Origin of the sequence: Sediminibacterium salmoneum NBRC 103935, assembly GCF_000511175.1 — a bacterium.
In the GTDB taxonomy this organism is placed as follows: Bacteria; Bacteroidota; Bacteroidia; order Chitinophagales; family Chitinophagaceae; genus Sediminibacterium; species Sediminibacterium salmoneum.
Genome location: NZ_KI866530.1, coordinates 2,360,813 through 2,418,483, shown reverse-complemented (window position 1 = coordinate 2,418,483; position 57,671 = coordinate 2,360,813). Strand labels below are relative to the sequence as shown.

Sequence of the window (57,671 nt, the reverse complement as noted above, 5' to 3'; positions counted from 1 at the left end):
ATTAACAGAAGCAATCTTGCCTGCCTTCAGCAGATAGGCTGCACTTAAATTCAGGGCTGTTCTGTTAAAAACACCGGGCAGTAAGTTTCCGCTTCCATCTTTGTAATCGTCTCCTGCAGAATAGGAAAGAGCAGCAGCAGTCTGAAACTTCTGTGTACTCAAATTTATAAAGGCTTCAGTTCTTCTATTGGCACCATTGTTTTCATAGCCAGCACCAATACGGCCATTGACTACCGCTTTATCTGAAAAAACAGGATCATTCATTTTAAAATTGATGACAGCTCCTGTTGAAGGTCCGTAACGGAAATTATGCGGCCCTTTTAATAATTCAATCTCTTTAATCTGATTAATCATAACCTGACTGCTGGGGGGATCCATGCGATTGGGACAGGCCTGATGCGCACCTACTGCACCATCAGTTACCAGGTTTAACTGCTCCCACTTGAATCCGCGGAAGACGGGATCAAATCCAAAATTGCCTGATTTGCGGATGGCATTAAAGCCCGCTATCTGTGTCAACACTTGTGTTGCATCGTGTTGAATCCAATCGGCAGACTTTAACTGGTAGGTTTTCTGAGGTGTTTTTCCTTTAACGGAATACACGCTTACAGGAGCCAGGGTTCTGCTGAAAAAAGAGTCGTTATATACTTTCTGACCATTAATAATATTGAATGGTTGTACGGTTAGGGCAAAAGCCGGTATAAGAAGGCTCGGCAGCGCCTTCATAGAACGAATGTTCATGACATTGTTTTTAAGTGATTTGAAAAATTTTTCAGACTAAAAAAATGTCATACCAGCTGTGGGGGATGAAAAATATTGCTTGTATATCCTGACTTTACTAATGCAGGTTGTTCATAAAATTGAATTCTTTGTTCGTGTACATCAAAATAAGTTTCGGAAAGAAAAGCATTTTGATTACACATGATTTCACCGGGCAGGTTGAGTTGGTACGCCGCTTTTTCTGCAGACCGCTGTTGCTCTTTCTCTGATTCCTGCATTTTTTGTGTTAACTGACACTTGCCTTTACATTGTAAAGCAGGTTTCGCCTTATTAACACAATTCTGTAAATAGATGGCACGATTGATGGCATAATCTGCTTTTAGTACATATCCCGAAAATACCTGCACCAACAAAGCACCCAGCATCAATAATATCATTCCGTTCCTTGCCATAAACACAACACAAAATTGCCTCCCTTTTGAGAATTAATTTATGATTCAAATCATGTTCAATAATTTTATAGACAATCAACTGTGAATGAAAAAATTCAGCTTCTCCAATCTCCTTCCCACTCTGTTCATCGGAACCTTTCTTGTACTGGCAGCAAAGACAGCAATGAGTTTTCCTTATAAATACTGGCAACCTACTGGAAATAACAAAATTCAACCATCAGATGCTGGCAAATCCACGCTAATAAAAAATGTCTGGATTGTGGATGGAACGGGTGCTACCCCTGTTTTTGGTGCTGTAAGAATCCAGGGAAATAAAATTCTGGCAGTGGGTAACTTAACACCAGTTGCAGGAGAAACCGTTATTGATGGCCGTCAACAATATCTAACTCCCGGTTTCATAGATTCACATAGTCATCATTTTGGCAGTCTGAAAAAAGAACCTCAGGGGATTGCTATGACCAACCAGGGTATTACCACAGTATTGATTGGACAGGATGGTGACAGTTATCCAATGGACACCCTTCAGTCTTTTTTTTCTAAAAACAAAGTAGCAGTAAATGTAGCCAGCTATACCGGTCATAGCAGCCTTCGCGAAAAAATCATGGGCAGAAACAATGTTTTCAGAGCAGCCAGCTTAACAGAAATCAACAAAATGAAAAAAGCATTGGCCACTGATTTACAAAAAGGTTCTTTTGGTTTATCAACTGGATTAGAATACGAATCTGCGTTTTACAGCAGCAAAGAGGAAGTGATTGCACTGGCTCAGGTTGCAGCAGATTTTAAAAGAGGATATATCAGTCATATCCGCAGCGAAGACATTCAATTAAAAGATGCCATTGATGAAATCATAGAAATAGGAAAAAGAACAGGCATACCGGTTAAACTTTCGCATATTAAGATTGCCAATAAAAAAGACTGGGGAAAAGCAGGAATGGTAATACAAACTTTAGACAGTGCAAGAAAAGCAGGCATTGATATTACTGCAGACGTATATCCTTACACATTCTGGAATTCTACATTAAGGGTACTGTTTCCCGATAAAAAATTCACCAGTTTAAAAAGTGCCGAACTGGCAACACAACAGTTGTTTGATCCCGAAGAATCCGTGCTGGTTCGTTTTGCCCCCAATCCTTCCTATGCGGGCAAAACCATTGCAGCCATTGCAAAAGAAAGAGAGGAGTCTACTCCCGCCACACTAATACAATTAATTAAAATGGCTGAAGCATATAAAAAAGCTAACCCTGGCGCAGGCAGTGTGGAAGCCTTGGCGGGCAAGTCTATGCTGGAAGCTGATGTAATTGATTTTATGCAATGGGAGCACGCCAATTTTTGTTCGGATGGTGCAGCAGGCGGGCATCCACGTGGGTATGGTGCATTTACCAGAATATTGGGTAAGTATATCAGAGAGCAGAAAATACTTTCATTGTCAAATGCCATTTATAAAATGACAGGGTTAACTGCAAAGCATTTACAAATTGAAAAAAGAGGTGTAATTGCAGCAGGTAATTTTGCCGACCTGGTTCTGTTAAATCCGGATATTGTAGAAGACCATGCCACTATTGAAAACAGCAAAGCCCTTTCAACTGGCATCAAAATGGTTTGGGTAAATGGAGAAATGGTTTATCAAAATCAAATTGCCACCAATCTGTTTCCTGGTGTGCTGATTAGAAAGAGTCTTTTGAAATAAATTAATTTCATTCCATATGGATGTTTATAAATTGAACCAAGATTTTAAAAATGAAAAAAAAGGCTTTTGTATTAACAAATGGATTGTACCCTACCTCCGACGCAAAAACAGCACATGGATTGGTTAGAGGTACAGAGCGTTTTTTAATAAACGGTGTGATTGATCAGGCAGCTACTGCAGAAAAAGATGCGGGAGAACTACTGGATGGAGTAAACAGAGGAATACCTGTTTATGCCAACCTTAAAACAGCTTTACAAGCCCATCCCGATACAGCAGTGCTGGTAATTGGTGTAGCAACCGTTGGTGGTGTATTACCTGCAGACATGCTTCTTATTATCAAAGCCGCTATTGAAAAAGGACTATCTATCGTAAATGGATTACACGATTACTTAACAGATCATGCAGACATTGTTGAACTGGCTAATAAAAATAGAGTCTGTCTTACAGATATCCGAAAGCCGAAGAAAAGAGCAGACCTGCATTTTTTTACCGGAGATGTTTTTAAACTCTCTACTCCGGTAATTGCTGTGATTGGAATGGATTGTGCCATGGGAAAAAGAACCACTGCCAGAATGCTGAAAGAAGCCTGTGTGCAAGAGCAGATTAAAGCCGAAATGATCTATACAGGTCAAACAGGATGGTTGCAGGGAAATGAGTATGGTTTTATTTTTGATTCTACCCTGAATGATTTTGTTTCAGGTGAATTGGAAAATGCTATTCTAACTTGTGCAAAAGAAGCGCAGCCCGCTATTATTTTTTTAGAAGGGCAATCTGCATTAAGAAATCCCACCGGTCCCTGTGGACTGGAGTTCCTGATTTCCGGAAATGCCAAACATACCATTCTGGTTTTTGCTCCTAAAAGAATTTATTTCGATAACGAACCGCATTGGGGTAAAATACCGTCTGTTGAATCTGAAATTGAAATCATTGAAAAATTTGGTTCTAAAGTTATTGCGTTAGCCATGAATACTGAGGACTGCACAAATGAAGAAGCTTTAGAACTAAAAGCCCAATACGAAGATAAATTACAGCTGCCGGTACTGGCGCCTTTGCAAAAAGGAGTTGGCGAGTTGATACCTGTATTGAGGAATATCATTGATCAGGTTTCAAAATGATAGCACCTTAATAAAACCACCCAAAGCGCATGAAAATTACCGCCATAGATTCCTTTATAAAACACCTGCCTTTAAAAAAGCCTTATACCATTGCGTATAACACTTACGACACCGTGTCGATTGTTTTTACCAAAATTACTTTGGCAAACGGAATGGTTGGCATTGGAACGGCCAGTCCCGCAGAAGATGTGGTGGGAGAAAGCCCTGAGCAAACCCTAATCAATTTAGAATCTGATGCAGTGCAGTCCTTTGTAGGAGCTGATATCCGTTCTTTTTTGAGCATCATTAGCGATATCAGAAAATCCTTTCCACACCTGCCCGGAACGCAGGCTGCACTCGACATTGCACTGCACGATGCTTTTGGAAAATGGGCAGGCATTTCTGTTGCCCGTTTTTATGGTATTAAAATACAAGCACTACCCACTTCTGTTACTATTGGCATAAAAAGCTTAGCCGATACATTAACTGAAGCCAGCGACTATTTCGCAAATGGGTTTTCCGTATTCAAATTAAAAACTGGCTTATCGGTTGAAGAAGACATTGAAAAAACCCTTTTATTGCATGAAAAATTCAAGGGTGTCGTTAAACTAAGGGTAGACGCTAATCAGGGTTATACGCTTCCTGATCTTAAAAAGTTTATGGATGCAACCCAATCGATTCCTTTAGAATTAATTGAACAGCCTTTGAAAGTAGATAATGAAAATGAACTGCTTTCTCTCTCTGGAGAACAAAGAAGCAAACTGGTAGCCGACGAATCTTTGCATCAGGAAACAGATGCCATACATTTTGCTCAGGCGAATCGTCCCTTTGGCATTTACAATATTAAACTTATGAAATGCGGTGGGATTGCAGGCGCAAGAGAAATCGGACAGATTGCCCGTGCTTCGGAAATTAATTTATTCTGGGGATGCAACGATGAGAGTATCATTAGTATCACTGCTGCTTTGCATGCGGCATATGGATTCACAAACACAAAATACCTGGACCTGGATGGAAGCTTTGATTTAGCAGAAGACCTGGTGAAAGGAGGGTTCGAAATAAAAAACGGGTTGCTCATGATTAATGAACAACCCGGTCTTGGATTGGAGTGGCTGTAACAGTCAATCCTTTTTATGTTGCCATTTCCATATTGTATTCCGATTTAAAATTTCTTAACTCAACAGCTATTTTTTTGTCTTTCGAGCCAAAATTCATAAAGTCTTTAATTAATTCCAGTACATCATGATCAATGTACACCGTATTGGCTGCATCAATCACCACCTTAGATTGTTCTGGCAAATGAGCCAGTGTTTGCTTAATGGCCGCTTTGTTTAAAAAGGAAACTTCCTGAGCCAGATCAATCTGTATAATTTCACCGTTCATGTGTTTTTCCTTTTTAAAGAAATAAGCCAGCTTCATATTTCCTTTTAAAATGAAATAAATACTTACCACCAAACCAATACCTACTCCCTTTAACAGGTCGGTAAACACAACCGCAATAACGGTTACAATAAAGGGAACAAACTGTTGCATTCCACTATGCCACATATGCTTAAAGGTTTTGATGCTGGCCAGTTTTAAACCAATCATAATTAAAATAGCCGCTAAAGTTGCCATTGGAATTTTGTTCAGCAAAGCAGGTATAGCCAATACCGAAACCAATAAAAACACCCCGTGTGTAATGGCAGCCAGTTTTGTTTTGGCACCTGCATTTACATTGGCAGAAGTTCTTACAATTACAGAAGTCATAGGCAGACCACCCAGAAATCCAGCAACCATATTGCCAATACCCTGTGCTTTTAATTCGGTATTCGCACTTGAAAATCTTTTCAGGGGATCCATTTTATCTCCTGCTTCCAAACAAAGCAGGGTTTCAATGCTGGCTACAATTGCAATGGTAATACCAACCACCCAGGCTTTGGGATTCAGAAATCCGGCAGCTGCGGGGAAAGTAAACTGACCCAGAAATTCGTCAAAAGAATCAGCAGTAGGTAATAATACCAGGTGCTCATCTTTTATTTCCCAGGCTGGTGCCGCTGAAATAAAAATTTCATTCAATACAATACCAGCTACTACCGCCACCAGTGCGCCGGGAATTGCTTTGATTTTTTTAAGTGCTGGTACTTTGTTAAAGGCAACAATAATTGCAATTGAAATAATAGCTACAATTATAGCACCCGTATGGGCAAAATTAAATGCATGAATCAGTTCAGAGAAAAAGCCCTTATCTGCTTCTATTAATTGATAGGAATAAAAATCTCCTTCATGCTCAACATCATAGCCAATTGCATGCGGTAATTCTTTCTTAATAATAATGATGCCTATGGCAACAAGCATTCCTTCAATAACACTGGTTGGAAAATAGCTGGAGATGCCCCCTGCTTTTGCCAGCCCCAATATCAGTTGAATGGCCCCGGCAATCATAACTGCACACAGGAATGTCTGATATCCAAGATCGGTAATGGCCACCAATATAATGGCAATTAAACCTGCAGCTGGACCAGAAACACTAACATTGGAATTACTTAAATATCCAACAGCAATCCCACCAATCACTCCTGTTATGATTCCTGCAAAAGGTGGCGCTCCACTGGCAACAGCAATGCCCAAACAAAGCGGAAGCGCTACTAAAAAAACCACCATGCCGGCTAATACATCCGCCTTAAAATACTTAGTTGTTAGTTTCATACAATTAATACTGAACTTCTTCTTTTATAATTTTTCTATGTAAAAATTCTCATTGTAATTAGTGAACTGCCACTAATTTTTCTGCATAAGATGGTTGATGAATTAACTTTTTAAAGAAATCTACTTGCCCTGTTTCAACATTATACATAGCGCCTACAATTCCAATTTTACCCGCCAGGAAATATTCTTTAATGATTTCACTCTTGTGTAATATCTCTTCCATGCTGTTTTCTACATTGGCATAAGCTATGTTATCACCAAAACAGTGTTCGTCTTTTCTCTTCAACATGGCTTTGCTGATTGCTGGCTTAATGGCACTCAATAATCCGGTGATATGTCCATCGCGTACATCTGCCTGTGCACTCTTAACGGCACCACATTCTGTGTGACCTAATACAACCAACATTTTGGATCCCACATATTTTACTGCGTATTCCAAACTACCCAGAATGCTGTCATTCACAATATTTCCGGCCACACGAATGCTGAACAAATCTCCCAGCCCCTGATCAAAAATCAATTCAACGGAGGTTCTGGAATCCATACAACTTAATACTACTCCAAAAGGAAACTGCCCTTCACGGGTTTCATTAATCATTTCCAAATGGTCATGATTTCTTGATAGGTTTTGAACAAATCTGCTGTTTCCTTCTACTAATAACTCAAAGGCCTTCTCTGGCGTCAGGTTTTCTAAATACTCTTTTGAATGCTTTCTCATAATATTATAATTGATGTTATTGCCCCGCTAGGGCAATGAACGGTTTGCACAAATAAATTAACAGGATAAGATACAGGGCTGTCTTAAACAGTTGTTGAATTCCCTATTGCCGGGATTCATTCCAATAAGTAAATAGTTAAGCCCTTAAAACGAAAATACTAGCCTACATTGGGGGGCGGTACCAATAGTTCTCCATGAAATGCCTGATAGCTTTCCGGATGGAGGGACAGACCATGAGAGATAGAAGTAAAACCAAGCGTTACGAATGCAGCAGATGCGTGCAGGTACTCTTCCATAAAACCATTGGCATTATGGGGTTTTTCTTCATTGGTGTTGTTCAAGGGATTGGAAGATTCTTCTTCTCCGCCGTTGTCCAAAGGCCAATCAATATTAATGCAATATTGATGGTCGTGCTGGTTGGCCATTACAAAAGGAGTGCTAATTGTTAACCAAACCAAAGCCAATACAAAAAAAACTGCGTTGAGCTTTTGCAGGAAAATAGATATGGAACTTCTTTTACGCATATTTTACAACCTCTGGTTGTGGGCGTAAAAATAAAGCAAAACAACTATAAGTTGTATACTTATCGGCTATTAAGAAAATTTTATCATTTTTTTATCCATCCGTTTTCCTTGTACCATTCAATGGTATGCTTCAAACCTTCTTGTAGAGGATAATCGGGCTTAAAGCCCATATTCTTCAACAAACTGGCATCCACTGCCCAGTTGGGTGCCTGAAATTCTTTCAGTCTTTCCTTGTTTAGGACCGGTGTCCTTCCCCTTAAATTGCCTACCCATTCACTCAATTGCGCCGCTACCTTGGCTATGGGAACAGGAACAATGATGGGAAGGGTTTTTTTTCCTAAAACCTGTTTAACCAAATCATTGAATTCCTTGGCAGTATAATTAACAGTATCACTTAAAAGAATATTCCTGGAAGTGATGGGCTGCTCAATACTTAAGAATACGGCTTTACATACATCGGCTACATGAATAAAACTCAACTGCTGTTTTGTGTTACCAATATACAATTCAAGGTGTTGGTTAAGGGATTGAATCAATACCAGCAAATCCTTTTCGCGGGGACCATATACCGTAGTGGGATGCACAATCACATAAGGAAACTGGGTTTTCGTGGCCAGCATTTTTTCTGCCGCCAATTTGCTCTTTCCATATGCAGTTATCGGAGCCTGTTCATGGGTTTCTGCTACTGGATCAGAACCCCTGCCAGGGCCATAAGAGGCCAGACTACTTAGAAACACAAATCTCTCCGGCACCATATCCAGTTCAATCAATGCATCTACCAGTCTTTCTGTATTGTGCAGATTCACTTTATAATATTCATCAAGCACCGTACTCTTGGTTAATCCTGCTGAATGAACCACCACATCAAACTTTCCATAGATGGCTGCATTCTTTTCTATTTGATGCTTGAGTTTTTCCGAATTGGAAAAATCCATTTCAAAAACGTGCAGGTCTTTGTGTTTCAAATATCCCTGGCTGCTAGAGGATCGGATTCCCGCAAATGTGCGATACCCACGCGTAATAGCTTCTTCTACCAAAAAGCTTCCAATAAATCCACTTGCTCCGGTAATCAGGATATTCTTCATGTAGGATTGCTTTAGAAATGTTTGATAAAACAGCGTCTGCGCTTGTGTTGCCTTGCAGGAAAGTGATCCCAGATGCTTTGTACTTTTTTATTCTCTTCCAGTTCAGGATTAGACTCAATAATTTTGATTCCTGCTTTTTGATAGTTCTTATGAAACTCTCTTAGTACGATGGCATTAACCCCCTTGCCCTGTAAAGATTTATCAATACCAATTAAAAGCAAGTCTGCTTCTGTATTTTTCTTCAGCGCTTTTAATAAATGAATAAAACCGAAGGGAAATAAAGAGCCATTGGCTTTTTGCAAGGCCTTTGATAAGGAAGGCATTGAAATACCAAAGCCCACCAGTTGATTGGCCTCATTGGCAATAAGTGTAATGCAATCTACGCGAATCATAGAGAAATACATTTTAACATAATAGTCAATCTGTCTTGGGGTTAGCTCTACAACTCCGTATAATTCCGAATAAGTTTCGTTCACCAGTTTAAAAACTTCACTGGCATAGGGTTTCAGGTGTTTGGTAGACTTCATGGGTACCACATGTAGCTTGTATCTTTTCTCTACCAGATCAGCAATTTTGGTGATATTTTCAGGAAAAACTTCGGGTACATTAATTCTATACTCAACCCAGTCAACCGCTTTCCCATAGCCCAACTGCTCCATCATTACCGGATAGTAAGGATAGTTATAAATGGTAGCCATTGTGCCAATTTCCTGGTACCCTTCAATCAGCATCCCTTCAAAATCCAGATCGGTAAAACCCAATGGACCATGAACAGCTGTACATCCCAGTTCCTTTGCCCATCCCTCTACTGTCTTTAATAAAACACGGGGTACTTCAATATCTTCTATAAAGTCAATCCATCCAAACCGGAGATAATTGTTCTTCCAGGTTTCAACGTATTTCTTATTGTAAATGGCTGCTATTCTGCCCACCACTTTTCCATTCTGATAGGCAACCCAATATTTGGCCTCGCAAAAATCAAATGCCGGATTTTTGGTGGGATTCAGGGTTGCCGCTTCATCAAACCGAAGTTTGGGAATATTGTAGGGATTGCCCTTGTACAAGGCATAGGGAAAATCCAGAAAAGCACTCATCTGCTTTTTGCTGGTAACTTCTTGGATAATTGTTTCCATGTTGGAAATAAAGTTACGCCACAGACACGTGTCTTGCCAAACCTAATTCATTGGCAACCATTTGTAGCTTTTCTAAAGCAGTGTCGAGTTGTTCTTTGGTATGGGTAGCCATGATCGACATCCTGATTAAGGAAGAATCACTCTTCACCGCAGGTGATACTACCGGGTTCACAAATACACCCTCCTCAAATAAGCGTTGGGTAAACTTGAAAGTAAGGAAGTTATCTCTGATATAAATTGGAATGATCGGCGTTTCGGATGCACCCATTTCAAAGCCCAGTTCCTGTAAAGCATTCACCATATAAGCGGTATTGCTCCACAATTTTTCCAGTCTTTCAGGCTCTCTCTGTATAATTCTTAATGCTGCCAGCGCAGATGCGGTTGCAGATGGAGGCGTACTGGCACTAAATATCATAGGACGTGCTGTATGCTTCAGATAATTGATCATTTCTTTGCTTCCAGCTACATAACCACCCAATGAAGCAAGCGATTTGCTGAATGTTCCTACAATCAGATCCACTTCATCAGTTAAGCCAAAATGGTCAGCTGTACCCTTTCCTAACTTACCCAACACGCCTAAAGAATGTGCATCATCTACCATTACCAGGGCCTGGTATTTCTTGGCTAATTGTACAATTTCAGGAAGCTTACAAATATCTCCTTCCATGCTGAAGATACCATCCACTACTATCATCTTGATAGTATCCAACGGCACAGTACTTAGTTTTTGCTCTAAATCCTGCATATTGTTGTGGGCGTACTTCAATACTTTGGAGAAAGAAAGTCTGGACCCTTCTATAATAGAAGCATGATCCAGTTCATCTAATATAATTACCCCGTTTCTGCCTGTGATAGCTGAAACAGCGCCTAAGTTGGTTTGAAAGCCTGTTGTAAAAGTAAGGGCTGCTTCTTTGCCAATATGTTTGGCCAAAGCCTCTTCCAGTTCAACATGTAAATTAGAAGTACCATTCAGGAAACGAGAACCGGAACAGCTACTACCATATTGATCAATAGCATCTTTCGCCGCTTTCAACACTTCCGGATGATTGGTTAAACCCATATAACTGTTAGATCCAAACATTAAGACGCGTTTGCCACCTATCATTACTTCAGTGTCATTGTTTTTTTCAATAGCACGGAAATAAGGATAAATACCTGCGCTTTTTAATTCGTCCGGTGTAGTGAAGCTTCTAATTTTTTCCAGTAAACTCTCTTGAATCATTCTATTTACAATTTTGACTTTTCTGATTGAAACGCAGATTTCGAATCAAAAAACGCTGAATATTCTTGAATATTCAGGCTGAAACATTTGCAAAGGTATTAAATATTAAGAAGTTAACAGTAAAACAATATGAATATCACACTGATTTAATAGAAATTTACTAAAAATCCCCCTTAAAAGGCCAAAATCATGAACAAAACGACCATTTTTACGCTATAAATCACAATAAAATGACCAGAATTCTATCTTCCCTCCTGTTAATTCTAAGCTGTTTTTACGTCAAAGCCCAAAAAACAGACGAAACTGTTTTACAGTTCTTTCAGGCAAAAACCTTCCATTTTAACCCGGGTCATGTTTTACCTTACCGAATTCTGTATCCGGAAAATTACGATCGCAGTAAAAAATATCCTTTGATTCTGGTACTGCACGGCGCCGGGGAAAGAGGGGAGGACAATGAAAAACAACTGATACATGGGTCCAAACTATTTTTAAAACCAGAGAACAGAAGCCAGTTTCCGGCCATTGTGGTATTTCCGCAATGCCCGTCCAACTCTTACTGGGCTACATCTTCTATAGACCGCACCAAAAACCCAATTCAGTTCAGGTTCAATTACGATAGTCTGCCCAACTGGCCACAGGCTGCAGCAATAGCATTGGTAGAAAAACTGATGGAAGAAGAAGCGGTTGACAATCGCAGGGTTTATATCACAGGACTATCCATGGGTGGTATGGGTACTTTTGAAGCAGTATACCGTAATCCTGGATTATTTGCCGCTGCAGCTCCTATTTGCGGAGGAGGAAATGAAAGCCTGTATAATAAATCAGTGAGAAAAACGGCTTTCAGGGTATTTCACGGAGACGCGGATGGAGTAGTGAAAGTAGACCTGTCCAGAAATATGGTGGCTCGTTTAAAAGAATTAAAAGTGCCGGTTGAATACATTGAATATCCGGGAGTGAACCACAATAGCTGGGATAATGCTTTTGCAGAACCCGATTTCATGAGCTGGTTATTTCAACATAAGATTAAACCGAAGAAGAGAAAATAGCTCTCAGCAAACCCGCTTTACTTTTTTAATGCAGCTTAATCAGATAAGGCTGCAATAGCCAGCAGAATAATGTAATGATGAGGATGCAGACAATATTTAATACGAACCCGGTCTTCATCATGTCTTTAATTTTAACATGACCGCTGGCAAATACGATGGCATTGGGTGGGGTGCCCATGGGCAACATGCTCGCAACACTGGCACCCAATGTCATGGGTATTCCCAAAGAAAGCGGATCCATATTTAGTGCAATGGCAACAGAAGATATTACCGGAGCCAGCACTATTACCTGCGCAATATTGCTCATTACTTCACTCAGGAAAACAGATAAAGTAGTAACTACTAAAATCATCAACAACAAATTGCTCGAAGAGAAAGAAGCAATATAAGTTCCCAGCTCTTGTAAAAGATTCGCATCTTCCAGCGCTTTGGCCAGCGCAATTCCACCTCCGAACATCATTAATATTCCCCAGGCCATTTTACTGGTATCGGCCCACTCGAGTAATCGGTTATTATTTTCGGATTCTTCTTCTGATAAAACAGGCTCTTCAACAAGCACCAGTTCTTCGGATTTCGCTGATGCTTCCGCTTTTGCCGATGGAAGACCGGATGAAATAATGAACAGTGTTAATCCCCCAGCCATTGCAATCATGGCATCATCCAGCACAATGGTTTTTTGAAATCCATTGATCAGGTCTTTGGTTACCCATAAAAAAACCGTAACGCAAAACACAATCAATACTCTTTTCTCGGGCAAAGACATTTTACCCAACCCTTTTAATTCAGAAACAATATAGGCTTTGCCTTCAACGCTATGCGTAATTCTGTTAGGATACAACCATTTAACCATTACCCAATACAATGCAAAAACCATCACAATGGTCAGGGGCATAAATACCAGCATCCAGTCTGTAAATCCGATGGTATAATCAAAGCGTTCGCTGATATGCGCAACATAGGCAACATTGGGTGGAGTTCCGATGATAGTACCCAGCGCAAAATTGGAAGCATAGGCAATGGAGAGCATCAACACCAAAGAAAAGTTTTTAATATTCCCATCCCGGTTATGATGCTTTGTAATAACATGTATAACAGAACCTGCAATCGGAAGCATCATCATTGTAGTGGCCGTATTGCTTAACCATAAACTTAAAAAGCAGGTAGCCAGAATAAAGCCCAGAATAATTCTGTCTCCATTGGTTCCGGTTAAATTGATAATGTTTAGTGCTATCCTTTTATGCAGGTTCCATTTTTCAATGGCCAGTGCAATAAAGAATCCTCCCATGAATAAAAAGATAGTTGAATCTGCATAAGACTTGGTTACTTCTTTCACACTGGCAATGCCGAGCATTGGAAACACTACAATGGGAACCAGTGCAACAACCGCGAGGGGCGCAGCTTCCAGGACCCACCAGATAATCATAGCAAAAGCAATGGATAAAACGGCAACCGCTTTGGGCGCTAATGAAAGAGGGTTCAAAAAATAAAACAACAAAGCCACTGCCAATCCAGTCAGCATGGCGAACTCTTTCTTATAACGCTGGTATAACATTCGCCTAAGATATTAATTCTTACTGTTTTTCGGGGGGATAAACCACGCCGTCTTTCATAATCCATAATGGATTTCTCAACGCGCTGATATTTTGTGAAGGATCTCCGGCAAAAATAACCAGGTCGGCAAAATGGCCCGGCTTAATGAAACCAACCTGATCCTGCATGTTCAATGCGCGCGCATTCACGCTGGTAGCAGCTTTCAGCACCTTCAAGGCGGGCATACCATATTGAACCATCAACTCCATTTCCAACACATTGTTGCCGTGTTCAAAAACACCCACATCCCCACCCATGCCAATGATTACACCTTTAGACATGGCAATGGAAAATGCTTTCCGCTTTTGCTGTATGGCTTCTGGTTCAGGCTCTGCTCCTTTTTTCCAACCCTTGTATTGTGTTACCGATTCAGTGGCAGCCAGTGTAGGAAAATAGACAGTACCTTTTTGTTTCATTAATTCAGCAGTGCTTTCGTCTAACAGATCGCCGTGTTCAATGGTAGTGGCTCCGGCAAGAATGGCTCTTTGCATGGCTTCATTGGTTTTGGCATGCGCCACCATTACCCTTCCACTGCTAGCCGTTACTTCATTAATTTTTTTCAATTCATCTAAAGTGAAGGTTGGTGCCGCTTCTCCATTTAAACCCCATCTGTAATCGGCATACACTTTTATTAAGTCGGCCCCCTTACCAATCTGATCCCTGGTTACTTTAATCAGATTATTTCCATCTGCTTCTTCTGCACCCAGCATAATATGCTGATCATGATCAAATCCCTTGGGACCATAGGATCCGGTAGCAACAATTGCTCTGCCCGTAACGAGTAATCTGGGTCCTGGAATAACCCCGTCCTCAATGGCTTTTTTAATGGAAACATCTGCGTATCCCGCTCCTTCAGATCCCAGATCCCTGGCAGTAGTAAAACCTGCGAGTAAGGTTTTCTTTACATGCACAGTTGCCCTTGCTGTTCTGTAGGCATCTGTTTCCTTGGTTACCTGGTCGTCCCAGGTGGTTTTGTTATAAGGATACAAAAGGATATGGGAATGACCTTCAATTAAACCTGGTGTTAAGGTTGAACCAGGATATTGAACAGCAATGGCACCTGCCGGCTTTGTTAGTATCTCTTTAGGAGCGGCTGCAATTATTTTATTGGCTTTTACAACAACAGCCCAGTTGGCATGCATTTGTTCGCCGTCGAATATTCTGTCTGCAGTTATATAATATGTAGGTGACTGTGCGTTAGTATTGGTAATTGACAAAAGAGAAATTGCAATCAGCAGCAATAGTTTTCCAATGGAAAGATTAATTGGAAATCGGTTTTTCATATTGGTGTTCATTCCACCAATTTACTACATTATTGTGCTAAAAACTGTCTGAACCAATGTCCTGAAGCTTTTACAGTTCTTAACTGAGTAGCAAAATCAACATGAACCAGTCCAAACTTAGCATGATATCCTTCGGACCACTCAAAATTATCCATCAGCGTCCAGGCAAAATACCCACCTACAGGCAGCTGATTGTTCCTGGCTCTTAATAAAGCTTGAAGAAATTGCTGATAATAATCAATCCGGCGCTGGTCGTTTATAACTCCCGCAATCAGTTTGTCTTTAAAATAAGCTCCGCTCTCAGAAATGATAATTTTTTTAACACCCTTATATGAAGCAAACTGCTCAATGATATTATAAAAACTGTTGGGGTTAATTTCCCAACCCATATCTGTAACAGGTTGTTTTCTTCTTTTTGCACTTACGTCTGTTGCCTGAATAATCGGAATCATGGCATTATGCTTAACAACAACAGGAAAATAATTTTGTATCCCAATAAAATCAAAATCGAATTGCATTCTTTCTTTAAACTTCCATGCTTTATTGTGCAGGTATAATTTATCCATTAATATAAAATCATCGGAGGGGTAACCCAGTCCGAGAGAGGGCTCAATGAATAAGCGGTTTAATAGAATGTCAATTCTTCGCGCAGCAGCCCTGTCTTTGTCACTTTCTGTTAATGGAATGATTTCACTACAGGAAAAACTGGTGCCAATAACAGCATGCGCTACATGGGCCCTGATGATTCTTCCTCCTTCTGCCTGTGCCATTACTGCATTGTGAACAGCGGGAAGAAAATTGCTTAAGCCAATTTTTCCGGGAGCATGTTTACCAATCATATACCCCAACGAAGTAAAACCCATTGGCTCGTTCAATACAATCCAGTGTTTTACCTTATCCCCAAATTCTTTCACACATACCTGTACATATCGGGTGAACCATTTTAACATATGTGTGGATGCCCATCCCCCTTCTTTTTCCAATGCTGAAGGCAAATCCCAATGATATAAAGTAACAAATGGAATTAAGCCCAATTGCAAAGACTCGTCTATCACCTGATGATAAAACAAGACACCCTCTGTATTAACTTTACCTGTTCCTTCGGGCAGAATTCTAGACCACGAAATTGAGAATCTGAATACACGAAAACCCAGTGCTTTAACCAATAATAAATCATCCTTATACCGATGATAAAAATCGCATGCTACAGTTGGCTTGTGGCCGCTTTTAATTTTTCCATTCTTTCTTGCAAATTCATCCCAGATTGATGGCCCTCTGCCACCCATCTTTGCAGCGCCTTCATTTTGAGCAGCAGCAATTACTACTCCCCATAAAAAATCATCGCCGAAATCACTGCCTTTTATTGCTGTAGAATTAATCAAGTTTATTTATTTTAATGATAACCAAGGAAAAGAAAACACTTCGCCTGAATAAGCAACATCTTCTGAAGAATGGCAAGACCTACCTATAACCTCCATCAACTTTTCCATTAACCCTGTTGTAGAATTATGTAATTCAAACGAAATTTGCTGTTCCTGGTTAAGCCAGTTCTCTAGCTTTTCATTGAAATCTTCCCGAATAGCTGGCAAAATGGTAACACCAAGTTCTTCCAGAGCAGCTGCATTACAAAGCTGTTCGTATTGTCCTTTAATTGGAATGCACAATAGTTTCTTCTTAAGATACATGGCTTCTGCAGGGGTCTCAAAACCTGCACCGGTGATAATTCCGGCTGAATCAATCATGCTTTGTGTAAAGCCTTCATTGCTAATGGGCATCCATTGAATATTTGCCTGCTGAATGGGTTGCTTTATTTTATTGCTGAATACCTGAAATTGCACAGAAGCAAATTTGGTAAAATACTGCTTTAGCACTTCGTCACTATAATGCGAGAGGTAAACAGTAATATGTCCCTTGTTTTTGGGGTCTGCATTTAATACTTGTGCTTTTATTACTGGTGCGTGAATAAAAGAATCATAATTGTTAAAATGCAAGCCAATATAATCACTTGCAGTGGCATAGTTATTCAGTATGAATTCGCCCATAAAATCTTTCTTACCAGGTCTTGGAGTATGCCTGCTTTTAAAACTTGCCTGATGACCCAGTGCAATAGAACGGACCCTTTTCAATTTACAGGCAAGAGAAGTAATACTTTCAAAATCATTGATAACTATGTCATATTTGTCAACAGGCAATGCGGTTGCTTCCTTAATAATTTGCAGTGGTGAAAAGGACTGCAACATTCTGGGATAATTTAATCCCCCATTGTTACCGTAAAAAAGACTTAGCCCTTTGCTTTTGAAAACCACAGGCAAGGAAGCTGGCAAATGACTATTGCTACCACTTAAAAAAATGTCTACCTGTCCCAACTTTTGAAGAAAGGGCATAAGCTCAACTGCCCTGGCTATATGTCCATTGCCTGTGGCCTGAACAGCATACAATATTTTCATGGTTGAAGAATTAAAGAGTTCAGAAACAAACTCACTTCATCTGTAATTACATTTAGCGTAGGTGCTTGGGTTATATGGTTCAACTGTACCAGGTCGGTTGCAATAAATGCTTTCGGATCATATTGGTAAACCGTCCATTCATGTTGATTGTATTCCAGTGCAGTTAAATTTTCAACCCAGTCACCACTATTCATATAAACCACTTTTCCGTCCGGGGTTTCCACTGTTCTCACCTGAGGTTGATGGATATGTCCACAGATGACATAATCGTATTTCTTGGATATTGCTAATTCGGCTGCTGTCTGTTCAAAGTTTCCAATCCAGGAAACAGCTTGTTTAACACTGGCTTTTACTTTTTTGCTAAAGCTCATTTTTTCTCTTCCTGCCAGCCTTAAAAAATAATTGATAAATCGGTTCAGCAATATCAATAAGTCGTAGCCATGTCCTCCCATTTTTGCCAGTATTTTAGCACTCCCTTTCGTAGTAGCGTCAAAAACGTCGCCGTGAAAAATCCAGGTCATTTTTCCATCAATTTCCATGACTACTTTATCTGTCAGCTTAAAATTACCCATCTCTACATCGCTGTATCTTCTAAGCATTTCATCGTGGTTGCCAGTAATATAAATTACTCTTGTACCATTACTGACCAGGTTGATGATTTCTTTGATAACCTGTAAATGAGAAGTCGGAAAATATCTTTTACTAAACTGCCATCCGTCAATAATATCACCGTTTAGTATTAAGATTTGCGGGGCTATACTTTTTAGGTATTGAAGAATTTCTGTTGCATGGCATCCGTAGGTTCCAAGATGCAAATCGCTCATAACAACAACGTTAACAGAGCGTTTATTCATGGGTAGTGTTTTTCAAAATTCCCTATTCCATATTACTCCAGGGTTAAGAAATCATTACCCTAACGTTAATTATATTCATAAAAAAAGCTGTCTTATTCAGACAGCCTTTTTCTTGATTGGGGTATTGAATATTATTTCAGTAACCTAATTACTTAGCTACACCGTTGGGTATTCCATTACTTGCAGCGGTAGGAATGCCGTTGGTTGCAACAGGAATAGGTTTGGTTGGCTCTTTAACCAACTCAGGCAATTTCACTTTCTCCTTTGCCGCTAAATTGTCTTCGTAAATTTTAATCAGGCTTGGCAAATTAGGATCTGAGCTTAGTTTCTTATCTACATCTATAGCATCAATGATTTGCTTGATTTTATTGATGGTATTGGTATCGGGTACACTAATAATACAATCCAAATCGGTCATTTCATCGTTTTCGAAACGATAGGTATACACTCTACCAGAAATCTGGCAGCCTTGTTTTACCTGTACTTTTCCTGTACAGAAAATATTGCCACTGAATTTTCCCGACAATACCAGCTCTGAACAAATCAGGTCGCCATTGAATACGGAATTAGCTTCTAAAATCACTTTTTGCTTAGACAAAAGTGTTCCATTAATACTGCTTTCAATCTTCATTGAATGCTTGGTCTTAAAATGACCTTCCATGAAAACCCCGTCGGGTAAGGTAATCAATACCTGGCTTTGATCTATCATAACGCAATTTTTTAAGGTAAAGGGGGAGTGTAAAATTAGTCAATTAATCTGCAAAAGGTGGTAAAATATGATAGAAATTTATATTTTGAATATTCTGTAGGGAGGAAGACCGATATATAATCGGTGAATCCAGATTTGCTGTATTGTGTGGTTTCCCCTTTTCTTCACACAAACTAAACTAACTTAGGGACTACTAAACTTTTGAAACCACTATTTAAATATGAAATCATCACTGTTTTTTGCTGCAGTCATTAGCATGAGTCTGGCTTGTTCCAACCCGGTACCTGAACCCAACACATTGTCCGAAAAAGAAAAATCCGAAGGTTGGCAATTGCTTTTTGATGGAAAAACTACCAATGGCTGGCATATGTTCAGCAAGCCAACCATGAAACATAGCTGGAAAGCGGTGGATGGGGAATTGACTACAGCAAGTACTGATACCACTGGCACTCATGGCGATATTGTAACCGATGCAGCATATGAAAACTATGAACTGGTTTTTGAATGGAAGGTAGCACGCGAAGGAAACAGTGGTGTATTTATTAACGTGCAGGACGACACCAGCTATATGGCTACCTGGGCAACAGGTCCTGAATACCAATTACTTGATAATCAAAATTCGAAACCCGGCTACCTGGATGGGGGGAAAACAGGGGCTGGCGCCTTATACGGTTTAACTCCAATTAAAAACCAGGTAGAACCCAAAGCTGCAGGGGAATGGAATCAAAGTAAAATTGTACAGGTGAATGGAAAAATCAGTTTCTGGTTGAATGGAGTAATGACAGCAGAAGAACAAATTGGTTCAGAACAATGGAATAAAATGGTGTCAGAGAGCAAACTGGCTGTATTCCCCGACTTTGGAAAAGCTACCAAGGGGCATATTGGATTGCAGGATTGGGCCAAGGGGGTTTCTTTCAGAAATATCAAAATCAAAACACTTTAACTGAGCCGAATTAATTCTTCAATTGCCTAAACCATCAACCATGTTTACAAATAACCCCAGACCGTTTCTACTATCAGCAAAACTAATTGCCGCAGTAGGCTTCGTTTCTCTTGTACATTTAGTTGCCCCGCAATCTGCACTTGGACAACAAATGAACAGCCAACAAAAAACAGATGTTGGCAAACTGTCTTCCGGAGGTAAATTAAAACCGGTTCAGGCCAATATGGATATCAGAAAATATGCAATAACCCTGGATGTAGATATTGCCAATAAATTTATTAAAGGAAATACTATTGTGAATCTGCAATTGAAAAATGCGGCAGATACCATTCTTTTAGATTTAATACAGCACTATAATATTGAAGCCATTAAAGTAGATGGAAAGGCTGTATCCTTTGATCATAAAGAAGAAAAAATTTACATAAAGGGAAATGGTTTTGATAAAAGCAATCAGTTTGGTGCAGGCAATCACAGCGTGTTCATTGCCTACAGCGGTAATCCACCTGAAGCAGTAAGACCACCCTGGTTGGGCGGATTCACCTGGGCCAAAGACCGTTCGGGTAATGACTGGGTATCCATCAATATTCAGAAAGAGGGGGGCAGAATGTATTTCCCTTGTAAAGATCATCCCAGCGACGAACCCAATGAAGGCGTTGAAATGAATATAACGGTCCCAAAAGGCTTATCCGTCGCGGGTCCGGGACTCTTACAAAAAACAGTAACGAAAAAAGACAAGACCAGTTTCTTCTGGAAAACGAATTATACCATTAGTAATTATTGCGTGCTATTTAATATTGGAAAGTATGCCGTTGTAAAAGACAGCTATACTACTATCAACGGTAACGTGGTGCCTATTGAATATTATATTCTGGAAGAAGATATTGCTCAGGCTAAAAGAGTAATAGAAGCCAAGAAACGCGATAGCAAAATCTTAGAAAAATATTTTGGAGAGTACCCCTGGTACAAGGAAAAGATCGGTATTGCTGCTGTTCCTAATTCAGGCATGGAGCACCAGACCATGATTACTTTCGACAATAAATTTATTTTCACCACAGTAGGTGGTCAGGAATACTCCGCCAATCTGTTTCATGAATATGCGCACGAATGGTGGGCCAATAAGGTAACCAATAAAGACTGGGCCCATATGTGGATTCAGGAAGGCATTGGCACTTATGCTGAAGCACTGGCCATGTATGAACTGGGTGGACAGGTTGAATACGATAAAATTATTGCTGCACACAAAAGAGGCATCCGTTACAGAAAACCATTGGTGGGTGGAGAGGAATTGTCAGAAGATGAAACCTATGCAGGAAATGATATTTATACAAAGGGGTCTTTTTTCATGCACAGCTTGCGTTATGTAATTGGCGATGATCTGTTTTTTAAAACACTGAAACAACTGGCTACCGATGAAGCTTATACTTATGACAATACAGTAACCACTACCGACGTAGAACAACTATTCAGCAAAGCAGCTGGTTATTCTTTAAAACCCTTTTTCGATTTTCATTTAAGAACCACTCAGTTAATGGAGGTATCCATTAAAGAAACCGGCTACCAGCAATATCAGATTAAACCCCTGAATTATTTTATGGATCTTCCTTATGAAGTTACCATCAATGGTAAAGCAACCCGAATGATCATTGGAAAAGACGGTATTAGCGTTAAGAGTAATAGTCTTCCTATGGTGGATGCAGCCGGTTATTATTTGAAAAAGCTAACCATTCAATAAAGATTCGGGAAACAAGTTGGTTGATTACATGTGCCTTATTGTAGCAGGTTCCCCTTCTCAACGAACTGTCCAAGATAGTTGACAGGTTTTGTTTTGAAGGGATCAAGGGTGGCATTTAGCAATACAGCCAACTCTAATCGGGTAAGTGGCATGGATAGATCAAAATAGCCGAGTTTCCATTGAATCCAGGCTTGTTGAAGTTGCTGTATAAAGATTTTTTTGTCTGAAAAATTCCAGTGCAAGATTGGATTGACATTTGGAATGAACGGAGTTTTATTTTGACTTCTACGCACTTCATGATGAGGACTTATACCATTGTTTGAGGCTGCCGCTGTCATAATAAAATCAACGGCTTCAGATAGTGCTAGTTTTTTCTGTTGAGCAGTTTCTATTTCATAATAGGGCGCCATGTCTTTTACCAACTCAGCTCTGTTTACCAATGAGTCGGGATGAAAATAAGTTCTGTTGGCCCAGCCGGTTGGAACGCCCTGTCCTTTTAGTATTCCGGTTGCTCCAATTCTCTGCACCGCTTCAAAATGTGGATGCGAAACAGGTACATCAAAATAGGGCATGATATAGGCATTGGATGCAAGTAAAGCTTGCTGCACTTTTCTTACAGAAACATTTGCTGCAGTTGTATTTTCTATTGCAGCAGTAGCAGCCAAGGTTCCGGCCGCCTGGCCAATTAACAAAGCAATGGCCTGTAATCGGGTAGTTCCATTTACTACATTGGAAACACTTATGCTTTTCTCTGCCACAATTAAACCACTCCTATTTGCCGGAATCAACGCGCCCAGCGGCACATTAAAAGAAGGTACTCCATAAAAATCCAGGTGCTGAGGAGCCAAAGGATTTTTCTTATGATGATGATCAATCGGATAATCGCCTACGGCAATACCCGTTCTGTACAAAGGGTGCTCCAATTGAAAAGGCCTGGCTATATGATGTACATCCATTCTTACCAAACCCTTAACCCTCCTGCTTTCGCGATGATAGGGGATGATGGGAAAACGATCAGGGGTAGGATATTCATCATCCGCAAAACCCAACTGTTTAAACCCTAACTGATGCTGTATAAAATAAACAAAGCGAAGGGTTTGTTCTTTTGCTTTCTGCAATTCTCTGTTGCGATCGGCTTCGTTCATTTCAACAATATTTAAATAAATATCATTGCCATAACCCGGCCAGTTAATCATGTATTTATTGTTCGGCAACTTGCCATAGTTCAACATTTTTTGCGCATCTACATTGGGCTTTTGCCTTGTCTTGTTAATATAATAATCGGTACAGGCGCCATCAAATTCTGCGGGATCATAATTGGCGGGACGCACAATGGTACAGTCTTTTCCAACACCATAGTCTTTCAGAATAGCCACATAAGTTATATCCTGCACGATACTGTTACTCGGACCTTTGTGTACATTCTCTTTGGTAATTTCATTGGATTCCATTCCCAGATCGTAGGGTGCTCCTGCACTAGCTATTACATCTCCCAATTCGGTAGCATCAATCACCTGCTTTGCATAGATTAGAATTTTCTCACCTGTTTGGGTCTTTGTAAACTCAGCGCCTTTAATCCCCCCGTTTTCAACAATGGCTTTATGAAAGCGAATTTGATATTGTACAGATAAGTTCTTAGTGGATGCCGCCATGTTTTTAAAAATACTATCACCCACATGCGGCTCAAATAAAGTATTACTGACCCAGCCGGTGGAAACTTTGTTTGGCCCTCCATACACTTTATACAAGGCAGAACGAAATTCACCAAAAAGGCCTGAGGGCAAATTATGATTCCCGTCAAATGCACATACACCCGCCGCTGTAATCATTCCTCCCAGCCAGGTACTTGGCTCGGCTACAATCGTTTGAGCTCCCAATCTGGCAGATTGAATGCCAGCGGCAATTCCGCTGGCACTCGCACCTACCACCAACACATCGGTTTTGATTGTTTTTTGTGCAAATGCTGATTGAAAAATCAACATGAACAATAAGCCACCAATTCCATTTAGCTTTAACGGGCTCATTTACAACTTTCTTATTTAAGGTATTTATTGAACCAGCTGATATATCTGTCAAAACGATCTTTTACATAGCTAGGAACGGTAATACCATGGAACTGACCCGGATAAATAATCAGTTCTGTTGGCGTACCAATAGAACGCAATGCCTGATACATTTGCTCTGTTCCTACTGCAGGCACATTGAAATCTTTTTCACCCACCATGAACTGAGTTGGAGTTTTAATTTTATCTGCCTGAAGGAAGGGATAAGAGATTTTTAAATAACGGTCTATGTTTTTCCAGGGAGCACCCAGCTCATTATCGTATTGATTAATATACTGATCTACTCCATATAATGAAGAAACCATTGCCACACCTGCACCACTGCTGGCCGCTTTAAATCTTGAGTCTGTTGCAATTAAATAGTCGGTTAACATGCCTCCATAACTCCATCCTACAATTCCAAGTTTGTCTTTATCGGCCCAACCTTTGGCTACTACATAATCTACTGCGCCGTGAATATCTTTCACTTCTTTATTACCCCAGTCGGCACTGATGGTTTTAGAATACTCCCATCCACGTCCACTGCTTCCGCGGTAATTCACACCCACTACCATATAACCCGCACCCGATAACATTTGTCTGGTTAAATCAAAACCATATTCATCCTGTGCAACAGGTCCGCCGTGTATATAAAACAAGGTTGGCAATTTTTGCGTTGCCGGAACCCCAGCAGGTCTGAAAGCAATGCTCGACACATTGGCACCATCTACACTGGTAGAGCTGAAACCTTCAACAGTAGCCAATTCCAGCGGAGCCACAAATTCATCCTGGTGTTTGGTAAGTCTTCTGGGTATACCATTCTCTACAGCATATAGTTCAGTAGGCAATTGTGGTTCACTCATTGCAGCCAGCCAGTTATTGCTGCTGTGAACCTGTAAGGAAGAATAGGCTTTTTTGCCTCCGGCTATTTTAGTTAAAGCACCCGTAGCTAAATTATACTGACCAATATATCTTTCTCTGTCGTCAGAAACCAATACGGCAATATGCATTCCATCTTTACTAAACTTCATATTGCTGACAGGTCTGTCCAAAGATTTGGATAAAGGCTTAGATGCACCGGATCCACCTGCATCCATTACATTCAGAATCATTTGCTGATAAGCCGTGTATCCTTCAGAAGAAGAACTTAAGTAGGCAATGCTTTTGCTATCCGGACTCCAAACCGGACTATCATCTGAACCTGGCCATTTTGTCAATTGTTTTGCAGGGGCTTTTGGTTTGGCTTCCATCACGAAAATATCGGTATTGATATTTCTGTCGGGGTCGGCTGTGGTATTGCTAACAAAGGCAATCTGTTTTCCATCAGGGCTGAATACAGCACTGGTTTGATCGAACTCGCCGCTGGTTAAAGTGTCTATTTTATTGCTGGAAACATCCAGTAGGTACAAATGAATAGGATCTCTTTTCGTAATATAACCAACCACATCCTGTTTGAACTTATAACGGTCAATCACTATTGGCTTGGGGGTTTTAGGCTTGGATGTATCTGCCATGGTTTTAATGGTCATCAATATTTTTTTGCCATCAGGGCTCCAGGAGTAGTCCATTAAGTTTGTCTTAAGACTGGTCAGCTTTTTTCCTTCTCCGCCCAAACGATTCATCAACCAGATTTGAGAATTGGTTTCACCGTTTCTGGAAGAAACAAAAGAAAGGTATTTACCATCAGGGCTCCAGCGTGGCTGGGATTCCGCGTCAGGGCTATTGGTCAGCTGAATATTTTGTTTGCCATCCCAGCTTACCATCCAGATATCGGTGTTCCGTTTATTTTGTGCAGAGTCAACCGAAGATAAAGTATAGGCAATCCAGTTGCCTTCAGGTGATACCTGCGGATCACCAAGGGTTTGCAACCGATACACATCGGATGGTTGGATTTTCCTTTTTGAGGCGGTTGTTGCTTTGGTAGCCTGAGTTTCATTAGATGTTTGTGCATCTGCTGAAAATAGCAGGCAGCCCATTGCTGCAAATAGCAGATACTGTTTTTTGAAATTCATGATTGAGATTTTAGGGGAATAAGAACTTAAATATAATTCATTTAAGAAAAGGCTTTAGGAACATGCTGGATTCTTATTTAAAATAATTATTACAGAATTCGGTTGCTGTTGACTGAATAATTTCAACCCCGGGTTGAAAAAATGAGGGGGCGGGGTTGGGGTCAACCACTATTATTTTTTTATGGGTAAACAAGGCTTTCTGTAATGCGCCATAGGTAAAGCCAACCGAATTGGAAGTGCCAATGAAAATAATGGTGGAAGCATCTTCCAGCCATTGCTGGGCCTTGGAGTACTGATACAATTCTGTGTAATACTCATCAAATAACAGAATATGAGGACGCATGGATTGCTGTTCATCAATACTCCCATCTTTGCGGATACAAAAGAGTTCAAATAAATCCCGTTCCAGATGCGCTTCATCTACCTGGTCCCAGTGGGCCAATACTAGTTCATCCCTGTCTATGGCCTGAATGGTTCTTTTGAAATTGATATTCCCATGAATTTCAATCAGAACGTCTGTTGCATGACCCGCTTTATGATGAAGATTGTCGATGTTCTGGGTTATCAATTTTACATTCTGCCTGGCCAGTATCTCATGGGCATTGTTTGGCAACGCGTCTTTACAACTCACAAAGCGGTGGTAATACCATTGTAGAAAACCACTGGTATTGGTTCTGAAATTCCGATAAGTTGCCATTTCAGTAGGGTTCTCATTCCAAATACCATTCTTGCCCCTGAAAGGTTGTATGCCCGATTCTACGGAAATACCGGCTCCTGTAATGACAACTATATTTTGCATGATTAAAATTAACTACATTTATTTTGATTGTGTGGGCTGCAAACATTATTTAAAAGGCATCTAAAAAATAACGCCCACTGTCCGTTCTTAAATCCAATTCTCACCCCCCAGTTGATGAAAAATAATTTCACCATTTACTGCTTAGTTTTCTTTTCTTCGGTTTTTATAAAACTTGATGCACAGGTTTTGTGTGGATACGATTTAGGAAGAGCCGATACAGTCAAAGCAAAAAATTTTCAGGCGGAAGAAGAAAAACTGAATCGTGCCATTCAGGTACAGATTGCAAAAGACCGATCAAACCGAATGGTTGGTGGTCAAATCCGCAACCAATCTGCCGGAAAGCTGAAATCTGCTTCCACTGTGCTGCCCCCAACTGTATATATTCCGGTGGTATATCATATTATTGATGCAGATCCGTTCTCTATAACAGATGCCATGGTGCAGGCAAGTCTGGATGATTTAAACAGGGCCTATGCACATCAGGGTGCTTATGGTGTTGACCCATTAGGTGAAGACACGCGGATTCAGTTTCGGTTGGCACAAAGAACACCCACAGGTGAAAAATCAAATGGTATTAATAGAATCAAATCATTTTACGACAGCGTAGATGTGGATTTGGAAGATGCCGCAATGAAAAGCCAGATTAGATGGGACCCATCAAGGTTTGCCAATATCTGGGTAGTAAAAAAAATTAACGGAGAAATTCAACCCAGTCGTTTTGAATGTGGTCAATGGACCCGAATGGCATATGGGGGTTATGCTTCTGCAGGCGGAGGCATGGTGGTTGCCGGATTAGGAACGGCGGTTCTTGCCCATGAAATGGGGCACTATCTTTCGCTACTACACACATTTCAGGGAACCAACTGCGCTAACAATGACTGTAGTACCGATGGAGACCGTGTTTGCGATACACCGCCAGACAGAAGTACACAGGGCTCTCCTTGTAACAATCCGGAAAACTCTTGTGGTACCGATACACTATCCGGACCTTTTACGGTTGATGTTCCGGACAATATCTCCAACTTCATGGATTATGGTACCAGTTGTCCAACCGTTTTTACGCCTGGTCAGGGAGAAAGAATGCGGGCATTTCTCGCTGTGTTTAATGGGGGGAGTTTACTGGTCAGCGACGGTGCCAATCCACCCTGTACCAATAATATCAATGCGCTTTACGAAATAACCAATAACCCTTTTCCCCTTACCGGTACTTCCGTTGATTTTACCAATCGCTCAATTGGAGCAAGTAACTATGAATGGTGGATCAAAGACATGGCTTCGGGAGTGGAAAGCTTATTGGGAACCAGTGCTAACCTGAATTATTTATTTGCTGTTGCAGGTAACTATCAAATAAAATTAAAAGCCTTTAATGCATCAGCTACTTGCACCAGCAGTTATTATACTCAGGTAACCGTTAGCTGTGGTACGGTTGCGAGATTTTCACCCGACAAAAGAATTGTTGCTTCCAGAACAGGTTTATATGAAGACACGGTAACATTTAAAAACCATTCTCAAAATGCAGATACCTATGAATGGTATATAAGAAACAATACAACAGGTCTGCAGCAGAACATGGGGGGTGCGGTTGACCTACAATATTCTTTTCCAGCTGCAGGCAACTATTCAATCTGGTTAGTAGCCAGTAAAGGAAGTTGTACTTCTACTTCACAAACTTTTTTGCTGAACGTTACAGAAGCCACCAGTGATGCAGTGTTGAATTTATACTCCGTTAACTGCTATAAAAACGATTCCATCCGTATTTCCTTTGGCATTACCAATATTGGTGTAGACACGATACCCGCAGGAACCATGGTTCGGTTTTACAACAGAGATACTTCGCAAGCCGGCAGGATAGAAATGGATACGGCTTTTAAATTACCCGCTGATATTTTAGGGAACTGCTCGGCTTTCTTTGTACATATTGTAAAAGCAGATCGCAATCGTTCCGATTCTATTTACCTGGTACTGGACGAAGAAAACAACTTAAAAGAAATCAGTAAAACCAATAACAGAAGGTCCAGAATATTATTCCAGCCTACCCGTAGTATCAATCCCAAAGACACCACCGTACTGGTAAACAGCACCCAAAATATCAGATTGAATTATGGCCCTGATGCCCTAAGCTCCATTTCGTGGAGCAGCAATGCGGGTAGTTTTAGTTGTGCTACCTGTGTAAATACTTCCATGAAAATTATTGATACCAGTTATGTAAAAGTAAAAACCGTTACCCAATATGGTTGTGATGATTCTGCAACTGCAGTTATTAATATTTTTCCCAACAATTTAGTTAGCAGCAATCCGGTTATATACTGTTATCAGAACAATGACTCTGTTCTCGTGCGTTCCAGTATTTGTTTGCTGAACGGATACGAGCAACTTACCAGCAATATAAAAGTGCAATATTTTGATACGGTGAAAACCCTGCCCGGGGCAAAACTGCTGTATGAAGTTATGGTTCCGTCTTCAACTCTATTTACAGGGGGGTGTGCCACCATTGAGCACCATTTTGCGCGAAAAGGAGCTAGCAATATTTATGTTTATATAAATCCGGATTTGCAGATTTATGAGGAACAGGTAGCCAACAATACAGTTTCTATACCCTATGCTGTTTTTAAAATAGCTGTTCCGGTGAACCAGATATCCATCGCTCGTGGAGACCCTTATCCACTTTCCATTCAGCAATTGGGGGAAGCTGTTACCAGTATACGATGGACACCCGGTTTTGCGCTTAATTGCACCAGTTGTTTTGCGCCCATATTAAATACCAACTCCTCAACAATGGTTACTGTGCTTGCCGGCAGTGAGTATGGTTGTAAGGACTCTGCTTCTATTGCAGTAAATGCCTATTTTCAGTCACATTTAATTTTGCCAACTGTATTTACGCCAAATGGGGATGGGAAGAACGATTATTTTTATGTGATTGCAGGAAAAGAAGTGGTAAAAGTTAGCATGTTCAAAATCATGAATCGCTGGGGGGCCGTAGTATTCAGTAAATCGGGAACCTTACCCAATAGTTATGCTGACGGATGGGATGGAAACCATAATGGAAAACCGGCAGAAGCTGGTACTTATATTTATCAATTGATTGTTGAGTTAAGCGACGGAAGCACAGAAACACGCAAGGGAAATATTACGCTATTACGATGAGCATTAGGAAAGGAAATATAATGAAATGGTTAGCTGGCTTTTGTTTGGCTACATTTTGCAATACCGCATTATGGGCCCAGGACCCGCAGTTTTCTCAATTCTTTTCATCTCCTTTAACCTTGAATCCTGCGCTAACAGGAAACTTTAACGGGACCACAAGAATGGTGGGCAATTTCCGATCTCAGAATGCAGATTATAACAATGCCTATAATACCAAAACAGCATCAGTGGATTTTAATGTGCTGAGCAATAAAATAAAACCATTCGACCGGCTCAGCCTGGGTGTCTTATTCCTTTCGGACCAGACAGGCAATAAAGTACTTACCAATAATCATTTGGGACTGTCGCTGGCATATATGAAAGCATTGGATGAGGAGCAAAAGAGATCCGTCTCTATTGGGTTTCAGGCTGTTTATAATAATAAGCGGTTCAATGCTGCGAATGCCTTATTAGAAGATCAGATTACAACGGGAGGAATCATCAATAGTAGCGGGGATAATATTTTAACTAATGGGTTGAGCAAAACCGCTATTGATGTGAACGCAGGTATTCTTTATCAGTACGCGCCTACCAGTGAGCACCTGTATTATATTGGAGGATCTTTGTTTAATATTCTTCAAACACAAAAAGGATTTGGAAATAATACTTCTGCGGTACCCTTACGTAAATCCATTCATGGCGGCTTAATGAGTCCTGTGGGTTTTGCAGGAACTTTTCATGCGAGCTTTCATTTTCAGCAACAAAAAGGATTTAACCAATTATTGATTGGGGGGGCTTACAGTCATTATATTAAGGATGCCTTGCGTTCTTATGTTGAAGTTTATTTGGGTGCCTGGTATAGAACCGACCAAAGTATTATCCCCTATATTGGTTTCGAATGGAATTACTGGAGACTGGGTTACACCAATGATATTAGTTTTAGCAACCAGCTAACTGCCGGACAATTGCGTTATTCTAACGAAGTTTCTTTACACTACACGTTAAACAAAGACAAGGGTTTATTAAAATACAAATGCGGAGTGTTTTAAATAATATCAGATGGGTCAATTTATTTTTTACCCAATTTAAAAGCCCCGATTCTGGATGAATAATTTTTTGCCCCTTTTTTTAAATAATCACCAACATACCAGATAGTTTCGTCGTCACTGGGGTCAATGGCCGTTTGCGTATAATCTTCCCATCTAAGTGTATTGGTTTGAGAAGCTTCTCCATTAACCAGTATTATTTCATTTATCGTTAGTTTGCCTAATGGATCTCCAAAATGCCTGCCCGCAAATCTTTGTCCTGGATAATCATTTTTTCCGCCAAAAGAATAGCCGATTCCTATATTGCCATATTTGTCAATTGCTGCACTGGCCAACCAGCGAAAATTACTATCGGGCGCATAGGTTCCCTGTTGATATAATTTTACAGAACGGTCTTTGTTAACCAGGAATTCATACCAACGCACACCACCTCCGCCTACTGCTGTATTAACAGAGTGAACCCCCACCACTGATTCACGATTGCCGATTCTTCTGTAAACCAATCTTGCCATCAGTTTATCACCCTGAGCATCCAAACGTTGTTCGGTACCGGGTTGAGGCACCGCTTTAGTCAGTTGTCCTCCCCCCAAATATTGGTAGGGCGCAACCGGAATTTTAACGGGTCCTTCTATTTTAGTATTGGAAAAATTATTCCAATCAACTTTGTATTTCCAAACATAAATACCATCGTCTTCCAATATTTTATTGAGCTGGCTTCCACCTGTTGCCATCATAATGCTTGGGGCTCCAACAGGAGGCAATTGTTTACCGTCAAGGTCTGCATTAATAATGAAATTGACATCTTTAATAATGAATGATTGCTCTTTGGCATCTAAGCCTTTCAACATTTTATTTCTATCAACTACGTATGCATGTCTTTCAATCACATCATCTCCCGTACTGGTAGTTGTGTAATAACCATCAGGCCAAACGGTTGGTCTTGGATAGTCTGGAAATAACTCGCGTTCAAACTCGTAGCGATAATAGGATCCTAATGGATCTGGGCTGGTGCTTACTGCATAGCACATGCAATAGGTTCCTTCCGTTGCTGGCTTTTTGGTTGTGTCAATATTTCTGGAAATTCCTTTTCTAAAAGTGGGCATTACAATCAACCACCTGTCTGCCAATTGATCATATCGCACAACCGCATCGCCATTATTCATATTCTCACAAGGACCACCAAATCCACGAAACACATTGCGTGTTTCTACAGGTCCATGTAATGCGCGACCAGATTCAGAAAAGGTCTTTCCCTTTTTTGTAAAAACAGCCATTCTGGAATTTACAATTTGAACAATATGATCCAATCCAACAGCCAAAGAATTGTCTGATGGATTTCTTAACACCGCTGTTCCCTGAGGACCTACAAAGCTTTCTCCCAAACCTTCAAAACTAGTAAGAAGCCTGGCAGTGTTTTTGCTGCCAAATTGGGTTTGTTCAATATTGGTATTTGTATTTTGAATAAATGCCTTATTCATTACTAGGGAAGAAGACTCGTCATGCTTTACAGCAGATGCGCTTTTTAATTTATCTAAAGAGGGCTGTTGTTGCGCATTAACAGCTATGGTGAAAAGGAAACTAAATCCAATAATTGCAGAAAACCGACTCATGCGTTTAAATTAGTTGTGAATGTTAAATCCTCTAAACTAATAGTTAAAGGCATTTATTGATTCTTCATTTTTGTTGTGAAATAAACTGTTTTTAACCATTATGGTTTAGCGACCCTTTTATTTCTTGTGTGTGTAATTAAAATTCTGGCGTTTTCTTGTTTCACTGTAGTATGATTTCGATGACTCCAGATTTTTTCTCTTGCAAATTTGCCGGAAGCATTTACCTCAACAATGGGTGCAGGATAATCTTTCCCAATAAAAACATTACAGAACGTTTGATCCATTAAACTCATCTTATAGGGTTCGTGAATCAATTCTGCTGGCACATTTTTTAAAGCAGGGATCCAATTTTTTATGAACTGGCCCATAGGATCATGCTCCTCAGACTGCTTTATAGGATTATAGATTCGAATGGTATTCACCCCCGTAGTGCCTGCCTGCATTTGAAACTGCGGATAATGAATACCGGGCTCATAGTCCAAGAATTGTTTCGCCAGATGGTGTACTCCGGTTCTCCAGTCTTGGTAGAGATGATGGCATAAAAACGAAACCAGCATGGCGCGCATTCTGAAATTAATCCAGCCAGTGTCAATCAAACAACGCATACAAGCATCTACCAATGGGAAGCCAGTTTTCCCTTCTTCCCATGCTTTTATGAACGATTCATTTTTCGGATGCTCCAGCAACTCATATCCCTTGCTAATACACTCAGATTCATATCTGCCTTCCACTTCAAACTTTTGAATAAAATGACAATGCCACTTTAATCGGGTGATGGCATTGTTGATGGGCCCTTTAAAAGAAGAAGTCTTTTGTGCTTCCTGTAGGGCCTGATAAGCTTGTTTGATACTTAGATTACCCCAACTGATATAGGGAGAGAGGCGGGTGCAACTTTTTCTGCTTTCAGAAGGCTTGCTGATATGCTTGCTGTAATAGCGCCCTCTTTCATGAATAAAGGTTTGTAAATACCGATGTGCATTTTCTTCTCCTGCGGGTTGAAAGGATACAGGATATTCTTCCAGGCTTTTCTTTAGCGCAAGAGGTATGTTGTATTTGGATTCAAACACCGGTAAAGTGTTTTTCGTGTACTCATTTTGAATAACAGGTGCATGCATGGTGACATACCATTTTTTGTCCCAGTCTTTTCTATCACGAATGGCTCTTACAATTCCGTCTCTCTGAAATTCTTTCCATGCTATTTGATGGGTTGTACAAAATTCCTTGACCTGTTTATCCCTGTCATAGGTGATTTTTGTTCCCGACTCCTGATAACTGAATATATTTTGAATATGGTATTGATTGGAGATTTCCTCAAACGCTTTTATGGCCTCTGCATGAAAAACCGTGACCCTTTGCTGAACCTTTTTCATTGTATCATCCATAGCCAATACCGAATGATACTGGAATTGTAAATGTCTCAGGCTTGTATCGGGGAACCCGATGATGGAGGGCTCAAATAGAAATACAATCAAATAAGGAAGCCCCCCCTGCTCTGCAGCTTGCAGGGGTGCATGATCCTGGGTTCTCAGGTCTCTTTTCAGCCAGACAAGATTGATAGCTATCCTATGATTCACACTCAGATAACAGCGAAGCGGTTAGTTTGTTTTCGCGGGTAACTCAATCTTAAACTCTGTTCCTCTATTGAGTTCACTTCTGATACTAATTTTTCCACCAAGCGTTTCAACCTGTGTTTTAATCATAAACAAACCCATGCCCTTTCCTTCAATATGGGTATGAAATCTTTTATATAATCCAAATACAGCATCTTTATTCTTTTTTAAATCAATCCCTAAGCCATTGTCTGAGAAATAGATAACTATCTGATTATCGACAACTGTAGATTTAATTTTAATTAATGGGTTAACTTGAGGTTGTCTGTATTTAATGCTATTAGAAACAAGATTATAAAAAATACTATAGATATATGATTTAATGGATGTTATTTGATCTACTTCAGAAAAATTAAGTTCAAAAACTACTTTTTCTGATTTAATTAGATTTTCAATGGACTGACTTATTTCTAAAATAATATCAGAAAAACGAATGAAGGTTTTCTGTTCATTCACCTCCCTTCTGATTTGTAAAATAAGACCAAGATCTTTTATTACATTGTCCAGCGCAACAGCAGATTGGTTTAATGCATTAATCAAAACCAGTTTTTCTGATGCTTCAATATCAGACATTTTATAAAGATTAGTCACACCAATAATATTTGCAACCGGCGCCCTAAGATTATGTGAAACGATGTAGGCAAATTGTTCCAGATCTTTATTTCTTTGAATTAAATCATTCATAATCTGAGCTTTCTCATACTCGCTTTCTTTTTGAGCAGATATATCTCTCATAATTTTTGAGGCTCCTATCACCTGATTAAATTCATTGATAATAGGTGAAACGGTTAAAGAAACATCAACCATGGTTCCATCTTTTCTAATTCTTACTGTCTCATATCGGTCGATTATTTGCTTTTCTCTTATTTTAGTGTTAATATCATTTTCCTCATCATGAAGTTCGGCTGGAATAAGTATATATATTGACTTTCCAATTACTTCCTGATCACTATACCCAAGAACTTTTTCGGCTCCCTTATTCCATGATGTGATTGTGCCATCAAGTGTAATACTAAGAATTACATCATGTGATGAGTTCACAATTAAGGAAGACAAAGCCAATTTTTCCTGATAATGAATAGTATCGGTAATATCCTGACAGGTTCCAAAAACCCTGACAGGCTCATTGTGTGAATTAAAAGACAATTTCCATCTTTCTTCAACAAATTTCATAGTTCCTTTTGGAGTTATGATACGATGTTGAATAACATTATATTCTTTTGAACTAAAAGATTCTTTGAAGGCCTTATCTACTTTTTCTTTATCCTCCGGGTGCACATACTTTAGAAATGAATCATGCGTAGGACTGAAAGTGTTTTTATTTAATTCAAATATAGCAAAGGTTTGATCGGACCAGTAAACATGCATATCAGACAAGTCTGTTTCCCAGCTGCCAACATTGGCAGCAGATTGAGCTTCTATTAATCTGTTTTCAGCCTTTTTTCTTTCTGTAATGTCAAGTAATGCCCCCAGTACCGCATCTTGTCCGTTTATATTTTTAATTGCACCAAATAACTCAACATGAATAATTGACTTGTTCTTATGCAATCCCCTCAATTCGCAAGAGTGTATTTTATTTTCCTTTCTGCTATTAAAAAGATATTGATGAAGAATTAATCTGTCCTCTTCAAAAATCAATTCGTCCTGATGTTTATTAATTATATCCGCTGTGTTATAACCAAAAATATTTGCAAACTCTTTATTAATATAAGTATAAAGACCTTCTTTAATAATAAAAGTACCCACTAAAGTATTATCAGCCAGGCTATGGAATCTATTCTCACTGGCTATAAGCAATTGCTCTAGTTTTTTCTTTTCTGTAATTTCTTCGGGCTGAACAACTATAATAGCTGAATTGACATACAGATAATTGATATGTAAATATTTTTCAGCCTTTACAGACTTGAACTTGTAATTGATTTCTTTATCAAAAGATTTTTTTTCAATATGGCATCGATGTAAATCGGCAATAATTTCAGGTTCGTTTTTATAAATTTCACTTGCTTTTTTATTAAGCAGCAGACCTATTTGATTACTTGCAAATTCCGTTGCGGCACGGTTAAAACCAATTAAATAAAAGTCTTCTTCCTCATACTTCCATATAAAAGTGGGCTGCGGTAAGGACTGATATATGGCATCCAATATGGCAGGGTTAATTGGACTTGTTTGAGCGAACGGCTCCATCAGTAAGGATCTTTTTTTAAAAATACGTCATTAAATATAAACTAATCAATAAACAGGTTATTAAAAAGCACTTCAATTAAAGAATTGAAATGGTCTGATCGCTGTTTCGGGTAATTCTGAAACTCCTGATCTGCTGAGGAAACTCACGGAGAGAAGGGGTTTCTACTTCCCAGAAGCCTAGCTCAGGTCGCTTTGAATCTGGAGATGGTTGAGAAGTAATTACACTTAAGTGTCTGTGCCCTGCAACCCACTTGATAAAATTGGGATAAGTATGCAGCAAGGCTAACATTTCAAGGCCTGACCTTTATCTAATTCTTTCACCAGCCAATCATAACGCTCTTTATCAAGATATCCTTTGCCATAGCCATCTTTTACAAGGTGATCATGTCTGTTGGTATTGTCCAACACAATCACTTTCAACGGAAGGTCCGACTTGGGTTCAAAAGTATAGCCTGCAAATCCGGAAGCTACGGCTTACGGAGTAAATCCATGACCTGCGGGAGAACTGCTGCTCTTAACAAAAGTGTCCATGAATTCGTTTCTTGAAATAAATCTTCTGTTGGAATCGGAAGCAACCATCGGAGGTTTTAAAAATTAGCTACCGGACCAGCATCCGCAATTTTTCCATCGGGTGTTTTACCATCTATTACACCCATATAATATCCTCGGCTGTTTAGGGCGTCTCCTAAAGAAAGTCCAAAGTCGTAAGCAGTTTTTTTATGGAAGCGGTTGATGGTTCTCACTGCTGCATCCAGCATATGAGTGGAATAAAGCATCGCTGCAGAGTAACCAGAAATGATATCCCACTTGAAACCATATTAAACTGCCTGAGCAGGTGACTCTTCATCTGTAATATGTATATCGGAAATAGAAAAAAAGTTAGCCAGCAGGGCTGAGTTTTTTACAGCCTCTGGTCTATAATCTTTAGCCATTAAATCCAGTCTTTTCTGATGAGGTACTCCCGTACCATACTGCCAGGTACCATATCCATATTTACTATATAGTGCAACATCATTCGGGCCAATCAAATGAGGATAGGCAGGAATCTGATCGGGAATTAAGGTACGATCAGCTGTTGTTTTGATGGTGGTATCAGAGGATGAAACCATCAAATCCGATTTTTTCTGTGTGGCCAACAAAAACGGTAAACTCAATCCGAGTAGGTAAATAGGAAGTTTTCTGGCAATCAATTTGGTCTTCATATGTATTAGTTTAGGATATACATAAAGTTCCAATTTATTCTACAGCCAGAAAATGATATATGTCAGGTTGCTGTTATATTATAAGAGAATGTTAGTTTAAAGACGAATAAATGACTTCATCCAATCGTTATCTAATTTCTTATTTTTTAGATAATTAATCATTTCAGAAAAGAAATCTACTTGCTTAATACCTTTGGGATGATTTGAAAAGGCAGCATAGATACTATTACCAATATAATGTTTAGGATCAATTCTGGTGGCAAAATAACTAATATGATAATGGGGAAGAGCAAGACCTAATATCATCCCAGGTAATCCGTGAAAACCCTCAGGCCCTCCTTTAGTCATAATTGCATCGGTATAAAAAGCAACAATATATATTGAATCATAAACAAGCCCATTCGCTCGCCTACATTCAAACCCTCCTATATCGCGAGTTTCATCGGTAAGCTTCCACCGGATTTTTACCAAAGAATCCTGAATAATCCTGGATTCATTGTAAGCATTTTTTTCGGCGAAAAATTGATTAGTTGATAAACTACTGAATACCCGATTTTTATCAGCCATTGGCACACCTGTGCCGTGTAAAAAAGGAGAAATACTTCCAACAGGTTGATATAGAGTTGAATCCTTGTTAAAAATCAACTGAAAACTATCAACCCAAAATTGTGGATGTTCTTGACGATAACGCTGAAGATAGGTGGGTAAAGCATCTGGTGAGACTAATTCAGATCCCTTTAAAAAATCGGGTAAGACTGCATATGTGTTGACTTTTCGTTCAAAGACTATTAAACCTCTATCAACTATTGATTGCTGAGAAAAACATAAAACACTACAAATTAAAAAAACAGGTAAAAGCTGAAATGATTTCAACATAAATTATTGTTTTATCTGTTTATACTTTGTGAAATTCCAGGTAGCTGTTAGCATAAAGTATCGTTGAATAGTTAAATAACGATTTTCTGAAAAAAAAGTGGAAGATGCTGATCTTGCAAAACCAGCATTGGAATTCAACAAATCGTTTCCTGAAACTTTTAAAGAAAGCTGATTATTTGATAGAAAACTTTTACTAAGAGATAAGTTCCAGATTAATCGATCAAAATTATTGGCAAATATCATGTTCTTGCCTTGGCGAAAAAATTCAATATCACTATGAAACTGTATTTTATCTTTTATATAATAGTCAACTGATGATTTCATTTTATAAGTGAAAAAATCGTTGCGAGTATTTTTTATGCCCTCTGTCAATCTATTAATATCATACAAAACAGTACCACCTAATTGCATATCATATATTCCAGGCTTGTTTTTAGAAAATAACAAGCCAACTGAGGATGTTGAATAATTGAGCTTATTAAGTGAGGTGTTGATATAACTATAGTTTTCTCCTGTTTTACTGCTTACATCTAGTGTGAATTGTATTTTCAACGGCTCGATTGGCCTTGAGTAAAATCCAGTTATTTCAAAATCCCGATCTATCATGCCAATCATATTTACATATTGTAGTGAATAAGCGCCACTAGTATTAATAGATGATTGCATTTTAATTGGATTTCTAACGCTTGTAACATTCATTACAATAGCAGTAAACGTCTTGCTCAAACTCTTAAAGGATTCGTAGCTAATTGACAGTTTATTTGAAAATGCATTTCGTATCAATAAATTTTCAGAAAATGTTATCAACTGTGAATTATTGAATGCATAAGGAGAAAGTTCCTGAAAAACAGGTGATAAAGTATTGCCTCTATAACTAATTCCGAGGCTGGTATTATCATTTATTGAATAATCAACCCTTCCAAATGGTCTCCATACATCAAATACTTTATCCAGTTTACGTGAAAGTATATTGTCAATTAATGTTAATTGATTTGTACCACCCGCACTACCAAAAGAGGCTTGGAGGTTTCCTCTGTTAAAATTTACACTTAAACTAGCAGTATAAAGTCTCCTAGAATCCTTTCGCATTGTAGAGAAAGAAGGATCAATGTTTCCACCTGGATTAAGAAAACGCCTTGATAAATTTTTATCATCATTGGCATCATTGGTTCCATTTACTGAAATAATATACGATAATGAATTATTTATCTTCTCAGAAAAGCTGATCCCCATCAACATACTTTGATGTGCTTGACTTCTACTTCGCAATAGATCCAAATTCCGTATACTATCGATTATAGGTTTTCCATTATAAAACTCAGTACGAGACAAGTTTACTTGTTGTTCATCATCGCCAGTAAATAAATAATCAAAGGAAACCGACAGCGTTCTACTTGCCTTTTTAAATTTTTGTTGATATAAAAAAGTGGTCTTAATCTTTCTATTGTCATTGCTTGTTGTGCTTTGAGATCCTATTCGATTCAGTAATTGCTCGTTATTATCAATATCAGAAGCTGTATACTGCTGACCAGATTCGCCTTTACTAAATGAGGCAACTGAACTTAAAGTGATATTTGCTGATTTGCTTACTTTTTGTTTATACGAAACATTAGCTCTGTGACTAAATCCGCTTTTTTGAAAATCAGTATTGGCAAACCTGCGGATTGTTCCTGATGGTAAAAAAGTATTGGTATAATTAGAATCAAAACCAGATATATTAAAAATGGAATAATAATAATCTCCATTGAACGAGCTGAAATCATTATTCCATTTATTATCGAAATGTAACCCAGCAGTAGAAAATTCAGGTAACCCCTTTCCATCATACTTCTCTTGCTCATTGTTCAAGCCAAGTTGATTTTTTTCTGTAGACCCTAGTCCAAATTGTCCGATATTATTAGATGAAAAATAACTTGCAAACTTTTGTTTCTTTTTAAAGGCATTTAACATTGCCTGAGTATTTTGTGGTGTGTACTGAATTCCCTTACCAGTTCCTGTTTCAAGCTTTCCAAATACACCTGTACTTTTATCTTGCTTTAACTGCAGGTTGATAACTTTATCTTTTACGCCATCTTCAATCCCGGTAAAAACCGCTGCATCTGACTTTTTATCATAAACCTGAACATTGGCGATCATTTCAGAACGAAGGTTTCTGGTTACAAAAACAGGATCATCACTGAAAAACTCTTCTCCATCAACCAATACCTTTTTAACTTTTTTCCCTTGTGCAGTTATTTTACCACTTGGATCAACCTGAAGTCCCGGTAATATTTTCAACAAGTCCTCAACTGATGCATTGGGAGGTAATTTAATGGCTGATGTTGAATACTGTAAAGTATCCCCTCTTAATTGAATAGAACGGATATTAGATTTTACAACCACTTCTTGTAACAAGACCACCTGAGATATAAAGGAAATCTTACCTAAATCAATTTCTGATTTTGTAGTGTTATTTGCTACAACTTCTTTAGTTAAACTGACATAACCCGGATAACTAATAAACAACAACAAAGGTTGATTAAATCTAAAACCTGAAAACAGAAATTCGCCATTTGACTGACTACGTGTATCGCCTAAAATAATTGAGTCTTTTTTGTTTAGTAATACTACAGATGCATTGCCAATAAACCGATTATTAACACTGTCAAACACATGACCTTTGATACTTGAGCCTTGGGATAATCCAACCAAGCCAAATGAAATAAAAATAATGGTAATGATAAATTTCATATAGGCTAGCTAAGTCACAAGTAAATTATAGTGGTTAATTCTTTTGGATATAATAAGTCAACCTATAATTTATTATTTCATTTTATCATATGAATTTAAGAACATCACATGATATTATCAATTTCATTTAATACATAACTAGTACTCCTTCCGCCTGCTTCTTCTTTTACTAGAACTTCCTTTTTTATTAGGTCCTGAATATCTCTCAAAGCTGTATCAGTAGAACAGTTTGCAATCTTTGCCCATTTAGAAGTATTCAGTTTGCCATCAAAACCTTCGAGCAGTTTGTTTAACAGTAATCGCTGACGATTATTCAAATCAAGGTGTGCCAAAGCTTCCCAGAAATTTGATTTACGATTTACCTGCTCCAGCGTACCCTCAATCTTATGAAATGATTTACCCAGGCAATGTAGAAACCATTCAAGCCACTCGGTAATATCAAGAGAGCCTTTTTGCGTTTTCTCAAGTATGGTATAATAGTCGTTGCGCTCAATCCTAATTTGGGCTGACATACTGTAAAATCTTTCCGGAGTTTTATCTGCACGGGCAAGCTGCATATCAGCAATTGCTCTGGCAACACGTCCATTGCCATCTTCAAATGGGTGAATAGTCAAAAACCATAAGTGCGCAATAGCCGCTTTAAGTACAGGGTCAATATGATTTTCTGTATTGAACCATTCAAGAAAGTCGGCCATTTCCTTGGATAACTTAGAAGCTTCCGGTGCTTCAAAATGCACTTTTTCTCTCCCAATAACTCCAGACACAACTTGCATAGGACCATTATTCCCCGTCCGCCATGCTCCCACAGTAATTTTATGAAAACCGTTACGACCTGTCGGAAACAAGGCTGCCTGCCATCCATATAAACGTTCATCGGTAAGCGGTTCAGAAAATGACTGGGTAGCATCTAGCATCATTTCAACCACGCCATCCACATTTCGATCTGAAGGAACAAGGCCACTGATTTCCATACCTAATCTACGGGCAATTGATGAGCGAACTTGTTGTTTATTCAGGTTTTCTCCTTCAATTTCACTTGACTTAAGAACTTCCAGTGTTAAGTTTTCCAATGTTGCTTCAGCCTGAATGGAGAAGCCCAATGCTTCCATCTTTCCAAGCACTTTTCCTTGTCTATGACGAATTTCTGCCAATAAACCTGTTAATTTTTCATTGTCCCAAGTGAATTTTGGCCAGTCCTTATGTTGATGAATATACATATTCGCCGCATTTATGCGGTGAATATAGGGTTTATTCTCCGCATTCACAGGCATTTTCGCCGCAAATATGCGGACAAAACACAAATCATTCACCGCAATTAATTAGTGCTATTTTAATACAAGGGTATATTTCCTATGTAAGCAGCCAATCGCTTTTCTTCAATTATTACTTCTTTGTAGGTTTTACCACCATCAAGGGATTCTGCAAAAAATATTCGGAATATAATTTTATGCGTTAATTGAGCTGGAATTTTTCCCATACGATAATCCGAACACAGGTTTTCTATGCTTAAGTTCATGAACCTGGTAGCTCTTCGTAAAGCCTCCCCTTTGTCTTCGTGCTTATAATAATTACCCCCTTCTCCAACTTCATCTGTATAATCCTGTCGGACAATGTAATACCAATATTCTTTCTCCTTTTCCATAAAATAATGCTTGACTTCTTTCAGTCTAAATTGTCCCTGCTAGTTGTTCAGATTAAAGTTAGCGTTAATTGAAGGTTCTTCGAGGCAGCGGTATTATAAACAAAAAACCCCAACATTGCTGTTGAGGTCTTTGTGAGAGCCGTCCAATAGATAGTCTCTCCCAAACATCATAAAACCTCTATCCCTATGATTTTTATGGGATTATGGCTCTTCGGAAAGAGGGGGGGTAAAAGGATGTTATCTCCACCTAATTGACTGAATATCAAACACAACAGATGAAGATTTTTTTTAAATTGAATGGTTTGGACTAAATTAGAAGGATAGTACTGGAAGAACTTTTATAAATGCCACTAATCGCTTTTTTTGATATCGAAGTAAATCCAACAAGCAATAAGTTGCTTGACATTGGTTGTATATTATCTGACGAATCTACGTTTCATAAAAACCAACCTTACGAATTTAAAAGTTTTGTTGAGAGCTCTCATTTTATTTGCGGCCATAATATCATAGCCCATGATTTGGTTCATTTGCAAAAGCATTTTGCTGATTCTACCTGGGGCTTAAATAAAGCAATTGACACGCTTCTTTTTTCTCCTTTATTGTTTCCTAAAAACCCATATCACCATCTACTGAAGGATGATAAGCTTCAAACAGAAGAACTTAACAACCCTTTAAACGATTCCATAAAGTCTAAAAATCTTTTTTTTGATGAAATATCTGCTTTTCAAAAACTCAATGAAGAGTTTAAGGAAATACTTTACTTTCTCTTGTCTGATCAAAAAGGATTTCAAAATTTTTTCAGATACTTAAATTATTCAACTTCGATAAATAGGGATCAATTAAAACGTCTTATTAGAAATTGTTTTCAAGGAAAAATTTGCACCGAAAGTGATCTTGAGTCATTTATTCAAACATCACCTGTAGCTTTAGCATATGCTTTGTCTTTGTTAAATTGTGATGATAGATTTTCCATTACTCCACCATGGGTTTTAAAAAATTATCCAGATGTGGAACGCTTGCTTTTCTTACTAAGAAACAAACCCTGTATACAAAGTTGCGAATATTGTAAACAAGCCCTTGATCCTTTACTTGCTTTAAAAAAACACTTTGGCTTTTCTAACTTCCGAACCTATGGTAATGAGCCTTTGCAACAGGATGCAGTTACCTCAGCAATTAATGGGGAGTCAATATTAGCTGTATTTCCAACAGGCGGAGGAAAGTCAATTACCTTCCAAGTTCCAGCATTAATGAGTGGTGAAAACGCCAAGGCATTAACAGTAATTATTTCTCCTTTGCAATCTTTGATGAAAGACCAGGTAGATAATCTTGAAAAAAAGGGCATAACTGAAGCTGTTACAATTAATGGGCTATTAGATCCAATTGAAAGAAGCAAAGCAATCGAAAGAATTGAAAGTGGGTTTGCGAGTCTCCTTTATATATCACCAGAATCACTTAGATCAGTAACCATTGAACGTCTCTTATTAAAAAGAAAAATTGCGCGGTTTGTCATTGATGAAGCTCACTGCTTTTCCTCATGGGGTCAAGATTTTAGAGTTGATTACATATTTATTGGTGATTTTATTAAAAACTTGCAGGAAAAAAAGGGCCTTGAATATAGAATACCCGTTTCTTGCTTTACAGCTACTGCCAAACAAAAGGTGATTGAAGATATCAGGGCATATTTCAAAGAGAAATTGAACCACAGTCTCCATGTTTTCAGCGCAAATGCATCAAGAACTAATCTAAATTATAATGTTTTTAGAAAAGATAATGAAGAGGAAAAGTATAATCAGCTAAGGAGTTTAATTGAATCCAATAATTGCCCAACCATTGTTTATGTATCTAGAACAAAAAGAGCTTATAAACTCGCTAAAAGATTAAGTGAAGATGGTTTTGTGGCAAGGCCCTACCATGGAAAAATGGATAAAGACGAAAAAACTGAAAATCAAGATGCATTCATGGCAGGGGAGGTAAATATAATGGTTGCAACCTCAGCTTTTGGCATGGGCGTTGATAAAAGTGACGTGGGCTCTGTTATACACTATGACATTTCAGATTCCTTGGAAAATTATGTACAGGAAGCTGGAAGAGCAGGTCGTGATGAAAACATCAATGCCAACTGTTATATTCTTTTTAATGAAGAAGACTTAGACAAACATTTCATTTTACTTAATCAAACAAAGATTAGCAGTAAAGAAATCAATCAAATATGGAAAGCTATAAAGGATATTACAAAAACAAGGGACAGGGCGTCAAACTCGGCACTTGAAATTGCAAGGAAAGCAGGTTGGGATGATGGGATTAATGAAATTGAAACAAGAGTAACCACTGCTATTGCCGCCTTAGAAGATGCGGGCTATTTGAAACGTGGACAAAATATGCCAAGGATTTTTGCGAATAGTATTCTAAGTAAAAACGCTCAGGAAGCAATTGATAAAATTTATTCCTCAAACAGGTTCTCGGATTCACAAAAAATTAATGCAGTTAGGATTATAAAAAAACTTTTTTCAAGTAAAAGTAAACGATTATCAACAGAAGAATTAGCAGAATCAAGAATAGATTATATCGCTGACCAATTGGGCTTAGTTAAAGATGAGGTTATTCGTAATATTGAGTTAATGCGAGAAGAAAACATTCTTGCCCAGACGAGAGACCTAACAGCTTATATTAATAAAGCAGAATCGGTAAACAAATCGCTTTCAATAGTAAATAGCTTTAGGAGACAAGAAGAGGTTTTACTTGAACTATTAAAAGAAGGTGAAGTAACATATCATCTAAAAGAAATAATAGAACTGTTTCTAAGTGCAGGTATCAAGGACAGCTCCCTCAATAAACTCAAAACAATTATTAATTTTTGGGCTATTAAAAATTGGATTAAGCGTCACAATTTGGAATATTCCAGGAATCATGTACAAATTGTTTTGTTGATTGACAAAGATTCATTTATGGCGAAACAGGAAAAGCGCCATATGTTGGCAAAAATGATAACGGAGTACTTAAACAAGAAAGCCTTAGAATTAAACGTAGCAGATATCAAACAAGAAGATGTTTTAGTTGAATTCTCTGTACAGGAATTAAAAGAGATGATTGAAAAAGAGCAGGGTATGTTTGCTTTTAAAGCCAGTATAGATGACATAGAAGACAGTTTGTTTTACCTTTCTAGAATTGAGGCAATAAAGATTGAAGGAGGTTTTTTAGTAGTACATAATAAACTTACCATTGACAGAATTGAAAAGAACAATCGAATACAATACAAAGAGAGCGACTATGAAAAATTGAAACAGTTTTATCAGCAAAAAGTACAGCAGATTCATATAGTAGGAGAATATGCAAAAAAAATGATTCGCAACTATAGTGATTCTTTGCAGTTTGTAGATGACTATTTCAGGTTAAATTATGCATCATTTTTATCTAAATACTTTCCAGGTAGTAGACAGGATGATATACGGCGAACCCTAACACCGGAAAAGTTCATGAAATTGTTTGGATCGCTTTCGCCAGCTCAGTTACAAATAATAAACGATTCAGCAAATCAATATATAGTTGTAGCAGCTGGTCCTGGAAGCGGAAAAACAAGATTATTGGTACATAAACTTGCTTCGCTTTTATTAGCAGAAGACGTAAAGCACGAACAACTATTAATGCTTACTTTTTCAAGATCAGCAGCCACCGAATTTAAAAAGCGATTAATGGATCTTATTGGTAATGCTGCCAATTTCATTGAGATAAAAACCTTTCACTCTTATTGTTTTGACCTGTTGGGGAGAGTAGGCAGTCTTTTGGAATCGGGCAATATTATCAATACTGCTGTAGAAAAAATTAGATCCGGAGATATAGAAACATTCCGAATTACTAAAACTGTTTTGGTAGTAGATGAAGCACAGGACATGAACAAAGAAGAGTACGAACTAGTGAAAGCCTTAATGGAACAGAACGAAGAGATGCGTGTCATTCTTGTTGGAGACGATGATCAAAATATTTATGGATTCAGGGGTTCAGATGCTGCTTTTATGCAAGAATTAATTTCAGAAAAAGGTGCTATTAAATATGAATTGACAGAGAATTATCGGAGTAAAGACAATATTGTATCCTTCTCCAATATGTGGGCATCGACAATCAGTAAAAGGCTGAAAACCGACCCGTGTTTTGCCAGTCAATCTCAAAATGGTATAATTCAAATTACAGAATACCAAAAAAATAACATAATCGTACCTCTTTCTGATAATATAAGTAAGGCTGATCTTTCGGGATCAAGTTGTGTACTTACCAAAACCAACGAAGAAGCATTAGTTCTTACCAGTTTATTATTACAAAAAGGAGTTCAAGCTAAGTTGATCCAGTCAAATGATGGATTCAATTTGAGCAACCTTTATGAACTTCGGTATTTTTCTGAAATAATTAATGCGAATACAGATAGCCCTATAATATTTGAAGAGGACTGGGCAAATGCAAAACAAAAACTAATAACCCATATCAAAACCAGCTCCAAAAAAGAGTTGGCAATTTCAGTTATCAAAACTTTTGAAGAAACCAATACAATAAAGAAATACAAAAGTGATTGGAGGTCTTTGTTGTTCGAATCAAAAATTGAGGATTTTATAAAAATTGATTCAGAAATAGTATATGTATCAACAATTCATAAAGCCAAAGGGAAGGAGTTTGATAATGTATTTTTATTATTGAACAATTTTATGCCACAAACTGATGAAGACAAACGCCAGTTATATGTAGCAATCACAAGAGTAAAATCTAATTTATCAATACACTACAACGGGAATTATTTAAAAAACTACTCGACTGATTCCTTGTTTTACAAATCAGATTCAAATACATATTCAGAGCCAGAACAAATTGCATTGTATTTAACACATAAGGATGTTCAATTAGGATATTTTGAGTTTGTACAACATAGAATCAACAAACTATTTAGTGGTTCTACTCTTCAAGTGATGGAAGATGGATTAGGGAATTACAATGGAGATTTAATTTGTAAATTCTCTCAAAAATTCAGGGAAATATTGAGAGACAGATATGACAAGGGATTCAGAATGGTGGAAGCTAAAGTGAACTTTATTGTTTATTGGAAAGACGAAGCAAAAGACAAAGAATCAAAAATTATCCTACCTCAATTGATTTTGAAAAAATCATAAGTTTCTTCCAAATTAACAATTTGGAAATTTTCTATTGTGATTTATGGTGCAATCTGAACCACGTGCTAGAATATAGTTGTATGTTAATTGATAATTATTTTAAATTAACTTTCAATAGTTACTTCACTGTATGTCTAGTCCTAAAAGTATCTAGAAATTCATTATCATGAATTTCATCTATACTATGAACTAAATAAAAATCTCGTGAGGGCAATTTGGGATAGCCTCTCTTTATGCTTCCATCTTTTTCTTTTGTTAATCAACATATTAAACGTCAATAGGAATTAGCTGTGTTTCTTTAAGTAGTAGTATATTTTAATTTAATTATTTGATTGGATTGTTACAATAATGTTTACTTATGAGGCAACTTTGATCCGAACTTATATTTTAGCCTCCTTGACAAAAATTAAATTAAAATGGAACAAAAAATAAAAAACAATTACATAAGCACTAGTGGATATTGAATAAGAAAGGACAATCCCATGTACGGAAACAAAAAACCCCAACATTGCTGTTGAGGTTCTTGTGGTGTGGGCCGGGATCGAACCGGCGACACAAGGATTTTCAGTCCTTTGCTCTACCGACTGAGCTACCGCACCTTTAGTCGAGTAGTCCCGATTTCATCGGGATTAAGAACATCTTACGCTCGTTACCTCGCTTGATGTTCTATAAAATTCCCCCTTCGGGGTTGCAAATATAAGGAGTGGAACGGTTATTCACGCATTATCCACTCTTTTTTTCTTAGAATTCGCAATTCTTTGGTGTTCTGGCGAATGGAATCACGTCTCTGATATTGGTCATACCCGTTACAAACTGCACCATACGCTCAAATCCCAATCCAAATCCGGCATGTGGAACGGTTCCAAAACGACGGGTATCTAAATACCAGCTCATTTCTTCAGCAGGAATATGCATGTCTTTCATACGAGCTTCCAGTTTGTCCAGACGTTCTTCTCTTTGTGAGCCACCTACAATCTCTCCAATACCTGGTGCCAGAATATCCATGGCTGCAACGGTTTCTTTTCCTGGTTCACATCCATCGTTCAGACGCATGTAAAAAGCCTTGATTTTTGCAGGATATCCTGTAACAATTACCGGCTTCTTAAAGTGCTTCTCTACCAGGTAGCGTTCGTGCTCACTCTGCATATCAATACCCCAGCTTACATCGTATTTGAATTTTTTCTTTTTGTACGCAGGGCTGTCCAATAAAATCTGAATAGCTTCGGTGTATGTAATGCGTTCAAATTTGTTGTTGATTACAAAATTCAGTTTTTCCAATAAGCCCATTTCTGCACGTTCATTTTGTGGCTTCTGTTTTTCTTCTTCTGCTAAACGCTGGTCTAAGAATTCCAAATCCTCTTTGTTGTGCTCCATGGCATAACGAATCAGGTATTGAATAAACTCCTCCGCCAGGTTCATATTGTCTTCAATATCATGGAAGGCCATTTCAGGCTCAATCATCCAGAACTCAGCCAGGTGGCGGGTTGTATTGGAATTCTCTGCTCTGAATGTAGGTCCGAATGTATAGATTTCAGAAAATGCCATGGCACCCAATTCACCTTCTAATTGACCACTTACGGTTAGGTTGGTGCTCTTTCCGAAAAAGTCTTCGCTGTAATCTATATTACCTGCTGCGTCTTTTGGAGCAGTGCCGTCCATGGGTAATGTTGTTACCCTGAACATTTCACCTGCACCTTCTGCATCACTTGCGGTGATGATAGGTGTATGCAAATACACAAATCCTTTTTGATTAAAGAACTGGTGAACAGCAAATGCCAATGAATGTCTTATGCGGAATACTGCACCAAAAGTATTGGTACGAAAACGCAGATGCGCTTTCTCTCTTAAAAATTCAAGACTATGTTTTTTCGGTTGGAGCGGATACTTCTCTGCATCACTGTCGCCGAGTATTTCCAGGGTCGCCGCTTTTACTTCAATGGTTTGTCCCTTACCTACAGAAGCAACCACTTCGCCGGTTACTTTTAAAGATGCGCCAGTTGTAATCCGCTTTAGCGTTTCCTCGTTCAACAAACCCAATTCTACTACTACCTGTAAATTATTATTGGTACTGCCATCATTCAATGCCACAAACTGATTGTTGCGAAAGGTACGCACCCAACCCATTACCGTTACCTGATCGCCTGGTTTTCCAGTGGCCAACAGGGTTTTTATCTTGATTCTAGTGTTAAACATGGCGCAAAGATAACCAAACGGGGCTTTTGATGGGAGATTCAATAGGTTTTCGCTTTAGTTTGATCATTTTTTATCAATTAAAATGGTTGGTTTTATCAATATTTTGTAACATTGCACTGGAAACACTGCTGATAAGTCGATTTTTTACGTACTTAATTTTCAGTTACTCTCTTTCCAAATCAACCCAATTAGCCTTTCTGAGTTTGATTTCCTTAGACAGGATTAACCTTTTTTATCGTTTGAAATTGATACCCCCCAAACAACATTTCTATTTATGTATGACATTCTTCAGTTAAATGACATGCTATTACCAGAACTACTGGATATAGCAGAAAATTTAAAAATTACCGGAGCAAAAAAATTAGACAAACAAGGACTAATTTATAAGATCCTTGATTCTCAGGCTGTACAGGAAAGTACGGCCAAAGAAAGTGGCGCTCCAAAAAAAGCCGGAAGACCTAAAAAGGCAGTGAACATTAAAACTTCTACAGGCTCTATAGAAGAAGCAGAAGTAATGCAGGAAGCACCTGTGGTTGCTGAACCTGCTGCTCCCGAAAAAGCGGCGCCGAAAAGAGAGGATGCCCGTCAGGGTCGTCCGGTTAAAAAAGCGGTTCACAACAAAAAAGGACCCGGCCCAAGACCTCGTTTGGAAAATCCAGAAGTGGAAGGAGCTAAGTCCGAAGAATCCGGCGAATCCGATCCAACCGCCAATATTGCTGCTGCCATTATTCAAACACTGGAAGCCAGCGAGAACAATGGCGAACAAGCGCAGGCACCCGAAACTTCTTTGCAACAGGAGCGTCCAAGACATCAGCATCAGCCTAAAAAAGAACCCGCTTTCAATATAGAATTTGAAGGAATTATCCCGGGGGAGGGTGTACTGGAAATGATGCCAGACGGCTATGGTTTCCTTCGTTCCTCTGATTACAATTATTTATCTTCTCCGGATGACGTGTATGTATCGCCCTCGCAGATTAAATTATTTGGATTAAAAACAGGAGATACCGTTACCGGTTCTGTACGTCCTCCGAAAGAAGGTGAAAAATATTTCGCTTTATTAAAAGTGGATTTTATCAACGGCAAGCGGCCGGATGAAGTTAGAGACAGGGTTCCTTTTGATTACCTGACTCCGCTATTCCCGTTTGAGAAATTGAATTTATTTACTACACCCAGTAACTATAGTACCCGTATCATCGACCTGTTTACACCTATTGGTAAAGGACAGCGTGGATTGATTGTGGCCCAACCGAAAGTGGGTAAAACCATGTTGTTGAAAGAAGTAGCGAATGCGATTGCTGCTAACCACCCAGAAGTGTATTTGATGGTTGTTCTGATTGACGAACGTCCGGAAGAAGTTACCGATATGGAGCGTAGCGTAAATGCAGAAGTAATTGCTTCTACCTTTGATGAGCCAGCTGAAAAACACGTAAAAGTTTCTTCTATTGCTTTACAAAAAGCAAAGCGTTTGGTAGAGTGCGGACATGATGTAGTAATCTTATTGGATTCAATTACCCGTTTGGCAAGAGCACACAATACGGTGGCTCCTTCGAGTGGCAAAGTATTGAGTGGTGGTGTGGAAGCAAACGCTTTATTGAAGCCCAAACAATTCTTTGGTGCTGCTCGTAAAATTGAAAACGGCGGTTCGCTTACAATTCTTGCAACAGCTCTGGTTGAAACAGGAAGTAAAATGGACGAAGTGATCTTTGAAGAATTCAAGGGTACCGGTAATATGGAATTACAGCTGGAAAGAAAATTAGCCAACAAGCGTATCTTCCCTGCTATTGACCTGGTGGGTTCTTCTACCCGTCGCGACGACTTGTTGTTAGACAAGGAAGTGTTGCAGCGTATGAATATTCTTCGCGTTTTCTTAAACGACATGAATTCAGAAGAAGCCATGAACGAATTGCTGAAGCGTATGCGCGGAACCAAGAACAACGAAGAGTTCCTGGCCAGTATGAACAGATAGTTTTTTTGCGCCGGGTAAGCTGGCGCACTCCTATAAAATTGACAAGGGCACCGCAATAAAACGGTGCCCTTTTTTTGATAACTGCCCCCAGTAATCAACTGCTAATAACCAAAGCATTAAAGACTAATCGACTCTTCAAAAGTTTTACCAAATCGGTCTGTTGCTCTTACGGTAATTTTCTTTGCCCCAGATGATGGCTTTATAAAAAACAAATGTTCGGTTAGTGTTGGCTCAACAAACTTGTGTTTCTGAGGAAGAGCCGGACCCTCATACAATTCAACGGCCCAGGGATCTTTTGCCACTTTTTGTGTTGGCGCACCTTTGAATACACCATCTTCCAGCCATTCAATTTTCCATTTCGTATCCCAATTCCAGATATTCACTGCAATTTCCTCGGGATTGTTTTTATCGTATCCCTTGGGGTAGATTCTTAGCTGATGATCTTTATCCTTATCGGTACTCTTATAATACCAACTAATATCCGATCCGTTTACTTCGTAAACACCATAGCCCCTGGGCGTTCCGTCTCCGCAAATAGGTCCTGTCCACCAGGCACCACAAACCGTTCCATGATTATGCTCCATCATATTATCCTGTTCCCATGACTCATTAAAATGGGTATGGCCCGACATAATATGCACTTTATAGGGAGCTAATAAGGCATACAGTTTTTTACGGTTGGAAACCGTTCCTCCGAAATCTTCTTCTTTTTTATTTCTTTTTGGAGCACCCGTGAAAGTGGGAATATGAAGGTTTACTACCACTGTGGTACCCGGAGCAACAAACTGAAGGTCTCGCTCTAACCAGGCCAACTGGGTCTCGGTAAAATAGCCAATGTATTTTTTAGCAGTACCAATAAAGAACACATCATCTAACACTACATAATGAATAGATCCTCTGTTAAATGAATAATACGTGGGTCCGAATTGCTCTTTAAACGTTTCAGCAGAATAATCATCTGTTCTTGAGTTCAAATCCATATCATGATTGCCAATTACATTGAAAAATGGAACACCCGTCATGTCAATGGCTTCCTTGTAATCCTTAAAGAATTCAAACTTATCCCAAACCAGGTCTCCACAGCCAATTCCATGAAACAAGGTATTGGCTGGATATTGCTGCATGAGGTTTTTAAAATCCAGAACAGTGGTGGCTTTCAGTTGTGCACAATCATCAGCAGAAATCATTTGAGTGTCTGCCCACACAACAAAATTGTGCTGCTGATCATCTACCGATAATTTTTCCAAAACGAAATCATGAGAAAATGTACCGCGTTTCCCCTTAACGGGTACAAAAAATTGAGGGATATGATTTTGATGTGTAAATGCATATCCAGCCGGCGTACTCATATAAACAAAGTCGGCATTTTCATTTGCTAAAAATGCATACTCCCCGTTTTTATTGGTTTGGTAAACACGAATGCCATCTGTAACACTCACACCCGGAATTCCCTTACCATTACTTATTACCTTACCCTTTACCAATAACTGGTTTTCTTTTTCGAATCCTGTATTGCCAGTTTCAGCCATCACAGAAGGCAAAGCAAATATGCCCCCGGTGAATCCTATATTTCTTAAAAAGTTTCTGCGTTTCATTTTCTGTTCTATCTATTTGTTGTTATTTTTTAAGGAGTATTGAGCTATTTCTCCCACCACACTTTAATATTGATATTGTCTCCACCCATGGCTTGTACCGCCTGGTTGTAATTTTCTGTATTGGTGCTTTGTACTGCAGGCGGGTAACGATATCTTACCGGCATGATTTTATTGTTCAACATACCATCAGCTACTGGCATTACCGGGAAGCCCGTTCTTCTGTATTCAAACCATTGTTGAAAATCGGTAAAGTACAATGCATAATATTTTTGCAGCATGATTCGCTCCAGCGTATTGTTGTATGCTGCTTTTGTATTGGTAAAATAATCGGCAGGCATAACGGCACCCCATTGCTCAACGGAAGCTTTAACGCCTCTTTCATAAGCCGCTTTTGCGGCAGCAGTATTGTTGTTCCTGAATTCCACTTCTGCTCTGATTAATTCTACTTCGGCATAGCTCATCAAAACAACAGACATGGGTGCTGTTACCAATGCAATGTTTTTATTAGATGGAACATAATCAAACTGGTTATCGCTTCCTGCATATCCACTCGGAATACCTTTGTATCCAATATTGGCATTGTTGAGTTTGTTTCTCGCCTGTGTTAACCATCTGGCTCTTCTTGGGTCGTTAAAATCGTTCAGGTTGTCGGTGAAGAATAATCCTGCTGCCCGAAAAGTGGTAAAATCAATTGCCCTGCCCCAGGGTGACACAAAGGGAGTAACACCGGATAATTTTAAAATAGCTGCCTGATCATTAGAGGTAAACACCGGATACTTTACTGGATTATCAATGATGGCTTTCAACTTAGCCAAGGTACCCAATTCAGCTCTTTTGCTCAGGCGCAGTAACAAGCGCATCTGCAAAGAATTGGTGAATCTTTTCCAGTTGCTTACGTTATTGGCATACAACATATCAGTGCCAAAAACCATGGGCCTTGTGGTTACATATAAATTGTTGGCGGAATCCAGATCGGCTAAGATTTTCTCATACACTTTTTGCTGGGTAGTAAACCTGGGTCTGAAAATTCCTTCGTCTCCCTTGGTTGCTTCTTCCATTGGAATATCTCCGAAGCAATCGGTTAAGTTGGAATAAATCATCGCATTCAACGTCATGGCAATTGCCTGATAATTCGGATCCTTTTGTTCTACCGCAGAATTGTACATTTCCTTTAGATTCGTTAACCAACGGTAATAAGTAGTCCAGGTAGAGTTGCCTGCAGTTTCTGTAATATCATATCTGTGAACCCCTCCGGCTACACTTGGGAAAGGTAACATATCCTGCATCAGGTTAAATGTAAAGTCGTCGGCCTTTCGCATATTGAACGAAGACACTTCATAAATAATTGGATTCAATAAAGTGCCGGGGCTGATTTTATTTACGCGGTTGGGATCGGTGTTCACCGATTCAAAATCCTTGGTACAAGATGCTGCAAACAGTAGCATCATGATAGATAAGGAAACAGATAATATATTTTTCATAAAAATTTTTGTTGTTGCGTGAATTGGTTTTTACAATTGGGTAGTCAATTAAAACTTAACAGTGATATTAGCGCCAATGGTTCTGCTCGATGGCAATTGACCCATTTCTACTCCTGGTAAAATAGTTGCTCCGTTTAAAGCTGCTGTTTCCGGATCAAAAACCGGGAAGCTGGAAATCATTAATAAATCTCTTCCGTAAAGGGCAACGCTTACTTGCTTAAAGAATGATTTACCTAAAAGGTTTTTGGGGAAATTATACTCTAATCTTGCTTCACGCAGTTTTAAATAAGAAGCATCAAATGAATTGGATTCAACATTGGCTCTTCTGTAATAATCTCCGTAGTAATCCACTGGCAATACTTTGGTTGTATTGGGTGAGTATGATTTATCAGGATTTTGTACAACACCAACACCAATGATATAATTCTCTTCGCGACCAGGCAAGCTTGACTTTAATTTTCCCTGCTCCATCATTTTATGATGACTCTGAGAATAAATCATACCGCCTAACTGACCATCTATTAAAAAACTGAATCGATAGTTTTTATAAGTGAATTCATTTCTGATTCCCCCTTTCCAATCTGCATAAGCAGATCCGATATATTGAATTTCCTGAGGACGTGCAGGCAATCCGGTTGCTGCATTGTAAACAATCTGGCCATCGGGTGAACGTAAAAATCCAAATCCGTAAATATCCCCGGTGGTTCCACCCACTCTTGCCTGAATGGTTGCATTTCCGCCATAGCCAATATCCTGCTTTCCTTCCATTCCTTCTGCCAGTTCAAGCACACGGTTCTGATTTTTGGCCCAGGTTAAAATAGAAGTCCAGCTAAAGTTTTTCTTCTTGATAATACTACCCGTTAAAACCACTTCAATACCGCGGTTTCTAACTGCTCCAGCATTCAGGACCGCTCTTGAATAACCGGTTGTTGGATCCATTGGAACTTCCAGAATCTGGTTTCTGGTAGTATTGCTATAGTAAGTAAGATCCAGATTTAATCTGCTCTTAAACAAACGGATATCCAGACCCGCTTCATAGTTGGTAGAAATTTCCGGTTTAAAGTTCACGTTGTGTAATAGCGTTGGTACAGAACCAGAACCCGGGAATGGGCTGGTACCATAGTATTTGCTGGTTTTATACGGATCGGTATCGTTACCCACCTGAGCTGCAGATAAACGAAGTTTAGCAAATGAAATGGATGCAGGCAAACGTAAGATATCACTCAGGATAACACTGGTATTAATAGAAGGGTAGAAGAAAGAATTGTTTTGAATAGGCAAAGTACTCGACCAGTCATTTCTTCCGGTTACATCTACAAACCACTTGTTCTTATAAGCTAAAGACGCTGTTCCATATAAGCTGTTGACTTTTTTATTTCTGGCCACATTCACTACTTCTGGTGTTCCCACTCCATTGCTCAACATATAAACACCGGGAATTACCAGACCTATGACACTGGCATCTACTCTGGAGTATTTGGTACTCATGGCATTGCCACCTACAGAAGCGGTTACATTGATATCAGACCCAATTTTGTCTTTATAGGATAAGAGAAAGTCGGTATTGATTTCGTAGTCCTGTATGTTTTGTTCTTTATAAAATCCTCTTAGATAATTGGCTGATGAATAGGGCCTTTGTTGTTTTCTGATTTCACTGGAAAAATCAATACCTGAACGCAACATCAAATTGAACTTGCTATTGAATGTATAAGTAGCAGCCATATTAGCCAGGAAGGCATTGCTTCTTACTCCATTGGTCATTTCATAGGCAATCAGGTAAGGATTATCTATAAAGCTACTGAAGGGGTGTACCTGATCAATTTGTTCCTGTCCTCTTTTCCAGATAGGTCTATACCAGCTAAGGTCTACATTAGGATTCTGGAAAATCATGAAATACGCAATCGACTGATTATTGTATCCGGTTGCCGGTAAATTGTCACTGGTTTTGTTCGTGTAATTTACTTTTGAAACAAAGCGCAATTTCTCCGACACTTTCTGGCTAACACTTAATGCTGCGGTAACTCTTTCAAAACCCGTGTTCGGCATGATCCATTCATTTTTAGAATGGGTAAGTGAAGCTCGTACTGAACCGTTTTCATTTCCGCTTTCAATAGAAATATTATTGGTGATGGTAGAACCCGTTCTCCAGAAACCTTTGATATTGTTGGGTTGTGCTACCCAGGGACGTCTTTCCGGAGATTGACCTTCAACCGTTGGGTCATACTGAAAATACATTTGACCATTGAATCTGGGACCAAACGCACTGCTGGTTCCGCTGGTACTGGCTCCATCCGCAGAAGCACCATAGCTATAATATTTTTCCCCGGCAGCATTCAAGCCTCTGCCTGTTCCCTGACCATATTCATATTGATAATCCGGCCATCTTAACACCGTATTGATGCTTGTATTGGTATTAACGGTAACACCAATACCCTTGTCTTTTCTTGCACCAGATTTGGTAGTGATTAACAAAGCACCATTCG

The 57,671-nt window shown here is 39.0% G+C and carries 41 protein-coding genes and 1 tRNA gene (1 of these 42 cut by a window edge); 10 read left to right on the top strand and 32 right to left on the bottom strand.

Going from position 1 to position 57,671, the window contains the following annotated elements; translation table 11 throughout:
* Both P767_RS16885 and P767_RS17715 read right to left on the bottom strand, forming a co-directional pair.
* Positions 1 to 741: the 5' portion of a TonB-dependent receptor domain-containing protein gene (locus P767_RS16885; protein WP_051417317.1), read on the bottom strand. Its footprint begins 1,320 nt before the window's first position; 741 of the gene's 2,061 nt are visible here — the first part of the coding sequence; its start codon is at positions 739 to 741; its stop codon lies off the left edge, out of view.
* Positions 742 to 788: 47 nt separating this feature from the next.
* Positions 789 to 1,172, bottom strand: coding sequence for a hypothetical protein (locus P767_RS17715; RefSeq protein WP_051417316.1), 384 nt, complete (start codon positions 1,170 to 1,172; stop codon positions 789 to 791).
* Positions 1,173 to 1,257: 85 nt separating this feature from the next.
* Here P767_RS17715 and P767_RS0111260 point away from each other — a divergent pair, with 85 nt between their 5' ends.
* The 3 genes from P767_RS0111260 to P767_RS0111250 are packed head-to-tail and all read left to right on the top strand — an operon-like array spanning position 1,258 to position 5,071.
* Entirely contained in the window at positions 1,258 to 2,859 is a 1,602-nt protein-coding gene (locus P767_RS0111260) for an N-acyl-D-amino-acid deacylase family protein (RefSeq protein WP_026764577.1), read from the top strand.
* A 50-nt stretch (positions 2,860 to 2,909) separates the two neighbouring features.
* Positions 2,910 to 3,974 carry a DUF1611 domain-containing protein gene (locus P767_RS0111255; protein ID WP_026764576.1) on the top strand — a complete coding sequence of 355 codons (1,065 nt, stop codon included), beginning with the start codon at positions 2,910 to 2,912 and terminating at the stop codon, positions 3,972 to 3,974.
* A 29-nt stretch (positions 3,975 to 4,003) separates the two neighbouring features.
* Positions 4,004 to 5,071 carry a mandelate racemase/muconate lactonizing enzyme family protein gene (locus P767_RS0111250; protein WP_026764575.1) on the top strand — a complete coding sequence of 356 codons (1,068 nt, stop codon included), beginning with the start codon at positions 4,004 to 4,006 and terminating at the stop codon, positions 5,069 to 5,071.
* 13 nt (positions 5,072 to 5,084) lie between these two features.
* Here the strand turns inward: P767_RS0111250 and P767_RS0111245 are convergent, their stop codons facing one another.
* The 6 genes from P767_RS0111245 to spt all read right to left on the bottom strand — a co-directional run bounded on the left by P767_RS0111245 (position 5,085) and on the right by spt (position 11,323).
* Positions 5,085 to 6,641 (bottom strand): SulP family inorganic anion transporter, encoded by a 1,557-nt coding sequence (locus P767_RS0111245; protein ID WP_026764574.1) that lies wholly within the window; start codon positions 6,639 to 6,641, stop codon positions 5,085 to 5,087.
* A gap of 58 nt (positions 6,642 to 6,699) precedes the next feature.
* Entirely contained in the window at positions 6,700 to 7,359 is a 660-nt protein-coding gene (locus P767_RS16875) for a carbonic anhydrase (RefSeq protein WP_051417315.1), read from the bottom strand.
* A gap of 158 nt (positions 7,360 to 7,517) precedes the next feature.
* Positions 7,518 to 7,883 carry a hypothetical protein gene (locus tag P767_RS0111235; RefSeq protein ID WP_026764573.1) on the bottom strand — a complete coding sequence of 122 codons (366 nt, stop codon included), beginning with the start codon at positions 7,881 to 7,883 and terminating at the stop codon, positions 7,518 to 7,520.
* Positions 7,884 to 7,966: 83 nt separating this feature from the next.
* The gene (locus P767_RS0111230) at positions 7,967 to 8,968 is read right to left on the bottom strand and encodes an NAD-dependent epimerase/dehydratase family protein (RefSeq protein WP_026764572.1); all 1,002 of its coding nucleotides are present in this window, start codon (positions 8,966 to 8,968) and stop codon (positions 7,967 to 7,969) included.
* A gap of 11 nt (positions 8,969 to 8,979) precedes the next feature.
* On the bottom strand, positions 8,980 to 10,101 hold the full coding sequence (locus P767_RS0111225; RefSeq protein ID WP_026764571.1) for a hypothetical protein: 1,122 nt from the start codon (positions 10,099 to 10,101) through the stop codon (positions 8,980 to 8,982).
* A gap of 13 nt (positions 10,102 to 10,114) precedes the next feature.
* Positions 10,115 to 11,323, bottom strand: a complete 1,209-nt coding sequence (spt, locus tag P767_RS0111220) for a serine palmitoyltransferase (RefSeq protein WP_051417314.1) — start codon at positions 11,321 to 11,323, stop codon at positions 10,115 to 10,117.
* A 230-nt stretch (positions 11,324 to 11,553) separates the two neighbouring features.
* Between spt and P767_RS16870 the strand changes: the two genes are divergently transcribed.
* A complete protein-coding gene (locus tag P767_RS16870; protein WP_037351769.1) occupies positions 11,554 to 12,369 on the top strand; it encodes a carboxylesterase family protein in 816 nt (271 codons plus the stop codon).
* Positions 12,370 to 12,394: 25 nt separating this feature from the next.
* Here the strand turns inward: P767_RS16870 and P767_RS0111210 are convergent, their stop codons facing one another.
* The 6 genes from P767_RS0111210 to P767_RS0111180 form a co-directional block, all read right to left on the bottom strand.
* Positions 12,395 to 13,921 carry an SLC13 family permease gene (locus P767_RS0111210; RefSeq protein ID WP_051417313.1) on the bottom strand — a complete coding sequence of 509 codons (1,527 nt, stop codon included), beginning with the start codon at positions 13,919 to 13,921 and terminating at the stop codon, positions 12,395 to 12,397.
* Positions 13,922 to 13,940: 19 nt separating this feature from the next.
* Complete coding sequence (locus P767_RS0111205; RefSeq protein WP_245586879.1) at positions 13,941 to 15,254, bottom strand: metal-dependent hydrolase family protein; 1,314 nt, start codon at positions 15,252 to 15,254, stop codon at positions 13,941 to 13,943.
* Positions 15,255 to 15,271: 17 nt separating this feature from the next.
* The gene (locus P767_RS0111200) at positions 15,272 to 16,624 is read right to left on the bottom strand and encodes a GH1 family beta-glucosidase (protein ID WP_026764567.1); all 1,353 of its coding nucleotides are present in this window, start codon (positions 16,622 to 16,624) and stop codon (positions 15,272 to 15,274) included.
* Between the two features lie 6 nt (positions 16,625 to 16,630).
* The gene (locus P767_RS16865; protein ID WP_051417312.1) at positions 16,631 to 17,689 is read right to left on the bottom strand and encodes a glycosyltransferase family protein; all 1,059 of its coding nucleotides are present in this window, start codon (positions 17,687 to 17,689) and stop codon (positions 16,631 to 16,633) included.
* A complete protein-coding gene (locus tag P767_RS0111190) occupies positions 17,686 to 18,543 on the bottom strand; it encodes a UDP-2,3-diacylglucosamine diphosphatase (RefSeq protein ID WP_026764566.1) in 858 nt (285 codons plus the stop codon). Before P767_RS0111190 ends, P767_RS16865 begins: the two co-directional genes overlap by 4 nt.
* A gap of 148 nt (positions 18,544 to 18,691) precedes the next feature.
* Positions 18,692 to 19,252 (bottom strand): polymer-forming cytoskeletal protein, encoded by a 561-nt coding sequence (locus P767_RS0111180; protein WP_026764565.1) that lies wholly within the window; start codon positions 19,250 to 19,252, stop codon positions 18,692 to 18,694.
* Positions 19,253 to 19,472: 220 nt separating this feature from the next.
* On the opposite strand from P767_RS0111180, the gene P767_RS0111175 reads away from it, so the two are divergent.
* Both P767_RS0111175 and P767_RS0111170 read left to right on the top strand, forming a co-directional pair.
* Positions 19,473 to 20,195, top strand: coding sequence for a 3-keto-disaccharide hydrolase (locus P767_RS0111175; RefSeq protein ID WP_051417311.1), 723 nt, complete (start codon positions 19,473 to 19,475; stop codon positions 20,193 to 20,195).
* Between the two features lie 40 nt (positions 20,196 to 20,235).
* Positions 20,236 to 21,927, top strand: a complete 1,692-nt coding sequence (locus tag P767_RS0111170; RefSeq protein WP_026764563.1) for a M1 family metallopeptidase — start codon at positions 20,236 to 20,238, stop codon at positions 21,925 to 21,927.
* A 35-nt stretch (positions 21,928 to 21,962) separates the two neighbouring features.
* Here the strand turns inward: P767_RS0111170 and P767_RS16860 are convergent, their stop codons facing one another.
* The 3 genes from P767_RS16860 to P767_RS0111155 form a co-directional block, all read right to left on the bottom strand.
* Positions 21,963 to 23,951 (bottom strand): FAD-dependent oxidoreductase, encoded by a 1,989-nt coding sequence (locus P767_RS16860; protein ID WP_037351767.1) that lies wholly within the window; start codon positions 23,949 to 23,951, stop codon positions 21,963 to 21,965.
* An 11-nt stretch (positions 23,952 to 23,962) separates the two neighbouring features.
* Positions 23,963 to 25,981, bottom strand: a complete 2,019-nt coding sequence (locus P767_RS0111160) for a S9 family peptidase (RefSeq protein WP_216593232.1) — start codon at positions 25,979 to 25,981, stop codon at positions 23,963 to 23,965.
* Positions 25,982 to 26,054: 73 nt separating this feature from the next.
* Positions 26,055 to 26,780, bottom strand: a complete 726-nt coding sequence (locus P767_RS0111155; protein ID WP_026764561.1) for an SIR2 family NAD-dependent protein deacylase — start codon at positions 26,778 to 26,780, stop codon at positions 26,055 to 26,057.
* A gap of 114 nt (positions 26,781 to 26,894) precedes the next feature.
* Between P767_RS0111155 and P767_RS0111150 the strand changes: the two genes are divergently transcribed.
* Positions 26,895 to 29,924: a T9SS type B sorting domain-containing protein gene (locus tag P767_RS0111150; RefSeq protein ID WP_026764560.1), complete on the top strand. Its 3,030-nt coding sequence runs from the start codon at positions 26,895 to 26,897 to the stop codon at positions 29,922 to 29,924.
* 20 nt (positions 29,925 to 29,944) lie between these two features.
* Positions 29,945 to 30,952 carry a PorP/SprF family type IX secretion system membrane protein gene (locus P767_RS0111145; RefSeq protein WP_172637541.1) on the top strand — a complete coding sequence of 336 codons (1,008 nt, stop codon included), beginning with the start codon at positions 29,945 to 29,947 and terminating at the stop codon, positions 30,950 to 30,952.
* Between the two features lie 20 nt (positions 30,953 to 30,972).
* Here the strand turns inward: P767_RS0111145 and P767_RS16855 are convergent, their stop codons facing one another.
* The 10 genes from P767_RS16855 to P767_RS0111090 form a co-directional block, all read right to left on the bottom strand.
* On the bottom strand, positions 30,973 to 32,559 hold the full coding sequence (locus tag P767_RS16855) for a hypothetical protein (RefSeq protein ID WP_051417310.1): 1,587 nt from the start codon (positions 32,557 to 32,559) through the stop codon (positions 30,973 to 30,975).
* A 98-nt stretch (positions 32,560 to 32,657) separates the two neighbouring features.
* Positions 32,658 to 34,133: a cryptochrome/deoxyribodipyrimidine photo-lyase family protein gene (locus tag P767_RS0111135; protein WP_037351765.1), complete on the bottom strand. Its 1,476-nt coding sequence runs from the start codon at positions 34,131 to 34,133 to the stop codon at positions 32,658 to 32,660.
* 21 nt (positions 34,134 to 34,154) lie between these two features.
* Entirely contained in the window at positions 34,155 to 36,353 is a 2,199-nt protein-coding gene (locus P767_RS0111130) for a PAS domain-containing sensor histidine kinase (RefSeq protein WP_026764557.1), read from the bottom strand.
* Between the two features lie 76 nt (positions 36,354 to 36,429).
* Complete coding sequence (locus P767_RS0111125) at positions 36,430 to 36,642, bottom strand: hypothetical protein (protein ID WP_026764556.1); 213 nt, start codon at positions 36,640 to 36,642, stop codon at positions 36,430 to 36,432.
* A gap of 298 nt (positions 36,643 to 36,940) precedes the next feature.
* The gene (locus P767_RS18360) at positions 36,941 to 37,129 is read right to left on the bottom strand and encodes a hypothetical protein (protein ID WP_157611495.1); all 189 of its coding nucleotides are present in this window, start codon (positions 37,127 to 37,129) and stop codon (positions 36,941 to 36,943) included.
* Positions 37,130 to 37,171: 42 nt separating this feature from the next.
* Positions 37,172 to 37,555: a hypothetical protein gene (locus tag P767_RS0111110; RefSeq protein ID WP_026764555.1), complete on the bottom strand. Its 384-nt coding sequence runs from the start codon at positions 37,553 to 37,555 to the stop codon at positions 37,172 to 37,174.
* Between the two features lie 96 nt (positions 37,556 to 37,651).
* Positions 37,652 to 38,431 (bottom strand): GLPGLI family protein, encoded by a 780-nt coding sequence (locus P767_RS0111105; protein WP_037351763.1) that lies wholly within the window; start codon positions 38,429 to 38,431, stop codon positions 37,652 to 37,654.
* A gap of 3 nt (positions 38,432 to 38,434) precedes the next feature.
* The gene (locus P767_RS0111100; protein ID WP_026764553.1) at positions 38,435 to 41,161 is read right to left on the bottom strand and encodes a peptidase associated domain and porin domain-containing protein; all 2,727 of its coding nucleotides are present in this window, start codon (positions 41,159 to 41,161) and stop codon (positions 38,435 to 38,437) included.
* A 104-nt stretch (positions 41,162 to 41,265) separates the two neighbouring features.
* Positions 41,266 to 42,471 (bottom strand): Fic family protein, encoded by a 1,206-nt coding sequence (locus P767_RS0111095; RefSeq protein WP_245586878.1) that lies wholly within the window; start codon positions 42,469 to 42,471, stop codon positions 41,266 to 41,268.
* Positions 42,472 to 42,491: 20 nt separating this feature from the next.
* On the bottom strand, positions 42,492 to 42,803 hold the full coding sequence (locus tag P767_RS0111090; RefSeq protein WP_026764551.1) for a hypothetical protein: 312 nt from the start codon (positions 42,801 to 42,803) through the stop codon (positions 42,492 to 42,494).
* A 344-nt stretch (positions 42,804 to 43,147) separates the two neighbouring features.
* Between P767_RS0111090 and P767_RS0111085 the strand changes: the two genes are divergently transcribed.
* Positions 43,148 to 47,953 (top strand): RecQ family ATP-dependent DNA helicase, encoded by a 4,806-nt coding sequence (locus P767_RS0111085; protein ID WP_026764550.1) that lies wholly within the window; start codon positions 43,148 to 43,150, stop codon positions 47,951 to 47,953.
* Positions 47,954 to 48,479: 526 nt separating this feature from the next.
* Here the strand turns inward: P767_RS0111085 and P767_RS0111080 are convergent.
* Together P767_RS0111080 and asnS are read right to left on the bottom strand one after the other, a co-directional pair.
* Positions 48,480 to 48,552: transfer RNA gene (locus P767_RS0111080), tRNA-Phe, on the bottom strand.
* 142 nt (positions 48,553 to 48,694) lie between these two features.
* Positions 48,695 to 50,146, bottom strand: coding sequence for an asparagine--tRNA ligase (gene asnS / locus P767_RS0111075; RefSeq protein ID WP_026764549.1), 1,452 nt, complete (start codon positions 50,144 to 50,146; stop codon positions 48,695 to 48,697).
* A gap of 274 nt (positions 50,147 to 50,420) precedes the next feature.
* On the opposite strand from asnS, the gene rho reads away from it, so the two are divergent.
* On the top strand, positions 50,421 to 52,112 hold the full coding sequence (gene rho / locus P767_RS0111070) for a transcription termination factor Rho (RefSeq protein ID WP_026764548.1): 1,692 nt from the start codon (positions 50,421 to 50,423) through the stop codon (positions 52,110 to 52,112).
* Between the two features lie 116 nt (positions 52,113 to 52,228).
* On the opposite strand, the gene P767_RS0111060 is transcribed toward rho, so the two are convergent.
* The 3 genes from P767_RS0111060 to P767_RS16850 form a co-directional block, all read right to left on the bottom strand.
* Positions 52,229 to 53,707: a calcineurin-like phosphoesterase C-terminal domain-containing protein gene (locus tag P767_RS0111060; RefSeq protein WP_026764547.1), complete on the bottom strand. Its 1,479-nt coding sequence runs from the start codon at positions 53,705 to 53,707 to the stop codon at positions 52,229 to 52,231.
* A 44-nt stretch (positions 53,708 to 53,751) separates the two neighbouring features.
* Positions 53,752 to 55,188 carry a SusD/RagB family nutrient-binding outer membrane lipoprotein gene (locus P767_RS0111055; protein ID WP_026764546.1) on the bottom strand — a complete coding sequence of 479 codons (1,437 nt, stop codon included), beginning with the start codon at positions 55,186 to 55,188 and terminating at the stop codon, positions 53,752 to 53,754.
* A 48-nt stretch (positions 55,189 to 55,236) separates the two neighbouring features.
* A partial coding sequence (locus P767_RS16850) for a TonB-dependent receptor domain-containing protein (protein WP_037351762.1) occupies positions 55,237 to 57,671 on the bottom strand: 2,435 nt, incomplete at its 5' end.

Excerpts from the sequence above, each read along its gene's own strand:
- P767_RS18360 (WP_157611495.1), bottom strand. The coding sequence starts at position 37,129 with ATGCTTTATTCCACTCATATGCTGGATGCAGCAGTGAGAACCATCAAC.
- P767_RS0111160 (WP_216593232.1), bottom strand. The coding sequence starts at position 25,981 with ATGAATTTCAAAAAACAGTATCTGCTATTTGCAGCAATGGGCTGCCTG.
- P767_RS0111130 (WP_026764557.1), bottom strand. The coding sequence starts at position 36,353 with ATGGAGCCGTTCGCTCAAACAAGTCCAATTAACCCTGCCATATTGGAT.
- asnS (WP_026764549.1), bottom strand. The coding sequence starts at position 50,146 with ATGTTTAACACTAGAATCAAGATAAAAACCCTGTTGGCCACTGGAAAA.
- P767_RS0111085 (WP_026764550.1), top strand. The coding sequence starts at position 43,148 with ATGCCACTAATCGCTTTTTTTGATATCGAAGTAAATCCAACAAGCAAT.
- P767_RS0111175 (WP_051417311.1), top strand. The coding sequence starts at position 19,473 with ATGAAATCATCACTGTTTTTTGCTGCAGTCATTAGCATGAGTCTGGCT.
- rho (WP_026764548.1), top strand. The coding sequence starts at position 50,421 with ATGTATGACATTCTTCAGTTAAATGACATGCTATTACCAGAACTACTG.
- P767_RS0111155 (WP_026764561.1), bottom strand. The coding sequence starts at position 26,780 with ATGCAAAATATAGTTGTCATTACAGGAGCCGGTATTTCCGTAGAATCG.
- P767_RS0111125 (WP_026764556.1), bottom strand. The coding sequence starts at position 36,642 with ATGTTAGCCTTGCTGCATACTTATCCCAATTTTATCAAGTGGGTTGCA.
- P767_RS0111145 (WP_172637541.1), top strand. The coding sequence starts at position 29,945 with ATGAAATGGTTAGCTGGCTTTTGTTTGGCTACATTTTGCAATACCGCA.
- P767_RS0111100 (WP_026764553.1), bottom strand. The coding sequence starts at position 41,161 with ATGAAATTTATCATTACCATTATTTTTATTTCATTTGGCTTGGTTGGA.
- P767_RS0111250 (WP_026764575.1), top strand. The coding sequence starts at position 4,004 with ATGAAAATTACCGCCATAGATTCCTTTATAAAACACCTGCCTTTAAAA.
- P767_RS0111245 (WP_026764574.1), bottom strand. The coding sequence starts at position 6,641 with ATGAAACTAACAACTAAGTATTTTAAGGCGGATGTATTAGCCGGCATG.
- P767_RS0111150 (WP_026764560.1), top strand. The coding sequence starts at position 26,895 with ATGAAAAATAATTTCACCATTTACTGCTTAGTTTTCTTTTCTTCGGTT.
- P767_RS0111170 (WP_026764563.1), top strand. The coding sequence starts at position 20,236 with ATGTTTACAAATAACCCCAGACCGTTTCTACTATCAGCAAAACTAATT.
- P767_RS16870 (WP_037351769.1), top strand. The coding sequence starts at position 11,554 with ATGACCAGAATTCTATCTTCCCTCCTGTTAATTCTAAGCTGTTTTTAC.
- P767_RS0111255 (WP_026764576.1), top strand. The coding sequence starts at position 2,910 with ATGAAAAAAAAGGCTTTTGTATTAACAAATGGATTGTACCCTACCTCC.
- P767_RS0111225 (WP_026764571.1), bottom strand. The coding sequence starts at position 10,101 with ATGGAAACAATTATCCAAGAAGTTACCAGCAAAAAGCAGATGAGTGCT.
- P767_RS16855 (WP_051417310.1), bottom strand. The coding sequence starts at position 32,559 with ATGAGTCGGTTTTCTGCAATTATTGGATTTAGTTTCCTTTTCACCATA.
- P767_RS0111180 (WP_026764565.1), bottom strand. The coding sequence starts at position 19,252 with ATGATAGATCAAAGCCAGGTATTGATTACCTTACCCGACGGGGTTTTC.
- P767_RS16860 (WP_037351767.1), bottom strand. The coding sequence starts at position 23,951 with ATGAGCCCGTTAAAGCTAAATGGAATTGGTGGCTTATTGTTCATGTTG.
- P767_RS0111060 (WP_026764547.1), bottom strand. The coding sequence starts at position 53,707 with ATGAAACGCAGAAACTTTTTAAGAAATATAGGATTCACCGGGGGCATA.
- P767_RS0111110 (WP_026764555.1), bottom strand. The coding sequence starts at position 37,555 with ATGAAGACCAAATTGATTGCCAGAAAACTTCCTATTTACCTACTCGGA.
- P767_RS0111235 (WP_026764573.1), bottom strand. The coding sequence starts at position 7,883 with ATGCGTAAAAGAAGTTCCATATCTATTTTCCTGCAAAAGCTCAACGCA.
- P767_RS0111230 (WP_026764572.1), bottom strand. The coding sequence starts at position 8,968 with ATGAAGAATATCCTGATTACCGGAGCAAGTGGATTTATTGGAAGCTTT.
- P767_RS0111055 (WP_026764546.1), bottom strand. The coding sequence starts at position 55,188 with ATGAAAAATATATTATCTGTTTCCTTATCTATCATGATGCTACTGTTT.
- P767_RS16875 (WP_051417315.1), bottom strand. The coding sequence starts at position 7,359 with ATGAGAAAGCATTCAAAAGAGTATTTAGAAAACCTGACGCCAGAGAAG.
- spt (WP_051417314.1), bottom strand. The coding sequence starts at position 11,323 with ATGATTCAAGAGAGTTTACTGGAAAAAATTAGAAGCTTCACTACACCG.
- P767_RS0111105 (WP_037351763.1), bottom strand. The coding sequence starts at position 38,431 with ATGTTGAAATCATTTCAGCTTTTACCTGTTTTTTTAATTTGTAGTGTT.
- P767_RS0111260 (WP_026764577.1), top strand. The coding sequence starts at position 1,258 with ATGAAAAAATTCAGCTTCTCCAATCTCCTTCCCACTCTGTTCATCGGA.
- P767_RS0111210 (WP_051417313.1), bottom strand. The coding sequence starts at position 13,921 with ATGTTATACCAGCGTTATAAGAAAGAGTTCGCCATGCTGACTGGATTG.
- P767_RS0111205 (WP_245586879.1), bottom strand. The coding sequence starts at position 15,254 with ATGAACACCAATATGAAAAACCGATTTCCAATTAATCTTTCCATTGGA.
- P767_RS0111190 (WP_026764566.1), bottom strand. The coding sequence starts at position 18,543 with ATGAATAAACGCTCTGTTAACGTTGTTGTTATGAGCGATTTGCATCTT.
- P767_RS0111090 (WP_026764551.1), bottom strand. The coding sequence starts at position 42,803 with ATGGAAAAGGAGAAAGAATATTGGTATTACATTGTCCGACAGGATTAT.
- P767_RS16865 (WP_051417312.1), bottom strand. The coding sequence starts at position 17,689 with ATGAAAATATTGTATGCTGTTCAGGCCACAGGCAATGGACATATAGCC.
- P767_RS17715 (WP_051417316.1), bottom strand. The coding sequence starts at position 1,172 with ATGGCAAGGAACGGAATGATATTATTGATGCTGGGTGCTTTGTTGGTG.